Origin of the sequence: Eggerthella sp. 1_3_56FAA (genome assembly GCF_000185625.1) — a bacterium.
GTDB classification, from domain to species: domain Bacteria; phylum Actinomycetota; class Coriobacteriia; order Coriobacteriales; family Eggerthellaceae; genus Eggerthella; species Eggerthella lenta.
Window position 1 is genome coordinate 971,286 of record NZ_GL622580.1, and the last position, 57,671, is coordinate 1,028,956.

46 protein-coding genes and 1 pseudogene (1 of these 47 only partly in view) are annotated in these 57,671 nt (G+C 63.2%); 37 read left to right on the forward strand and 10 right to left on the reverse strand.

Going from position 1 to position 57,671, the window contains the following annotated elements; genetic code table 11:
- Together HMPREF1023_RS09410 and HMPREF1023_RS09415 are read left to right on the forward strand one after the other, a co-directional pair.
- Window positions 1-943, forward strand: the 3' portion of a protein-coding gene (locus HMPREF1023_RS09410) for a phenylacetate--CoA ligase family protein (RefSeq protein ID WP_009306018.1). The gene continues 401 nt to the left of window position 1, outside the view; 943 of the gene's 1,344 nt are visible here — the last part of the coding sequence; its start codon lies beyond the left edge, outside the window; the stop codon is at window positions 941-943.
- A 14-nt stretch (window positions 944-957) separates the two neighbouring features.
- Window positions 958-1,617 carry a LysR family transcriptional regulator substrate-binding protein gene (locus HMPREF1023_RS09415; protein ID WP_009306019.1) on the forward strand — a complete coding sequence of 220 codons (660 nt, stop codon included), beginning with the start codon at window positions 958-960 and terminating at the stop codon, window positions 1,615-1,617.
- A gap of 288 nt (window positions 1,618-1,905) precedes the next feature.
- Here HMPREF1023_RS09415 and HMPREF1023_RS09420 read toward each other — a convergent pair whose 3' ends face one another.
- A complete protein-coding gene (locus HMPREF1023_RS09420) occupies window positions 1,906-2,496 on the reverse strand; it encodes a TetR/AcrR family transcriptional regulator (protein WP_009306020.1) in 591 nt (196 codons plus the stop codon).
- 228 nt (window positions 2,497-2,724) lie between these two features.
- On the opposite strand from HMPREF1023_RS09420, the gene HMPREF1023_RS09425 reads away from it, so the two are divergent.
- From HMPREF1023_RS09425 to HMPREF1023_RS09435, 3 genes are all read left to right on the forward strand, one after another.
- Window positions 2,725-3,966, forward strand: coding sequence for an agmatine/peptidylarginine deiminase (locus HMPREF1023_RS09425; RefSeq protein ID WP_009306021.1), 1,242 nt, complete (start codon window positions 2,725-2,727; stop codon window positions 3,964-3,966).
- A 106-nt stretch (window positions 3,967-4,072) separates the two neighbouring features.
- Window positions 4,073-5,137, forward strand: a complete 1,065-nt coding sequence (locus tag HMPREF1023_RS09430) for an ornithine carbamoyltransferase (protein WP_009306022.1) — start codon at window positions 4,073-4,075, stop codon at window positions 5,135-5,137.
- 226 nt (window positions 5,138-5,363) lie between these two features.
- A complete protein-coding gene (locus HMPREF1023_RS09435; protein WP_226844269.1) occupies window positions 5,364-6,545 on the forward strand; it encodes an MFS transporter in 1,182 nt (393 codons plus the stop codon).
- A 118-nt stretch (window positions 6,546-6,663) separates the two neighbouring features.
- Here the strand turns inward: HMPREF1023_RS09435 and HMPREF1023_RS09440 are convergent, their stop codons facing one another.
- Window positions 6,664-8,337, reverse strand: coding sequence for a lipopolysaccharide biosynthesis protein (locus HMPREF1023_RS09440; RefSeq protein WP_009608163.1), 1,674 nt, complete (start codon window positions 8,335-8,337; stop codon window positions 6,664-6,666).
- A 297-nt stretch (window positions 8,338-8,634) separates the two neighbouring features.
- Between HMPREF1023_RS09440 and HMPREF1023_RS09445 the strand changes: the two genes are divergently transcribed.
- The 6 genes from HMPREF1023_RS09445 (at window position 8,635) to HMPREF1023_RS09470 (ending at window position 13,776) form a co-directional block, all read left to right on the forward strand.
- Window positions 8,635-9,822, forward strand: a complete 1,188-nt coding sequence (locus HMPREF1023_RS09445; RefSeq protein WP_009306025.1) for a 2-oxoacid:acceptor oxidoreductase family protein — start codon at window positions 8,635-8,637, stop codon at window positions 9,820-9,822.
- Window positions 9,819-11,027: a transketolase C-terminal domain-containing protein gene (locus HMPREF1023_RS09450; RefSeq protein ID WP_009306026.1), complete on the forward strand. Its 1,209-nt coding sequence runs from the start codon at window positions 9,819-9,821 to the stop codon at window positions 11,025-11,027. Before HMPREF1023_RS09445 ends, HMPREF1023_RS09450 begins: the two co-directional genes overlap by 4 nt.
- 2 nt (window positions 11,028-11,029) lie before the next feature.
- Window positions 11,030-11,923: a thiamine pyrophosphate-dependent enzyme gene (locus HMPREF1023_RS09455; protein WP_009306027.1), complete on the forward strand. Its 894-nt coding sequence runs from the start codon at window positions 11,030-11,032 to the stop codon at window positions 11,921-11,923.
- A gap of 132 nt (window positions 11,924-12,055) precedes the next feature.
- Window positions 12,056-12,625 carry a helix-turn-helix domain-containing protein gene (locus HMPREF1023_RS09460; protein ID WP_009306028.1) on the forward strand — a complete coding sequence of 190 codons (570 nt, stop codon included), beginning with the start codon at window positions 12,056-12,058 and terminating at the stop codon, window positions 12,623-12,625.
- Between the two features lies 1 nt (window position 12,626).
- Window positions 12,627-13,397: a zeta toxin family protein gene (locus HMPREF1023_RS09465; protein ID WP_009306029.1), complete on the forward strand. Its 771-nt coding sequence runs from the start codon at window positions 12,627-12,629 to the stop codon at window positions 13,395-13,397.
- A 70-nt stretch (window positions 13,398-13,467) separates the two neighbouring features.
- On the forward strand, window positions 13,468-13,776 hold the full coding sequence (locus HMPREF1023_RS09470) for an addiction module antidote protein (protein WP_009306030.1): 309 nt from the start codon (window positions 13,468-13,470) through the stop codon (window positions 13,774-13,776).
- A gap of 40 nt (window positions 13,777-13,816) precedes the next feature.
- Here HMPREF1023_RS09470 and HMPREF1023_RS15265 read toward each other — a convergent pair whose 3' ends face one another.
- Entirely contained in the window at window positions 13,817-14,044 is a 228-nt protein-coding gene (locus HMPREF1023_RS15265) for a helix-turn-helix transcriptional regulator (protein ID WP_309295319.1), read from the reverse strand.
- 46 nt (window positions 14,045-14,090) lie between these two features.
- On the opposite strand from HMPREF1023_RS15265, the pseudogene HMPREF1023_RS09475 reads away from it, so the two are divergent.
- The 7 genes and pseudogenes from HMPREF1023_RS09475 to leuS all read left to right on the forward strand — a co-directional run.
- A pseudogene (locus tag HMPREF1023_RS09475) lies at window positions 14,091-14,534 on the forward strand (DmsC/YnfH family molybdoenzyme membrane anchor subunit); the annotation flags it as partial.
- Window positions 14,535-14,680: 146 nt separating this feature from the next.
- Entirely contained in the window at window positions 14,681-15,547 is an 867-nt protein-coding gene (locus HMPREF1023_RS09480; RefSeq protein ID WP_009306035.1) for a hypothetical protein, read from the forward strand.
- A gap of 100 nt (window positions 15,548-15,647) precedes the next feature.
- A complete protein-coding gene (locus HMPREF1023_RS09485) occupies window positions 15,648-16,361 on the forward strand; it encodes a LytTR family DNA-binding domain-containing protein (protein WP_009306038.1) in 714 nt (237 codons plus the stop codon).
- Between the two features lie 17 nt (window positions 16,362-16,378).
- Complete coding sequence (locus HMPREF1023_RS09490) at window positions 16,379-17,266, forward strand: hypothetical protein (RefSeq protein WP_009306039.1); 888 nt, start codon at window positions 16,379-16,381, stop codon at window positions 17,264-17,266.
- Window positions 17,263-18,204, forward strand: a complete 942-nt coding sequence (locus HMPREF1023_RS09495; protein WP_009306042.1) for a sensor histidine kinase — start codon at window positions 17,263-17,265, stop codon at window positions 18,202-18,204. The genes HMPREF1023_RS09490 and HMPREF1023_RS09495 overlap by 4 nt, the downstream gene beginning before the upstream one ends.
- Before the next feature lie 8 nt (window positions 18,205-18,212).
- A complete protein-coding gene (gene yaaA, locus HMPREF1023_RS09500) occupies window positions 18,213-18,965 on the forward strand; it encodes a peroxide stress protein YaaA (protein WP_009306045.1) in 753 nt (250 codons plus the stop codon).
- Window positions 18,966-19,276: 311 nt separating this feature from the next.
- Window positions 19,277-21,850: a leucine--tRNA ligase gene (leuS, locus tag HMPREF1023_RS09505; protein WP_035578867.1), complete on the forward strand. Its 2,574-nt coding sequence runs from the start codon at window positions 19,277-19,279 to the stop codon at window positions 21,848-21,850.
- Between the two features lie 87 nt (window positions 21,851-21,937).
- Here the strand turns inward: leuS and HMPREF1023_RS09510 are convergent, their stop codons facing one another.
- A complete protein-coding gene (locus HMPREF1023_RS09510) occupies window positions 21,938-23,752 on the reverse strand; it encodes a flavocytochrome c (protein WP_009306048.1) in 1,815 nt (604 codons plus the stop codon).
- Between the two features lie 254 nt (window positions 23,753-24,006).
- Here HMPREF1023_RS09510 and HMPREF1023_RS09515 point away from each other — a divergent pair, with 254 nt between their 5' ends.
- The 3 genes from HMPREF1023_RS09515 (at window position 24,007) to HMPREF1023_RS09525 (ending at window position 27,362) form a co-directional block, all read left to right on the forward strand.
- The gene (locus HMPREF1023_RS09515) at window positions 24,007-25,410 is read left to right on the forward strand and encodes a helix-turn-helix transcriptional regulator (protein WP_009306050.1); all 1,404 of its coding nucleotides are present in this window, start codon (window positions 24,007-24,009) and stop codon (window positions 25,408-25,410) included.
- Between the two features lie 28 nt (window positions 25,411-25,438).
- Window positions 25,439-26,506: an NADH:flavin oxidoreductase gene (locus HMPREF1023_RS09520; protein ID WP_009306052.1), complete on the forward strand. Its 1,068-nt coding sequence runs from the start codon at window positions 25,439-25,441 to the stop codon at window positions 26,504-26,506.
- Between the two features lie 208 nt (window positions 26,507-26,714).
- Window positions 26,715-27,362 (forward strand): vancomycin high temperature exclusion protein, encoded by a 648-nt coding sequence (locus HMPREF1023_RS09525; RefSeq protein WP_050784832.1) that lies wholly within the window; start codon window positions 26,715-26,717, stop codon window positions 27,360-27,362.
- A 37-nt stretch (window positions 27,363-27,399) separates the two neighbouring features.
- On the opposite strand, the gene HMPREF1023_RS09530 is transcribed toward HMPREF1023_RS09525, so the two are convergent.
- The gene (locus HMPREF1023_RS09530) at window positions 27,400-28,059 is read right to left on the reverse strand and encodes an aspartate/glutamate racemase family protein (protein ID WP_015759985.1); all 660 of its coding nucleotides are present in this window, start codon (window positions 28,057-28,059) and stop codon (window positions 27,400-27,402) included.
- 5 nt (window positions 28,060-28,064) lie between these two features.
- Window positions 28,065-29,645, reverse strand: a complete 1,581-nt coding sequence (locus HMPREF1023_RS16150; RefSeq protein WP_009608078.1) for a response regulator transcription factor — start codon at window positions 29,643-29,645, stop codon at window positions 28,065-28,067.
- 172 nt (window positions 29,646-29,817) lie between these two features.
- Between HMPREF1023_RS16150 and HMPREF1023_RS09540 the strand changes: the two genes are divergently transcribed.
- From HMPREF1023_RS09540 to nrfD (HMPREF1023_RS09555), 4 genes are read left to right on the forward strand one after another with little or no spacing between them, the layout of a single operon-like run.
- Entirely contained in the window at window positions 29,818-30,549 is a 732-nt protein-coding gene (locus HMPREF1023_RS09540) for a molecular chaperone TorD family protein (RefSeq protein ID WP_009306060.1), read from the forward strand.
- Window positions 30,546-32,741, forward strand: a complete 2,196-nt coding sequence (locus HMPREF1023_RS09545) for a molybdopterin-dependent oxidoreductase (RefSeq protein ID WP_009306062.1) — start codon at window positions 30,546-30,548, stop codon at window positions 32,739-32,741. Before HMPREF1023_RS09540 ends, HMPREF1023_RS09545 begins: the two co-directional genes overlap by 4 nt.
- 1 nt (window position 32,742) lies before the next feature.
- Window positions 32,743-33,279: a 4Fe-4S dicluster domain-containing protein gene (locus HMPREF1023_RS09550; protein ID WP_009306064.1), complete on the forward strand. Its 537-nt coding sequence runs from the start codon at window positions 32,743-32,745 to the stop codon at window positions 33,277-33,279.
- Between the two features lie 6 nt (window positions 33,280-33,285).
- Complete coding sequence (gene nrfD / locus HMPREF1023_RS09555) at window positions 33,286-34,152, forward strand: NrfD/PsrC family molybdoenzyme membrane anchor subunit (protein ID WP_009306066.1); 867 nt, start codon at window positions 33,286-33,288, stop codon at window positions 34,150-34,152.
- A gap of 194 nt (window positions 34,153-34,346) precedes the next feature.
- Here nrfD (HMPREF1023_RS09555) and HMPREF1023_RS09560 read toward each other — a convergent pair whose 3' ends face one another.
- Window positions 34,347-35,951, reverse strand: a complete 1,605-nt coding sequence (locus tag HMPREF1023_RS09560; protein ID WP_009306067.1) for a helix-turn-helix transcriptional regulator — start codon at window positions 35,949-35,951, stop codon at window positions 34,347-34,349.
- A 177-nt stretch (window positions 35,952-36,128) separates the two neighbouring features.
- On the opposite strand from HMPREF1023_RS09560, the gene HMPREF1023_RS09565 reads away from it, so the two are divergent.
- The 10 genes from HMPREF1023_RS09565 to dapB all read left to right on the forward strand — a co-directional run bounded on the left by HMPREF1023_RS09565 (window position 36,129) and on the right by dapB (window position 49,283).
- Window positions 36,129-36,788: a molecular chaperone TorD family protein gene (locus HMPREF1023_RS09565; RefSeq protein ID WP_009306069.1), complete on the forward strand. Its 660-nt coding sequence runs from the start codon at window positions 36,129-36,131 to the stop codon at window positions 36,786-36,788.
- An 87-nt stretch (window positions 36,789-36,875) separates the two neighbouring features.
- Window positions 36,876-39,071, forward strand: a complete 2,196-nt coding sequence (locus HMPREF1023_RS09570; RefSeq protein WP_009306072.1) for a molybdopterin-dependent oxidoreductase — start codon at window positions 36,876-36,878, stop codon at window positions 39,069-39,071.
- A gap of 1 nt (window position 39,072) precedes the next feature.
- Entirely contained in the window at window positions 39,073-39,609 is a 537-nt protein-coding gene (locus HMPREF1023_RS09575; RefSeq protein ID WP_009306074.1) for a 4Fe-4S dicluster domain-containing protein, read from the forward strand.
- Between the two features lie 6 nt (window positions 39,610-39,615).
- Complete coding sequence (nrfD, locus tag HMPREF1023_RS09580) at window positions 39,616-40,482, forward strand: NrfD/PsrC family molybdoenzyme membrane anchor subunit (protein ID WP_009306076.1); 867 nt, start codon at window positions 39,616-39,618, stop codon at window positions 40,480-40,482.
- A gap of 153 nt (window positions 40,483-40,635) precedes the next feature.
- Window positions 40,636-41,283, forward strand: a complete 648-nt coding sequence (locus HMPREF1023_RS09585) for a 4Fe-4S dicluster domain-containing protein (protein ID WP_035578790.1) — start codon at window positions 40,636-40,638, stop codon at window positions 41,281-41,283.
- Between the two features lie 15 nt (window positions 41,284-41,298).
- Window positions 41,299-42,636 (forward strand): NrfD/PsrC family molybdoenzyme membrane anchor subunit, encoded by a 1,338-nt coding sequence (gene nrfD, locus HMPREF1023_RS09590; protein ID WP_009306081.1) that lies wholly within the window; start codon window positions 41,299-41,301, stop codon window positions 42,634-42,636.
- Window positions 42,620-45,883: a molybdopterin dinucleotide binding domain-containing protein gene (locus HMPREF1023_RS09595; protein WP_009607978.1), complete on the forward strand. Its 3,264-nt coding sequence runs from the start codon at window positions 42,620-42,622 to the stop codon at window positions 45,881-45,883. Before nrfD (HMPREF1023_RS09590) ends, HMPREF1023_RS09595 begins: the two co-directional genes overlap by 17 nt.
- Window positions 45,884-46,443: 560 nt before the next feature.
- Window positions 46,444-47,937, forward strand: coding sequence for an MDR family MFS transporter (locus HMPREF1023_RS09600; protein ID WP_229041097.1), 1,494 nt, complete (start codon window positions 46,444-46,446; stop codon window positions 47,935-47,937).
- Complete coding sequence (locus tag HMPREF1023_RS09605; protein WP_009306086.1) at window positions 47,934-48,422, forward strand: HPP family protein; 489 nt, start codon at window positions 47,934-47,936, stop codon at window positions 48,420-48,422. Before HMPREF1023_RS09600 ends, HMPREF1023_RS09605 begins: the two co-directional genes overlap by 4 nt.
- 60 nt (window positions 48,423-48,482) lie before the next feature.
- Window positions 48,483-49,283 (forward strand): 4-hydroxy-tetrahydrodipicolinate reductase, encoded by an 801-nt coding sequence (gene dapB, locus HMPREF1023_RS09610; RefSeq protein ID WP_009306087.1) that lies wholly within the window; start codon window positions 48,483-48,485, stop codon window positions 49,281-49,283.
- Between the two features lie 15 nt (window positions 49,284-49,298).
- Here dapB and HMPREF1023_RS15740 read toward each other — a convergent pair whose 3' ends face one another.
- The gene (locus tag HMPREF1023_RS15740) at window positions 49,299-49,472 is read right to left on the reverse strand and encodes a hypothetical protein (RefSeq protein WP_009306088.1); all 174 of its coding nucleotides are present in this window, start codon (window positions 49,470-49,472) and stop codon (window positions 49,299-49,301) included.
- A gap of 206 nt (window positions 49,473-49,678) precedes the next feature.
- Between HMPREF1023_RS15740 and HMPREF1023_RS09615 the strand changes: the two genes are divergently transcribed.
- Window positions 49,679-50,626, forward strand: a complete 948-nt coding sequence (locus HMPREF1023_RS09615; protein ID WP_009306089.1) for a DmsC/YnfH family molybdoenzyme membrane anchor subunit — start codon at window positions 49,679-49,681, stop codon at window positions 50,624-50,626.
- A 1,354-nt stretch (window positions 50,627-51,980) separates the two neighbouring features.
- Here the strand turns inward: HMPREF1023_RS09615 and HMPREF1023_RS09620 are convergent.
- On the reverse strand, window positions 51,981-55,193 hold the full coding sequence (locus tag HMPREF1023_RS09620) for a peptidase (protein ID WP_015759990.1): 3,213 nt from the start codon (window positions 55,191-55,193) through the stop codon (window positions 51,981-51,983).
- A gap of 377 nt (window positions 55,194-55,570) precedes the next feature.
- Between HMPREF1023_RS09620 and HMPREF1023_RS16095 the strand changes: the two genes are divergently transcribed.
- Window positions 55,571-55,696 carry a hypothetical protein gene (locus HMPREF1023_RS16095; RefSeq protein WP_015759991.1) on the forward strand — a complete coding sequence of 42 codons (126 nt, stop codon included), beginning with the start codon at window positions 55,571-55,573 and terminating at the stop codon, window positions 55,694-55,696.
- 174 nt (window positions 55,697-55,870) lie between these two features.
- Here HMPREF1023_RS16095 and HMPREF1023_RS09625 read toward each other — a convergent pair whose 3' ends face one another.
- Complete coding sequence (locus HMPREF1023_RS09625; RefSeq protein ID WP_009306091.1) at window positions 55,871-57,499, reverse strand: LuxR C-terminal-related transcriptional regulator; 1,629 nt, start codon at window positions 57,497-57,499, stop codon at window positions 55,871-55,873.
- Window positions 57,500-57,671 lie beyond the last annotated feature (172 nt).

The following is a 57,671-nucleotide window of genomic DNA, read 5'->3' on the forward strand; positions in this document are numbered from 1 at the left end:
GGCGGGCATGCGCCCGAACGACCGCTACGTGCACGGCCTGAACTTCGCCCTGTACGTGGGCGGCCCCGACGTCATCGGCGCGCAGCGCCTGGGCGCGCTGGCCATCTGGGTGGGCGCCGTGCCGTCCGACCGCCTGCTGTTCGTGCTCAAGCAGTACCAGCCCACCATCATCTGGACGTCGCCGTCCTACGCGTGGCACCTCGGCGAGATCGCCAAGGAGAAGGGCTTCGACCCCAAGGAAGACTTCAACATCCACACCATCATCGTGGCCGGCGAGGCGGGTGGCTCCATCAAGTCCACGCGCGAGGCCATCGAGAACCTCTGGGGCGCGAAGGTGGTCGACTTCTACGGTCTGTCCGACATCTACGGCGCCTGCGCCGCCGCGTGCGAGGCGCATGACGGCCTGCACATCGTGGAAGACCAGATCCTCGTGGAGACGGTGGATCCGACGACCGGCGAAGTGCTGGCCCCGGGCGAGACGGGCGAGCTTGTGTACACGACGCTGTGCAAGAAGGCTCGCCCGATGATCCGTTTCCGCACGGGCGACATCGGCTACGTGAGCACTGACACCTGCGAATGCGGTCGCACGCTGGCGCGCATCCACGTGACCGGCCGCAAGGACGAGATGTTCATCGTGGGCGCCGTCAACGTGTTCCCCAGCGACATCGAGTACGTGGTGCGCGGTCTGGACGGTCTCACGGGTGAGTACTCCATCCGTGTGTACGAGAAGAACTTCACCTGCAAGTACGAAGTGTCCGTCGAGCGCTCGCTGGGCAGCGACGAGCCGTACGACGAGGTGGCAAGCCGCACGGAAGCCGCGCTCAAGGCGCACACCGGCGTGCGTCCTGCCAAGGTTATCGTGTATGATGCAGGCAAGCTGGGCACGTCGTCCGAACACAAGGCCTCGCGTTTCATCGACGAGCGCGGCTGCGTCACGCGCTAGGGAAGGAACCACTTATGACTGTTGAAACCACCTTCGCCGTTTCCGGGCAGCACTACCTGTTCAATGTGCAGACGTTCGCCCACACCGTGCTGGCGCTGGGCGGCGACGCGTACGCCTACGCGCTGCGCGACCGCACCACCCAGGGCGTCATCGACGACGTCGCCGGCGGGAGGAGCGAGCTGGGCGTGCTGTTCCAGACGTCGGCCACGGCCGACGAGGTGAACGCCGCGCTCGATGCCGCGGGCCTCGAATTCGTCGAGCTCATCCAGTCGGCTCCGCGCGTGGCGCTGCCGAAGAGCCACCCGATGGTGAACGCCTCCAGCCTGTCGCTGGAGGACATGGAGGATTTCCCGTACCTGTATTTCGAGCAGGACGAGGATTCGCCGGTCGCGTTCGCCGAGGAAGCGCTGGCCAGCGTGCCGCGCGCCAAGAGCATCGCCTGCACCGACCGCGCGTCGCTGTCCGAGCTGATCGTGGCGCTGAACGGCTACACCGTGACCAGCGGCATCCTCGTGGGCATCTCCGACGGCGCGGGTCTGAACACCGTGCCGCTGGACACCGACGTGAAGCTGCACCTTGGCTACGTGGTGCGCAAGGGCGAAGCGCTCAGCGACATCGGCCAGCGCTTCGTCGACACCCTCAAGAAGAACCTCGAGAAGTACGCGCGGTTCTAGGGTTTCGGCGGCCTGCCGGCCGCCGAAACAAGCCGACGCTGCGGGCCGCTCTGGCACCCCATCTTCGCGCGATCCCGCAAGCTCGCGTACCGAAGCATCCCCTGCGGGGACTTCCTGCGGGGCGCGTGTCGTCTGCGATCCGCAGGTCGAGCAACAGCGAACGGATGTTTCACGTGAAACATCCGCGGGTTGCGCTCTCGTTCGCGGCGCGTGAACCCTCTTGCCTGCGCTTGTCCTAAAAGGGGACAGCCCCTTTTAGGACAAGCGCGCGTCGCATCTCGGCGTTTGCTATTGCCGCTTCGCGTCCAGAAGGAGCAGGTCGACTGCTTTGTTCCACACGGCGACAGCGTCGACGTCCGCATTCTGCGCCACGAGCGTGCTGAAACCCGAAGTGATGACGTACAGGTATTGCGCCGCGTTCTCGACATCGAAGCGCGGGGGGAGCGCTCCGATGTCCGCGCCGTGCTTCAAAACGGCGGCGAACGCTTCGATCGTGGTCTTCGTGAGCCGTTGCTGATGCTGGGCTACGGCGGGTATTCTCGTCGCCTGCATGTCGATTTCCGCGAGAACGCGTCGGCGCTCTTCGTCCCCGTGGTAGCTTGCGAGGATCGATCGGCCCATCGCATGCAGATACGAATAGTACTCTCCCCGGTCGTCGATCGAGGCGAATTCCGTATCGTCCGGATCGAGCACCGGATACAGGCTTTTCACCATGTCCAAGAACAGCTCTTCTTTCGATGCGAAATAGTAGTACAACGCCGGTTTGGAGACGCCGACGGCGGCACATACCTGGTTCATGGATGCCTTGTCGTAGCCTTTTTCGGCTACCAAGGCGTACATGGCGCTCACTATCTTGTCTCGAGTGCTAGGTTCGCTCACAGCTCAAGCCTTTCTTCAAAAGGGGCTGGTACAACAATAGCATATACGTGAGCAGGACGGATATAGTTGCTCGCCTGCTCGCCCGGCTGCCGCGCATCTCCTGTTTTTCATGTTGACGAAGGGATCTTCAGTTGCTATAGTACTACTTACTTACCGGTAGGTAAACACTATACGAAGTGTTGGAAGAGGACGAACTCGTTCGCTTCCCATGGCACGGAGGAGGAACCCGTGTTGGAAAACTATCGGCATCCAGGGGAATTCGAACCCCAATCAGACGTTTTCATGGAATGGATTCCCGACGCGTATCAGATGAAGGGCTACGACAACAGCCGGTCGTGCGCCGAGATCGTCAAAGCGCTGCAGGAGTTCGGGGGCGTGACGCTCCATATCAACTGCGGTGCGGAAGGCGTTCTCGAACGTGCCAAGTCGAGCTTGGCGGAGAAGGGGGTCGATACGGCCGACATCCGCTTCGTGCAATTCGCCGATCCGAACTTCTATGTGCGGGACAACGGCCCGACGGTTATGGTGGACGATCGAGGCGGCAGAATCCTGATCAACCCGAATTGGAGCTACTACGGCACGCTGCCGCCCGACGACCCGTACTGCGTGCAGTCGCGCATCGCCGCCGTGCAGATGGGGGTGTCCTTGGGCATCTTCGACGTGGTGAATTCCGATGTGGTGTCCGAAGGAGGGGATCGGGAGTTCAACGGTCAGGGCGTCATGATGTGCATCGAGGACACGGAAGTGCGCAAACGTAATCCGGGTCTTACGAAAGAGCAGGTAGAAGCCGAATTCAAGAGACTCTACAACGTGGAGAAGATCATCTGGATCCCACAGCCTTTGCTAGAAGACGACGATTTCAGGATGGGGCCGTTGGAATACCGCGACGGCGTGCCGTACCTCGGCTCCAGCTTCGCGGCCCATATCGACGAGCTGTGCCGCTTCGTGGATGCGAACACCGTCGTGCTTGCCGAGGTGACCGACGATGAGGCGGCGGAAAGCGCGATCGGCGCAGAGAACAAACGACGCATCGAAGCCGCCTACGATGTGCTCTCGAAGGCGACGGACGTCCATGGCAACCCGTTCGCCATCAAGCGCATGCCCGTGCCTATCTCCATCGATTACGTCTTGACCGAGGACGACGAGAACTACGGGCTGTACGAGGGGCCCGTGATGGAGATGGGCGGCGCCTTCGCCGACGGCACGCCGTGGCCCGGCGGCCCCATCCATCTCATAGCCTCGACGGGGTACTGCAATTTCCTCATCTGCAACGGCGTGGTCATCGGCCAGCGCTACTGGCATGAGGGGATGGATCCGGCAATCAAGGGGAAGGACGAAGCCGCCCAAGCGGTTCTCGAGGAGTGCTTCCCGGATCGCACGGTGGTGATGGTGGACAGCTTGGCGCTGAACATGACCGGCGGCGGCGTGCATTGCTGGACGAAGAACGTTGCGGCGTCCGAGCCGCGATGAGACGGGCGCGAACCCGTATGACAAGGCAAGCCGCGCGGGTGTTCTTGGCAGAAGCCGCGCGACCTGCACGTAAAGCAAACCTATAGTATCAGAAAGGCTCGAAACTATGAACAGCAACCTTGTTGGACGCGATATCCTGAACCTACGCGATCTTACGCCCGATCAGTTCCGCTATCTGATCAATTTGTCATGGGAGCTGAAGGCCCAGAAGAAGTCGGGCGTCGACCAGCGTCATTTCTGCGGCAAGAACGTCGTCGCGAACTTCATGTGGAGTTCCACCCGCACGCGATGCGCCTTCGAGACGTCGTGCAACGATCTGGGCATGGGCTTCACGTACCTCACCAACTCCCATATGGGCTACGATGAGAGCATGAAGGACGCGATCCGCGTGCTGTCCGGCATGTACGATCTGCTGGTCATCCGAGCTCAGCTGCGCGAGGAGTTCCTGTACGAAATCGCCGATTATTGCGATATTCCCGTCATCAACGCCCTGACGCTCGACGACCATCCGACGCAGATGCTGGCCGACGCCCTTACGATGGAAGAGCAGTGGGGCGGTTTGGGCTCGAGCCGCCATAAGACGATGGCCTACGTGGGCAATTGCTCCGGCATGCCGTATTTCTACGGCCGCCTGTGCGCCATCCTGGGCATGAACCTGCGCGTGATCGGACCTGAGAACCCGCGTTACCGCCTTCGCCAGCCTTGGGTCGACGAGATCGCCGAGCTTTACAAGCGTTGGAGCCCTGATTGCGAGTTCACGGTGACGACCGACGCGTCCGCTGTCGAGGGCGTCGACGTCATCACCACGGAAGTTTGGCGCTATCGCAGCCCTGATGTAAGCGATCAGGTTCTCGATCCGGAGGCGTACGATTCTTGGATGGGCGACGTGAACGATCTGCTTCCGTACCGCGTTTCAAGCGAATTGTGCGAGCGCACGGGGAACAGGGACGTGTTCTGCATGCACGAGCTTCCTTCCGTGCACAACGCGGAGCACGAGATAGGCCGAAAATTGCTCGCCCAGGCGCCGAACGATTTTGAGCGCACGGTCATCGAGGAGGGGCTCGAGATCACCGACGAGTGCTTCGAAAAGAACGCCTCGGTGATCTTCCGCGAGGCGGAAAACCGTCAGCATACCATCAAGGCGATCATGGCCGCTGTGCTGGGATTGTAAAAGCGCATGCCGAAGCCGTTTTGCGCGCCGTGTCCCTGTGCGGTCCCAAGCAAGGGCCGGCGCGCAGAACAGCGGTTTCGACGCTATCGTTTGAAGGGAAACGATACTTATGGAAAGCTCGCATGCTCTGAAGAACTCAGGAAAGTTCGCTTGGATCTTGGTGCTCGGCCTTGGACTCATGTCGGCGGGCACAACCGGTTCCTATAGCGTCGTCGCAGGCTGTTTCATGACGCCGGTCTGCGAGGATCTGGGAATCGACTACAACATGTTCTCCTACTATTTCACGGCAACGCTGGTGGGGGTCGCCGTCGGCATGATGTGCGTCGGCAAGATCTTGCCGAAAGTGGTCGGTCGGTGGACCCATGTCGCGGTGGCAGCGGTTCTACTGGCGGCTGGCGCGGCCATGGCGTTTTACTCGAATGTCTGGCTGTTCCTGCTTTCGGGGCTCATCATCGGATTCGGCATGTCCTTCACCACGGGGCTTTGCATGTCAGCCGTCATCGATCAATGGTTCAGGAAGAAGGCGGGCCTCGCCATCGGCTTGGCTTGGACGGTCAACTCGGTGTACATGGTCGTCATGAGCCCGGTCATCACCGCCGTCATCGAATCTGTGGGTTGGAGGAACGGGTACCTGGTGCTCGCTGCCGTCTCGGCCCTCGTAGTCATACCGTCTATCGTGTTCATCATCCGGTTCAAGCCCGCGGATAAAGGCATGCTTCCCTACGGTTACAGCGAAGCCGAATCGATCGGTCAAGATGCAGGGGTGGAAATCGCGGCCACGCGAGGCGTGCCGTTCAAGGTTGCGGTGAAGTCGCCCGCGTTCATCGCCTGCGTCTTGTTCCTCTGCCTCGTGCAGATCACCGTGTGCATGAACCAGCTTTTCCCAACATATGCAGTGGAGGTCGGCCTTGGCGCGATGACGGGCGGAATCATGGTTTCAGCTGCGTCCATGTTCGATATCTTCCTCAACCCTGCCGTAGGGTCCTCATGCGACAAGCTCGGCTCGTTCATAGCCCTGGTGCTGTGGGTAGTCGTGAGCATCCTGTCGTTCGTGATGCTCATATTCGCAGCTGGCCAACCGTGGCTCGCCATTCTGGGAGCAGGCGTGAACGACGTTATGTACGTGGTGGCCGGAGCTGGCCTTACGTGCCTGCTCATGAGCGTGTTCGGCTCTCGCGATTACGGTCGGATCTTCGGTATCGTCTGCGGCGTGGCTTATATCGCCGGGGCGTTCGGCATGCCCATCATGACCGCTGTCTACTCGGCAACTGGAACGTTCAATGCGGTGTTCGGGCTGTGCATCGTCATGAATGTCGCCATAATCGGATTGATCTTGGTCATCAAGGCTACCAGCAAGAAGCTGCAGTGGGTCGAGGGAGAGGACGAAACGCCTGTCGCTCTGCATTGAGCGCTAACCTGGGGCGGTGCGCCTTCGAATTAGAGGTGCACCGCTCTGCGCGCTACTCTTGTGCAAGTCCTCCGTCGTCCATAAAGACATCCGCACATTCCTGCTTGAAACCGACAGGCTACTGAAGTAACGGGTCGTCGTCCTCGTCGAGCGCGCGATGCCTGCCGGCCAAGTCGAGGGCGTCGTCGCTGATGGGCGGCGCGCCGTGAGCGCCCCACTTCGCGCGCACCTGCTCGCGGCGGGCGCGCTCGGCACGCGCCTCGCTGGGACGCATTGGCCGGGGCATCTCGGCCGTTGCCGTCTTTTCGTGCGACAGCGCCATGCGGATGCGCATGTATTCCCAGATCAGCAGCACGAGCAGGATGCACATCACGATGAGGTAGCCGATCACGGCACCGGGCAGCCCGGTGAAGTTCACTAGCAGGATGGGCACGAACAACGCGAATCCGAACGTGATCACGTACAGCTTCGTGACGGAGCGCTGCTGGCGCAGCACGGTGATCACTTGGTACAGGAAGTCGATCGCCGCCGTCACGCCGCCCGCTGCCAGCATGATGTAGCATAGCCCGCGGAATTGCTCGAAGTCCACGCCGTACAAGAAGCTCATCACGGGAATGCCGATCCATGCCATGGCAAGCGCCGTGACGCCGGTGACCGCGACGATGACCGCCATGATCACGACGATGATCAGGTCGAACCGCTTGCGCTTCGCAGGGTCGGCCCACACGTTCGCCATCTTCACGAGCAGCGGCTTGTAGATGAACCCGACGGTCAGCAGGATGCCCTGCGCGGGGAAGTACAGCGCGTTGAAGTACAGCTGGTTGTCGTAGCTCAGTACGCCTTCCATTACGAACTTCGGCATGTTGTCGATGAATGCGTACAAGAACAGCGCGATGAACAGGGGGAAGCACTGTTTGAACAACTCGACGATGCTGCCGACGTTCCAACGTTTCGACCTTGGCGTCTCGAACATGGCCAGCGGGAACGTGAGCACGATGAAGGTGGCGAACGCCGCGACGGCCATGACCACGCACGACACGGCCAGGTTGCGGGTGATCAGCAGGCACAGCGAGAACGCCACGAGCACCACGACGGAGCGGAACGCCTGCGACACGCCCGACAGATACAGCTTGTCCACCTGTTGCAGCCGCCCCTCGTACACGTCGGCCAGGCCGTCTACCATCTTGTAGAGGTACACGCCCAGGCTGATGGTGAACATCTGGCTCTCGTAGCCGCGCACCGTGCAGTACACCACGCCGACGAGCACCATGAACGCGCAGGTAATCCACCGGTTGATCTGATAATCCGAGAACGAATGCTCCTCGGTCACGTCGGACACCTGGTAGGTGCGCACGCCGTAGTTGGCCAGGATCATGAGCAGCGTGCCGGTGACGAACGCGAGCGAGAACATGCCCGCCTGCTCCACGCCCACGAGCTGCGTGACCACGACGGTGAGAATGGGGAACACCATGCCCCATGCGCCCACGCCCACCGTATTCCACACGTAGTCGCGCGTGGTGCGGTGCGCGGCGTACTCTTCCTCCTGGTCGGCAAGCGAGCGCTCGGATACCGCGCCCAGCAAGCGGTTGCACCAGCGGTTGACGCCTTTCGTGATGAAGTTGGGCTTACGCCGCTTGCTGGTTGCCTGGCGCTCACGCGAAGAAGCGCCGAGGAACGGCGTCGTGTCAGATGGCGCGGGCGTTTCATCGATCACGGTGTCGTCGTGCAAGGGCTCCGTCGGTTGTTTTGCGTGCGAACCGTGTTTGGTGTCGTTGCGCGTAATGCGATCCATGATGTCGCGTCAGGCTCCTTCGCTGCGTCGCATGCCCATTCTCTCTCAAGGAGCATTATAAGTTCGCATGTGGGCGCTACGCCAAGATTCATACCAGCAGCAAACGGAAGCGCTCCGCTTAGCGAATCCATGGCGCGCTCACGTGGACGAGGAAAGAGACGGAAAGCGCGAGGGGTGAGAGGTGCTTTGCCCAATTGGGGGAGTTTGACGGCATGTGGGCGAGCGCGAAGCCGTCCGCGCTCGTGCGCAGCGGTATACTTGCATGACCAACGTGCAAAGATGCGAAGGGGAGAGTCCATGATCGAAATACTATGGCACGGCCGCGGCGGCCAGGGCGCCTTCACGGCTGCGCGGCTGCTGGGCGCGGCGGCATCGCTCGACGACGGTCGGCATGCTTTGGCGTTTCCGTCGTTCGGGCCCGAGCGGCGCGGCGCGCCGATGCGGGCGTTCACGAAGCTGTCTGACGAGCCCATCGGCGACCGCAGCGCCGTGGCGAAGGCCGACTACGTGATCTACCTCGACGATACGCTGCTGGGCGAGGGCTGGGAAACCGAGCTGAAGCCCGGTGGCGTCGTGCTGGTGAACAGCGTGCGTATGTTCGACGACGAGCGCATCGCGGCGCTCGATGCCGACGGCATCTCGGCGGCCGTTCTGGGCCGACCGATTCCGAACACGGTGTTCCTCGGCGCGCTGTCGGCGCTGTGCGATCGGGTGAGCGTCGAGAACGTGCAGGAAGCCATCCGCCAGTACATGCCGGCGAAGCTGCATGCGAAGAACATCGCGATCGTGGATGCGGCACGGGAGGCGATGGGCGAAGCCCAGGAGCCGCGTGAAGAGGCCCCTGGTCATCCTGAGCGCGCGCAGCATGAAGACGAAGGCTCCCGCGCGACGCCAGCTGAAAGCGCTCCGAGTCTGACCGCCTGCGGCGGCTCCGCTCAGGACGACGTCGTCGTATCTCCGCGTCCTGCGTCTCGCATCCCCGCCCTTCGCTCCGCCAATCTCGACCCTGCTGACTTCGCGCATTCCACGTGCTTCGACGCAGGCTACCTTACGGTGAAGAACGCCGGCTGGCGCAACATGCGTCCCGTGATCGACGCGGCGTCGTGCACGGGATGCCTCCAGTGCTACCTCTACTGTCCCGACGGCACGGTGTACAAGGTTCCGTCGGCTTGCCAGCCGACGGAAGCAGCCGACGCTGCGGCTTCCCCCGGCACCCGATCTCGCGGCGATGCCGAAGGCTCGCGTACCGAAGTATCCCCTGAGGGGACTTCCTGCGGGGCGCGCTTCGCCTCCGCCATCCCCACGATCTCGGACACCGGGGAAACGCTCGCTGACTCACTGGGCGAACCTGCGTGCGCGTCCATGCAGCCCACGGCTCCCGTCGCCATCGACCTCGACTTCTGCAAGGGCTGCGGCATCTGCGCGAAGGCGTGCAAGTTCAACTCGATCACGATGATCCTTGAAAGCGAGGCGGATGCCCGATGAAACGGTTCCTTTCCGGCGACGAAGCGTTCGCCGAAGGCGTGCGCTTGGCGCGCCCGCAGGTGATTTCCGCGTATCCCATCACACCGCAGACGGTGGTGGTGGAGCGACTGAGCGAGATGGTCGAGGACGGCTCGCTGGCCGCCGAGTACGTGCACGTTGAAAGCGAGCATTCGGCGCTGTCGTGCGCCATCGGCGCGTCGGCTACGGGTGCGCGCACGTTCACGGCCACGTCGAGCCAGGGTTTGCTGTACATGGCCGAGTGCCTGACCTACGCGGCGGGCGGACGGTTCCCCATCGTGATGATGAACGCGAACCGCGCAACCGCGCTGCCGTGGAACATCTACGGCGACCAGCGCGACTCGCTGGCGCTGCTCGACCATGGATGGATCCAGGTGTACGCCGAAGACAACCAGGAGGCGCTCGACCTGGCGCTCATGGCGTACGCGGTGGCCGAGAACCCTGCGGTGGCAACGCCCGTTATGGTGAACCTCGACGGGTTCGCGCTCACGCACACCTACGAGACGGTTGACGTGCCCGAACCCGCCGAGGCCGACGCGTTCCTGCCACCCTACGAGCCTGCGGGCAACCGGTTCGACTTCGAGCATCCCGTGAACATCGGCTTCTCGGCCGGTCCCGAGTACAACCGCTACTTCAAGTACTGGGAGCATCGCGACATGCTGGACGCGCCCGCTGTGGTCACCCAGGTGGAGCAGCGGTTCGCCGAGGTGTTCGGTCGGCAGTATCCCGGCATGATCGAGACGCTGGACTGCGACGATGCCGATGTGATACTGGTCACGCTGGGATCGGCGGCCGGGCTGGTGCGCTCGGTGGTGCGGCAGCTGCGCGACCAGGGCGTGCGCGCGGGCATGCTGCGCATCCGCTACCTGCGTCCCATGCCGAGCGCGCTCATCGCCGAGGCGCTGCGCGGCGCGAAGGCTGTGGGAGTGCTGGAGAAGGACGTGTCGTTCGGCGCCGAGGGCACCGTGTTCACGAATGTGAACTCCGCGCTGCAGCAAGCGGCCGTGGGCGTGCCCACGTACAACTTCGTGGGCGGCTTGGGCGGCGACGATATATCGGAAGCGCAAGTGCATGGCATGTACCGCATGCTCGTACAGGCGGCCGAGGGGACGGGCGAGCTGCCGCGCGTATCGTTCCTCGGGATCGATTCTCCGGCGGATGCGCTCGGTGCGGAAAGGGGGCGGTAGCCATGGCCGTCAACGCCAAGAACATCACGGACGACGAGTTCTTCTTCGGTCATAAGGCGTGCGCCGGATGCGGCGGGTCGTTGGCCGTGCGCGTGGCACTCAAGGTTCTGGGGCCGAACGCGGTGTGCGCGCTGCCTGCGGGTTGCATGAGCGCCGTCGGCTTCAACTTCCCGCAGCTCAGTTTCGCCAACAACGCGATGATCACGCCGTTCGCAGCCACGGCCAGCGTGCTCACCGGCATCGAGGCCGGCCTGCGCGCGCAGGGCAAGAAACCCGACGATTGCACGGTGGTGGGCTTCGCCGGCGACGGCGGCACCGCCGACATCGGCATCCAGGCGCTGTCGGGCGCCATCGACCGCAACGACGACGTGCTGTACATCTGTTACGACAACGAGGCGTACATGAACACGGGCATCCAGAAAAGCTCGCTCACGCCGTTCGGCGCCAAGACCACCACCACGCCTGCCGGGTCGAACATGCGCGGCTGCCTGACGCAGAAGAAGAACATGTTCGAGATCGTGGCCGCGCACGGCATTCCCTATGCGGCCACGGCGTCCATCGGCTACCTCAACGACTTCATGCGCAAGGTGGAGCACGCCGCCTCCATTCGCGGGACGAAGTACATCCACGTGATGGCGCCGTGCCCGACGGGCTGGGGCTGCGGCGTGGACGAGACGGTGGACATCTCGAAGGACATCGTCGACTGCGGCCTGTGGTACCTCGCCGAGTACGAGGGCGGGGCGTTCAAGCTCAACCGCAACCCGCGCGAGTTCGCCAGCGTCGAAGCCTACCTGCGCCGTCAAGGCCGCTTCAAGGCTCTTACCGACGAGGATGTCGCCAGCGTGGTTGCCGCGCGCGACGCGAAATGGGAGGTCATGCGGAGAGACTGGGCGTAGCGAGACCCAATATCGGCACGAGCAAGATGAAGGGCGTCGTTTGCAGCGGCGCCCTTCATTTTTATATTCTATCGGATACAAAACAAATCATATGATATACTCCTACCAATCAAACGATTGATAGGAGGACTCATGTCGAAGGATTTGACGGCTCAAGACATCAAGCGCATTCGAAGGAAGTACGGCTTGACGCAGCAGGGTTTCGCTCGTTTGCTTGGATTGGGTGAGGCGAGCGTCGTACGCTACGAGAACGGGCAGACGCCCAGCAAGGCGAACGCGAACCTCATTCGCGCAGCCGACAACCCGGCCTTCATGCGGGATTGCTTCGAACGCGACGGAGATTTGCTGTCGCACGAGCAGCGCGGCAAGGCCGAGCAGATCATCTACGCTCTGGTAACCTTCGACGAGGACGGGGACATCATGGATATTAACGAAATGTACGAAATCACCTTGCAGCAAGAAGTGCTGAACGAACAGGCTGCTCAGTTACTGGGGGAGGTTTCTCGCTTGCGTGCCGCCGCACGGGAAAAAGGGGACGAGATTTCTGCTGCGGTGTACGAGGATGCGTTCATGCAGCTGGCGTTGGCCAAGCGACGCATTATCGACGAAGGTCATTTGAACAAGGTGAGGCTATCGGAGATCAAGGGCCAAATCGAATGCATAGAGCTTTTGGCGAAGAGCCGCGAAGCGAAGGCCGCATAGCATGGAGAGCATCGAATGTTACTCGGATGAAGAACTCTATGAAGGAATACAGGAGATCGTCAGCTCATCGGTCGTCGGTGCGTGTCTTGCGCCTTCGGATAAGCCTCAAGCTATTTTGCTTGGCGGCCAGAGCGGAGCAGGGAAGACGACTCTTCACAACGTCTTTCGCAATGCGATGAACGGTAACGTGATTGTCGTTAACGGTGACGAGTACCGTTCTTTTCATCCGCGATATAAACAGATCTGCGCCCAATACGGCATCGACTCGCCTGCACATACGGCGGCGTGGGCCGGTCGGATGGTCGAGGCGATTATCGATGCGCTCTCCATTATGGGATACAACCTCATTATCGAAGGGACGTTGCGCACGTCCGAAGTCCCCCTGAAGACTGCGCGGCTCCTACGTGATCGCGGGTATAGCGTATCGTTGGCGCTCATGGCGGTTAAGCCGGAGATATCGCTCATCAGCTGCCAGTTGCGATACGAGCAGATGCGCATCGCCGGAACGGAGCCGCGCGCGGTCGATCCGGCGCACCACCTTTCCATCGTCAAGAGCATCGTCGGCAATTTGAAGGTGTTGGAAGAGTCGGGCATGTTCGACGATATAGGCCTGTACTCGCGCAGCGAGCAGCGCCTCTTCTCCAGCGCGGACGACGAAGAACCGGCGAGCGAAGCGCTCGAACGCATCCTCTTCGGAGCATGGACCGCCGAAGAAAGCGCTCACTACGAATATCTCAAGCAACGCCTCGAACAAGCAAAGGCTCTTAAATGAGGCGACAAATCGACCCAGACTGCCGATATCAAGAAAGCCCGAGAACTTTTGAGCGAATGGAGGGAGCGACATGCTTGAGACGAGGACGTGGGATGCTGCAGATCATCTTGCTTCGCCTGACGATATTGCCGAGTACCTCAGCGAGGCTCTCAAAGACGGGGATCCTGGATATTTTGAGCATGCGCTCGGTGTCGTGGCAAGGGCTGAAGGGATGTCTTCGGTTGCGGCTTCCACGGGATTGAATAGAGAGAACTTGTATCGAACCCTATCCGACGACTCGAATCCTCGATTTCAAACCGTTGTGAAAATACTCGACAGCCTTGGTCTCGCGTTCGATGTGAAGCCCGTTGCCGATTCTGTGCAAACCGTCGCGCACTAAAAAGGACGTTCGGATTGCTGTTTTCGGTTCTCGGTTAGCTTCACGGTTCGGGGTCGAACGAGTCTACGAGGTCGATGAGGTCCTGCTTTTTGTGGATGTCGAGCTTGGCGTAGATGCGCTTCGAATGCATGCGCACGGTGTTCTCGGAGATCACCAGCTCCTCGGCGATGCGCACCACGGTCTTGCCGCGCACGATGTGCTCCATGACCTCGGCTTCTCGTGCGCTCAGGCGGAACTCCTGGCAGATGCGGGCGGTCTGCTTGGAGATGCGGTCCTGGTAAACAGGCTCGCCGTCGTTCGCCTACGCCAGCAGGACGGTGGTCACCTGGGACACGCCCTTCGTTCCCGTCGCGTTGTGCTTGAACGCGCTGGTGGGCGGCCCGGTTCTGACTCTTTTCTGCTTGCGGTTCTCGCGGTGGTCGCCGTTAGAAAGCCGGGTGGGCGGGATGCTGCTCGCCCTCTCGTCCGCAGCTCTCCTAGCGAATGCGGGCGTGTACGTCGCCCAAGGCATGAGCGTACTTACGATGAGAAACTACCTTGTGTCCGCAGAACAGCTTGTACCGACGTATGGCGCGATGGCGACGGTTTTCTTCCTGCTTGCTGTAGCCGGGGTTGCAGTGGACGCTCTTCCGCTCATGCGCGGGCGCGGCATCTCGGTTGCATCGGCCGCCATCGCGTCTGCGCTGGTGTTCGCCGGCATCTTCGTGATGCGTTTCGCGTTCTACATGATGCATATGACCTACGGCATCAGTTTATAGCGCTGTTGGCGTGGTACCCTGCTGGGGACAGACCCGGTTGAAGGAGTTTCGATGATCGCGGATGCATCCGCCAAAGCCGCCCACCTGCGAACAATGAGCACCCTCGTCGTGCCTTGTGTTGTCGCCTCTCTGGAGGCTTAGAGGGTATGCATCTGTCGAACACGATGCTCGACGTACTGGGCACTGCTCCGGTGGAAGCGGTCATCATCTACACCTGGAGCCGCGTGCTGCATATGCGCAACAGGGCCGCATTCTACCTTCTTATGTCAAGCTGCATGCTCGTGGTAGTGTTGACGCGCGGCGATGCGGGAACAGGGATGCGCTTCGCCTACCTCGTGTTCACGGGAGGCGTGCTGCCCTTCCTCATGGCAGACGAGCGTCCTGCGCGAAAAGTGTTCGTCATTGCGCTCATGAACGTGGCAATCATGATCGCCGAAGTGCTGGGAACGGCATTGTGGTACGGCATGACGGGAATCGACATCATCGATTACGACAACACGCGGGCGCACCTCGGCGAGTTCGCGATCATGCATGCGGCTCACCTCGTCTTGCTGATCGCGCTGTTCGCCGCGCTGCGCCTTGCTCTGCATCGCGGCGAGTCTGCGGGATCGATGAATTTGCGGCTGTTCCTCTGGTTTCCGGTCGTGCAGGCTCTTCTGCTGACGGTTCCCCTGATTGCAGGGGTGTATGCCCGCCTGGGTTCCAGCGTGCTTTTCTACGGCATGTCGGTGCTTGCGATCGGGTGCTTCGTCGTGGATGCGATGCTGTTCGCTTCGATGGACCGCTACGCTCGCAAGCGGCATGAGGATCAGCGAGCCGCGCTGTTGCAGGGTCAGCTGGATGCGTGTCTTGCGCAGTGCAATGCGTTCGTCTTGGAGGTCGAGCAGACGGCGAGGATGCGCCACGACGTGCGAAACCAGGCTCATGCGGCTATGGCGCTTGCCGAGAGAGGCGACTATGTGCGCGCCCGTGATCATATATCATCGTTTCGGTCATTATATTTGCCGAAGTGACCGAAAAACCCGGAAGGGGCAAAAGGCTTCATCGTATATAATCTCGTGGAGCGCAGCACGCTTATCCCCTCCATGCAAACCAGAGACGTTAGCCGATGCCATGTACCAGGTCGTAATAGTAGAAGACGATGCCGCCCAAGCCGAGATCATCCGGAGCATGATCGAATGCTCCCCGCGTGGCGGCGAGCTCGCCATCGAGCATGTTGTCGACGCCGAATCTTTGACGGCGCGTCTTGCGGAGGAACCGGCCATTGACGTTCTCGTGATGGATATCGAGCTGGGCTCGGAAGACGCGAACGGCATCGACCTCGTGAAGCGGTATTTCCCCGCAGGGTGCGGAACGCAGGTGATCTACGTCACCGGCTTCGTCGAATACTGCACGAGCGTGTACCGCACAGAGCACCTGTATTTTCTGGTAAAGCCGTTCGCGCAGGACGACTTGGACGACGCGCTGAGCCGCGCGTTCGAGCGGCTCGAGGCCGACGCGAGCAAGCCCCTGAGCGTTCGGCTTGGAAGCAGGGTAGTGCTTGTCGAGCCGAGCAGGATCAGCTATATCGAAAGCGATCGGCGCAAAGTACGCATCCATGCGGGAGCCGAGGAGATCGAAGCGTACGCGTCGTTGTCCGACCTCTCTGCCGAGCTGCCCGCTTCGTTCATCCAATGCCATAAGAGCTTCCTGGTAAACATGGATCACGTCAAGGAGCTCAAAGCGGACAGCGTGGTGCTCTCGTCGAACCAGGTTGTGCCCGTGAGTCAGAAGCGCCGCAAATTCGTGCGCGAAGCTGTCTTCTCGCGCGTGCAATCCAAGCTGTAGGACGGCGAGGCTCTCGTATGCCCGATGCTCTCCTCGACATCATCGGGGTCGTTCCCGTGCAATTGGTGTTCGCCTATGCGCTCACCAAGATGCTCAATATTCGCAGACTCTCCCTGTTCTGGGTGCTGGAACTGGTTTTCGTGCTGCTTATCTCCTCGTTTCGTTCAAGCATGAGCGTCGAGTTCAGACTGGCGGCCTCCGTGCCGCTCGCCCTCATTCCCATATTCCTATCGCAGGGAAGCCTCGCGCGCAGAATTCTCGTCGTGACGCTGGCGCACCTGGTGCTTTTCTTCGCAGAGCTGCCCGGCGGCGCCCTGTGGATGTCGATGACCGGCACGCCGGTCGCCGATTACGAGGCCGTTCGAACGCATCTTGGCGCTTTTTTCCTGACTCATGCGGCTCATATGGCTCTGCTCGTTCCGCTTCTCGCGATGCTCTGCATGCTGCTTAACCGTTTCGGCAGCGCTCAGGAACGGGGAATGGGCGAATGGCTGCCCGTGCTTTTTTCCTTGGTACAGCTTGTTCTGGTGAACGTGATGATCCTTTTACCGCTCGGCTACATCCAGGAATCGATGACGTATTACGGCGCAAGCGTGGTGCTGGCGCTTGTCGGTTTCGCGGTCGATCTGCTGCTGTTTGAGGCTATGGGTCGCTTCGCCCAAAAGCGGCGCGACGATGTCCGTGCGACGATGCTCGAAGAGCAGCTGGATCGGTATCTAGCGCGTTGCGGGGAGTTCGTTTCGGACATTGAGCATACCTTGAAGGTGCGGCACGATATGGGCAACCACGTACAGGTGGTGCTTGCCCTGTCGGAACGCGGCAACTTTCAAGAGGCCCACGAACATCTTGCCTGCATGGCCGAGGTGCTTAACGATACCCGCCGAAGCGAGGAGGCAGTCTTATGATCGTGCGGATGATCATCGCGGTAGGCGTGCTGCTGCTGATGTGCGCGATTATGGCGGTGCTGGCGCGCCGGCTGCGCGGCGTGCCCCCGACGCGTCTTTTGATTAACCTTTTATTCCCGTTCAGCCAGCTGTGCATCGTTGCGTTCCTCTTTTATTATGCGATTGCCTACGAGCTGCCTTTTTGGATGTTCGCGCTGGTCGCGGTCGTGGGCGCCTTGTGCGGACCGGTCGATCTCGTGCTGTTCAAAGCGTTGGAGGAGTCCGAGAAGCGCGAGCTGTCCCGCGAGCGTGTGCGTCTGCTGGAAGAGCAGTTGCAAGCGCAGGAACAGTATTTGCGGCGTTTATCGGCGGACATCGATGAAGCGCGCCGCGTTCGCGAAGACGTCGCACGCGAGCTAGCGGCGGTGGACGATCTGCTGCAACGGCAAGAGGCCGAACAGGCATCGCGGGGGCTGATGAAGGCGGTCGGCATCATGGATTCGTCCTGCAAGCGCTCGTGCGAGCACCAGGTGGTCGATGCCCTCGTCTCGATGAAGGCTGCCGTATGTGCGGAGCGAGGCATTCGACTCGAGCTCGATCTGGCGCTGGCCGACGATGTCTCTCTGCCGAGCGTGGAGCTGTGCGCGGTGTTCTCGAACCTGCTGGACAACGCTGTCAGCGCATGCGGCAAGGTGCCGGAGGGCGCGCGGTTCATCAAGCTGAAAGCACGTGTGGATGCCGGCTATCTGGCAGTGCGGATGGAGAACAGTTGCGCGCCGGCTGAACCTGGCGAGGCCCGTCGCGCTCCGCGCCGTTCGCGCGGCGACCGCCTTCCCGAGCACGGCTGGGGCCTGAACATCCTCAAAACCCTCGCCGACCGTCACGACGGCACGTTGGAAACCGTGCAGGAAGATGGCGTGTACCGCACAACGGTGTTGCTGAAACTGGATGCAAGGTGAGGTGGGATATGAGGTTCATCGTTTCTCCTGCTAAGAAGATGAGCGTGGTCGACGATGCGTTTGGATGGCGCGATCTGCCGATGTTCGCGGATCGGGCTGCGCGTCTGGCCGATACGGTGCGGGCGCTCTCGTACGACGAGGCGAAGGCGCTGTGGCAGTGCAGCGACGCGCTGGCCGAACTCAACTTCGAACGCTTCCGCACGCTCGAAGTGCGCTCCGGCGCGTTGACGCCGGCGGTGCTGGCCTACGAGGGCATCCAGTACCAGAACCTTGCGCCGCAGGTGATGACGATGGAGCAGTTGGATTACCTGCAGGAGCATCTGCGCATCCTCTCGGGGCTCTACGGCGTGGTGCGCCCGCTCGACGGCGTGGCGCCGTACCGCCTGGAAATGCAGGCGAAGCTCGCGGTGGACGGCGCGCGCAATCTCTACGAGTTCTGGGGCGACAGCCTGAGCCGCGTGCTCGCGGCCGAAACGGACGTCATCGTGAACCTGGCATCGGTGGAATACGCGAAGGCCGTCGTTCCCTCTGCGGATCGCTGCGGGGCAAGAGTGCTCACCTGCCTGTTCGGCACCGTCGACGCGCGCGATCGCCTCGTGCAGCGCTCCACCGCCGCGAAAGCCGCGCGCGGTACCATGGTGCGCTGGTGCGCCGAGAACGCCATTAAAGAACCTGCCGACCTGCAAGCCTTCGATGCGCTCGGCTACGCGTTCGATCCCGCTCGGTCGACCGACGATTGCTATGTATTCGTTCAGAAATAGCCATGCATAACCTCAAATAATCAAACAAACGGTTTTGACTCGAATTGATGACTCCTCTGAGCGCAAAGCTTTGCGAGAAGTTCTCGTGAATCGCCTGACGAATGCGGACCACCATGGACGACGAGGTCTTGTCGTGTTGCGCACGCCGGAGTGCATCGAGCTTTCGAATCCCGGCGGTTTTCGGGTGGATGTGAAAGCCGCCATTTCGCGCATCGGACAATATCACTATAATAGGAGCATTCGCGAACAATTGGCCCACCCGTGCGGACGCGCATGGGCGGGCGACGGCCTGACGAGGAAAACCAATGACCATGAAACCGTACAACCCGCACGAGATCGAACCCCGCTGGCAAAAGGAGTGGGACGATGCCGACCTGTACAAGGTGACCGAGGATCCCTCGAAGCCGAAGAAGTACGTGCTCGAGATGTTCCCGTACCCCTCGGGCGACATCCACATGGGACACGTGCGCAACTACACCATCGGCGACGTCGTCGCGCGCTACTACAAGATGCGCGGCTTCGACGTGCTGCATCCCATGGGTTGGGACGCGTTCGGCCTGCCGGCCGAGAACGCGGCCATCAAGCGCAACAGCCATCCGGCCAAATGGACCTACGCCAACATCGACACGCAGAAGGCCAGCTTCAAGCGCATGGGCTTCTCGTACGACTGGGACCGCACCGTGGTGGCGTGCGACCCCGAGTACTACCGCTGGGGCCAGTGGATCTTCCTGCAGTTCTGGAAGCGCGGTTTGGTCGAGCGCCGCAACAGCCCGGTGAACTGGTGCCCGAACTGCGCGACGGTGCTCGCGAACGAGCAGGTCACCGAGGGCGAGTGCTGGCGTTGCCACGGCGCGGTGGAGAAGCGCGACCTCACGCAGTGGTACTTCAAGATCACCGACTACGCCCAGGAGCTGCTGGACGACCTCGACCAGCTGGACGGTTGGCCCGAGCGCGTCAAGCAGATGCAGGCGAACTGGATCGGCCGCTCCGAAGGCGCCGAAATCGACTTCGTGCTGTGCGGGCCCGACGGCGAGGCTCCGGCCGAACCGACGGCCGACGATGTGATCACCGTGTTCACCACGCGTCCCGATACCTTGTTCGGCTGCTCGTTCTTCCTGCTGGCGCCCGAGTACAAGGGCCTCATGGAGCTGGTGGAGGGCACCGAGTACGAAGCCGCCGTGCGCGAGGTGGTGGAAGGCGCCGCCAAGGTGAGCGCCGTCGAGCGCGCCCAGGGCGACCGCGAGAAGCACGGCGCGTTCACCGGCCGCTATATGGTGAACCCGGTGAACGGCGAGAAGGTGCCCGTGTGGGTGGCCGACTACATCGTGAGCGATTACGGCACCGGTGCGGTCATGGCCGTGCCGTGCGGCGACCAGCGCGACTTCGAGTTCGCGCGCAAGTACGACCTGCCCATCATTCCCATCATCCTGGGCGAGGACGATCCGCTGTATCCCGAGCTCAACGGCGTGCAGGAGCGCCGCGTGACGTCGGTCGATTGGGAAGCGGCCTACGATGCCGAAGGCGTGCTGGTGCAGTCCGGCAAGTACACCGGCATGGTGGGCGGCAAGCATTCGCCCGCCGTCGATGCGATCATCGGCGACCTCGCGGCCGAGGGCAAGGGCAAGAAGACCGTGCAGTTCCGCCTGCGCGATTGGCTGATCAGCCGTCAGCGCTACTGGGGCAACCCCATCCCGGCCGTGCACTGCCCGGAATGCGGTCTCGTGCCCGTGCCGGAGGAGGACCTTCCGGTGCGCCTGCCCGAGGACATCGACCTGGCTGCAGGCGAGACGCTTGCCACGCACGAGGCGTTCGTGAACACGACGTGCCCGGTATGCGGCGGCCCGGCGAAGCGCGAGACGGACACGATGGACACGTTCACATGCTCCAGCTGGTACTACCTGCGCTACACCGATCCGCACAACGAGGAGCTGCCGTTCGCGCCCGAGAAGGCGAACCGTTGGATGCCCGTCGACCAGTACATCGGCGGCATCGAGCATGCCATCCTGCACCTGCTGTACAGCCGCTTCTACACGAAAGTGCTGCGCGACCTGGGGCTGCTTGAGTTCGATGAGCCGTTCTCGAACCTCTTGTGCCAGGGCATGGTGAAGGACGAGCACGGCGAGACCATGTCGAAGTCGAAGGGCAACGTCATTGCCCCCGAGGACATGATCGCCGAGTACGGCGCCGACGCGGTGCGCGCGTACATCCTGTTCATGGCCCCGCCCGACAAGGACCTGCTGTGGGACGAGGGCGGCCTGGCGGGCATCTACAAGTTCATGAACCGCGCTTGGCGCATTGTGAACGACCTGATGGGAGCCGCCGACGAGGAAACGCTGTTCCAGCCGGGCGCGTCCGAGGACGAGGGCATCAAAGCGCTCGAACAGCTGGTGCGCGAGCGCCATCGTGTGGTGGGCAAGGTGGTCGACGACTTCGACCGCAACAACTTCAACACGGCCCTCGCCGCCATCATGGAGCTGACGAACGCGGCGAGCGACTACCTGCGCAAGCGCTCGCCCGAGCAGCGCGCCGCCTGCGAAGAGTCGCGCGCGGTCGATGCCGATGTGGCCGAAGTGCTGGTGAAGCTGCTGGCTCCGTTCGCGCCGCACTGGGCCGAGGAGCTGTGGCATGCAGTGCTGGGCAAGGACGGCTCGGTGCACACGCAGCCGTGGCCCGAGTTCGACCCCGAGCAGGCCAAGGCCGACGAGGTCGAGCTGGCTGTGCAGGTGAACGGCAAGGTGAAAGCGAAGATCATGGTAGCGGCGGACGCTGCCGAGGACGACATCAAGGCCGTAGGCCTCGCAGCCGTCGAAGCGGCGCTCGAGGGCAAGGACGTTAAGAAGGTCGTCGTGGTGCCCGGCCGCCTGGTGAACATCGTCGCGAAGTAGGGCGCACGATAAGGCTGGGACATTGAGGAACGGCTCGGGTTTCCGAGCCGTTCCGTTTTGGAGGGGGCTATCGAGAGTGGCGAGGAACTATGCCACGTAATCGGCGGCGTTGTCGCCGGCTATGCGACCGAATGTGTATATGTCTGCCATGGAGGTCGACCCCAAACGATTCGTGCCCATCTTATGACCGGCTACTTCGCCAGCCGCATACAATCCTGGAATAGGGGATCCTTGGACGTCGAGCACCTCAGCGCTTGTGTTGATGCGTAGGCCACCCATGGTGTAATGAACGGCGGGCTTGTAGGCCATAATGTAATACGGCGGGGTGTCCACCTTGTGCATGGTTCCGCGATAGGCGAAGTCGGGATCAGATCCTGCGTCGACGTATCCGTTCCACTGCTCGATGGTTTTCGAAAGCTGGGCTGCATCGATGCCGAAAGGCTCGCATGCCTCCTCGAGCGTATCGGCCTTCACGCATAGCTTGCGCGATGCGAGGTTCTCGAACTCGTCTGAATGTATATCTACCACCTTGGTCTCGTCGGCAGCGGCTTGATCCCATATTTCGTAAGCGCGCTCGTCGGTTTGCTCGAGGATGGCTTTCGATAGCACGTCGCGACGTCCAAGCTCCTCGACGAAGCGTTTGCCTTCCTTGTTGAACATGACCGTGCGCTCATCGAGACGCATGTCGTCCAGGTAGAGCAGCGCGCCGGTATCGACGTCGCAGATGGGATAGGTTTGAATAAGCTCCATGTCGACCAGATCGGCTCCGATGGCCGAAGCCATGGTCAGGCCGTCCCCCTGTGCGCCCACTGAATCGGTCGAGTTGAACTGCTCGCCGAACTCGGGGTTGGCCTTCGCGCGCATTTCGACGTTCGCGCCGAACCCGCCGCATGACAAGACGACGGCCTTGCAGTCGAAAGCGTACTCATCGCCCGTGACGACGTTCACTGCCTTTATCCCGTTGATCTTTCCATCGGAATCTTGTGCGAGATCGGTGGCTTTCGTGTTGTCGATGAGCGTGATGTTGTCGATGGATCGCGCTCGCGTGGTCAGTCGCGTTGTCATGGCGTTGCCGATGTGCCCCGAGGGAATAATGGAGCGTTTGACGGTGTGGCCGCCGAAAAACAGCAGGTTGTGCTCCCAGGAAACGCCGCCCTCGTACGTGAGCCATTGCGCGGCATCGTACACGCCGCGGGCGATGACGTTGACCAGCTCGGGATCGCCGCGATGGTCTCCTCCTTCCAGCATGTCGGCCGCGAGCAGTTCGGGACTGTCTTCAAGCCCTGAGTTCTTCTGGATCCAGTTGCCCGGTACGGCCATTTCTCCGCCCGACAACGCGGTCGATCCGCCGAACACGCCGAGCTTCTCCATGAGCAGCACCTTCTTGCTTTTGTTCGCTGCACTGATGGCCGCAGTGAATCCTGCCCCGCCCGCGCCTACGACCACCACATCGTACGACGTGGGAATGTCGTTATCGGGCCGTTGAAGCGCCTTGTCGCGCTTCTTCCATTCCGATGATTTCTCTCCGGCTTTGTCGAGCGCTTCGGCAACGGCTGTGAGGTAGGCCATGCTGGAAAGCGATGCGCCGCTCACGACGTCGACGTTCAACGTCTGACCTTCGACGATGAGTTTGCCCAGCTTGTCCATGCAGACATCGCCCAATCCGGCAGACTCGCGAGAATCGAGCACGTCGATGCGCTCGATGGCGCCGTTTTTCGTGATCACTTCCACCTGTATGGAGCCGTGCTTGCCCATGCCGCTGCCGACGGTTGCCACGCTTGCTTCGTCGGAAGGTGCTTTCGCGGCGCTTCCCTTCGGCGCGCATCCGCCAAGGGTAAGGGCTCCTCCTGCGGTCGCAAGAGCGGCTCCGGTGAGAAACTGCCTGCGTGAAAGTTCAGCCATGATGTCCATCCTCCCTGTTATCTGTTCCGTCTCCCCGGTTGGTCGGCATCGCAACCGTGTTGAGCGTCGAGTACCGACCTGTGTGCTCGGGACAGCGGAAACATACCATCGGGAAAATGCCTTTGCAGCCCGCGGCGGGTTTCAATGTGTAACCCTACCCGAGTTTAAAAATGTAACCCCGTGCAAAACGCCTTCGATATCGCGGGGCGAAAGCGTAAGATGGAAGCTGGAATTGCAGGGAGGGGAGGAACTGCATGAGGGAGTTCGTCGCGCGTTGGAAAGACATGTTTATACGCATGGGGGCTATGCCGGTCTCTTTTCTCGGGGTGGGGTTGTACCGTGCATGGCTTGCCACGTTCTTTCGCTATGAGGCGTTTCCGACCATTGATTTCTTCGATTACGCGCTGTTCGAGGGAGCCATAGGCGTGGCGTCGTTTGCCGTCGTGCTCCTATCCCGACGTATCACGCCTCTGTGGTCGAACAACGCGCTGGTGACGTTGACCGCCATCGGCATGGTCGGAGGCTCTGCGCTCTGCGTGGTCTCGTGCTTCTGGCTGCAAGTTGCCGCGCTCAAATACGCCGGCCTCATGTTGGCGGGAGCGGGGCTGGGATTGCTCATCCTCATGTGGACCGAATTCTTCGGATCGCTGAATCCTATGCGCGTAGCGGTGTACTATGCTGGCGCCATCGTGTTGGGGGAAGCGTTGAAATGGCTGTTCGGCGGGTTGGATCCTGCGTATATTGCCGTGTTTTCCGTGATGCTTCCGCTTGCGTCCATCGATTGGGTTCGGCGATCGATGAAGCGTCTGCCGGATGTCGATCTGCCCAAACGCATGGGAAAGGCCGGGCTCTCGGAGGTGCCTTGGAAGCCCATTCTCCTTATGGGAGTGTGTACCTTCGCGACAGGGTTCGGCGTGTTGCCGGATCAGCCGCTGGTGGTCGGAAACGTCGTCGGGACTGTGTTGGTGGCGGCGTTTGTGATCTTCGGCGTATTGTCGTCGTCAAGATGGTTCAACTTCGACACGATATACCAGCTCGCCTTCCCCTTTATGACGGTGGGGTTGTTGCTGATCGCCCCGCAGTTCTCTCTCGATGCGCAAACGGTTGCGACCTGCTACGACGCGGGTTACACGATGCTTTCCATCTTCATCATGATCGTCTTGAGCAACATCACGTACCGTTTCGGCATTTCTGCCGCCTGGTTGAACGGAATCGAGCGTGGCATCCGCTATCTGGTGGAAGCTGGAGGATGGAGCTTGTTCGCATTTGGCTCGTCGTACTTGCCGGGGGAATTCATGAACATGCTTCATATCGGGATCGTTGCATCTGTGGTGGTGGCGTTCGTAATCCTGTTTTTCACCGAAAAAAGGCTTTCCGCGAAGTGGGGCATCAATCTCAAGGGGGATCCTGGAGAGGACGACGTGTTTTCGCCGGGGCTGTTGGCCATGCGCGTATCCGATCTTTCGCGCGAATGCAGTCTCAGCCCGCGTGAAGAAGAGGTTCTCCAACTGCTTGCGCGGAAGGGGACGACGGCGGAGATCGAGGAGAACCTGTTTGTGGCGCGCGGTACGGTAAAAGCCCATACGAGTCGAATCTATCGTAAACTGGGAGTGCACAGCCGCGAGGAGCTGTACGAATTGCTCGGCATCGCCGAGTAGCGCTGCGATGCGGTTTGAAGGAGGCGCGATGGCGAAGGAAACTTTGTTCGAGGAGATGGAAATAGGCTCGTTGCGGGCGAAAAACCGACTGGTGCGAGCAGCCACCTACGAGGCGTTAGCCGATGACGGTGGGCATATGACTCCTGAGCTGACGGCGATCTACGAGGAGCTTGCCGATGGCGGGATAGGTACGATCATCGTGGGGTATGCACGCGTTATGCGAAACGAACAGCCGAATCCTCGGATGCTGGGCATCTACGACGACTCGTTCGTTCCCGAATTCCGGGCATTGACGGACATGGCTCACGCGCATGGGACGGCTATCGTATCGCAGATCGTATACGGCGGCTCGGCGACGAAGCTCCAGCCGCCCAGCAGGCGCATCCTCGGGCCGTCGGCCGTCGCCAACCCGAAGACCGGCATCGTGCCGGTGGAGGCCACGGTTGCCGATCTGCATGAGCTCGCCCAAGCATTCGCCGACGCGGCGGCCCGTGCTCAAACTGCCGGATTCGATGGCGTCGAGCTGCATGCGGCGCACGGCTACCTGCTCAGCCAGTTCTTGAGCCCCTTGCTCAACAGGCGCCGCGACGAGTACGGCGGTGCCCTGCGGAACCGTGCCCGCTTCCTTGTCGAGGTCGTCGACGCTGTGCGCTTGCGAGTGGGTGCGACGTTCCCGCTGATCGTGAAGCTGAACAGCTCCGACGGCGTGGAGGGCGGCCTGACTGAGGACGACAGCATTGAAGCGGCGAAGCTGCTGGCGGCTCACGGCGCGTCGGCTATAGAAGTGAGCGGGAACTGGCGGAACTGCCGTGTGCGCGACTTCGATGGAGAGCCGTTCTTCGCTCCCTATGCGAAGCGGCTTGCGTGCGAGGTCGACATTCCCCTGATCCTTACCGGAGGCAATCGGCGGCTCGATGCGATGGAGCGCCTTGTTGTTGAAAGCGCCGGCGGCATAGCGGGTTTCGGTCTTTGTCGGCCGCTTATCTGCGAACCGCGACTGGCGCGACGCTGGCGGGTCGATCCGCAGGCGAAGCCCCGCTGCGTTTCGTGCGATAAGTGCAGCACGATGCCGGGCCATCGCTGCATCTTGGAATGAGACAAGGGAACGGGGTTTACGACTCATAGCCCGCGACGAGTCGTAAACCTCGTTCCCTTGTCTCCCTTGTCTCCTCGAACCCGCGCAATTCTCATGTAATCGGCTTCAAGTTTCGATGACGGGCGCGGAATGCGTAGCGGGTTCGGTGCGGGATTTGCTATCATCGACGCTTATGACGCGACGCAAGAAACATGGATGGTTGAAGACGATGCTGGGTTTGATGCTCGGATGCATGCTCGTGGTCGTCGCCGTGTTCGCGGCGACGAACGTGGCGACCATCGCCACGACCAAAGATCGTATCGTCGAGCCGCAATCGGCGGTCGGCTTCGATGCCGACGCGATCGTTGTGCTGGGCGCATCCGTGTTCGCCGACGGCACGCCGTCGGGCATCTTGCGGGATCGGCTGGACGACGGCATCGCGCTCTACAAGGAAGGTGTGGCGCCGAAGCTCATCATGAGCGGTGACAACAGCACGGTGTCGTACAACGAGGTGCAGGTGATGAAGGACTACGCCATTTCCCAAGGCGTGCCGAGCCACGACATCTTCTGCGACCATGCAGGCTTCTCCACGTACGAGAGCATGTATCGTGCGAAGCACGTGTTCGGCGCCGAGCGCATCGTGGTGGCCACCCAGACCTATCATCTGTATCGTGCGCTGTACGCCGCGCAGGGTCTTGGCCTCGAGTCCCTCGGCGTGGCCAGCGACTACCATGACTACTCCAAGCAGCTCCAGTACGATCTGCGCGAGATCCCCGCGCGCACGAAGGACTTCTTCAAGACGCTGTTCAAGGTACCTTCGACGTTCGTGGGCGACCCCATCAGCCTCGATCAGTCCGGCGACGTCACCGAGGGCTGACGGGGAGTGTCAGAGGTGCGTCAGGCGCGCGCGATTCTTACGCTAGCAGCGCCAACAGCGCCTGCGCTTCGCAGGTCACCGGGTCGAGGACGGGGATGCCGGCGGCTCGTTCGAGCTGCGGCGCCAAGCCGATAGTCGAAAACCCCGTGCAGGCGAGCGCGATGACCGCTGCGCCTTCTTCGCGCAGGCGTCGAGCCGTCGTGATAGCGGCGTGTTGACCTGCGGGCGTGTTCAGATCGCGCGTGTCGCGAACGCCGTCGGGCACGAGGTTCGCCAACAGACGCTCGCCCAAGATGCGCGGGAACGCGGGCGGCGCGTCCGGCGTGATGCCGATGACGCCTACCGGCCCCTCGTGAAGCGCCGCGGCGGTGGCCATGCTTTCGCCCGCGCCCACCACCGGCACGCCCACGATGGCGCGCGCTTCGGCTACGCCGGGGTCGTCGGCGCAGCTCACTATGATGCCGTCCGCGTCCTGTTCGACCAGCTGACAGGCAAGCGCAATCACTTTAGGTTCGGCAGTGCGCTTCGTAGCGGCATCGTGCACGCCCTCGGGTTGATCGGGAATGCAGCGCGACACGACGCGCACCTGAGGAAACGCACGCTCGATGAGCAGCCCATGCGCGTCAGCCTGTTCTTGATCCTGCGTGATGACGCGGATGACTCCTACAGTCCAGGTGGGGTGAAAAACGGTATCCATGGCGATCACTCGTACTTTTCGATAAGGTCGATGAGATCCTGCTTCGAATGCAGGGCGGTCTTTTCCAGGATGCGCCGCGTGTGCGTGCGCACGGTGCTCTCGGACACGAACAGCGCCTCGGCGATCACCTTGGCCGAGCGCCCGCGCGCCAGGTAGGGGAGCACCTCGGCTTCGCGGCGGGTCAGCCCGTAGTACGAGGCTATCTGCTCGAGCACGTCGCCGTCGGGCTCGGAGGCGGATTCGTCGCCTCGCGCTTCGTCGGCGGAGGCGATCTGCTGGCGGGGGCAGGCGGCTCCGCATCCCGCTGCGCACGAAACGGCCGCGGCTTTCCCTTCGGCGTCTTTCGCCTTGCTGGCGCCGAAGCTCAAAAACGAGAACCGATTGCCGCCCTGCTGGAACAGCGCCAGCATGGCCAGCACGTAGACCGCGCCCACCGACACGCCGATGACCAGCATGGATGGGCTTTCGGGGATGAGCATCACCACGTAGCCGATGCCGATGCCCACCAGTCGTGCGATGATGGACACCCCTCGCACGATGCCGCCTACCACGAAGCCCGACACGCTGAAGTCGTATGCGGTCGACGCCACCATATACCAGATGATCACGTCGAATACGCCGTAGCACGCGCTCATTACCGTGTTGAGCTCCACCGGGTACGTACTCCAGAACATCGGCATGAGCGCGAACAGCACCACGAGAATGGGCACGATCACCTTGAACGTAAGCGCCAGATCGGTGCGGCGTCGCGCGAACAGCACGAGCCCGATGAGCGCCACGGCGGCCACGATGTTGGCGATAAGCGGCAGCCGGTGAGCCTCGTAAGCCGAGTCGACTGAAGCCACGGTCATCTGCCACACGTAGCCGAACAGGCACGACAGCACGAGGCTGGCCACGATGAGACTGACCAGCGAGCCGAGCGCCGTGCGGTAACGCCCCGAGTCGGCCGTGATTGCGGGCCGATCGTCGGTTTCTTCGCGGTTGCAGCGCGTCAAGCACAGCTGCGAGAGCACGGGCAGCGGCAACATGAGCAGCAGCGCCGGAACCCCCAGCTCCTCCGAGCAGAACGAGAACGCGACGAACAACAGCGCGGTCAACAACAGCACAACGGGCAGATAGAACGAAGTGCGCGACGGATGCATGCGCCCGAGGCACTCGGCCCAGCTTCCCCAGAAGTAGCCGTATCCCACGCCGGCTAGAACGGAGCCCAGCACGAGCGGGACGACGGCCATCGTCTCCGTCAGCAATCCGGCGCTTCCGGCCATGCCCGAGCCTGTCATCAGCACGAGCCCTGTCACGATGCTCACCGTGAACGCCGAAGCGGGCAGTTTGTCGTAGAAGGAGTGGTCGCGTTCCGTGCGCGAGGCCACCAGGAACAGCGTGGTCATGTTCGCGACGAACGAGATGATCACGACGAGCGTCTGATATCCCGTGGTGTTCATCGGCCCCGACAGCAGGATGGAGCTGCGGAACGTGAGCATGCTGCATGCCCAGAAGAAAGCGAGGCCGAGGTGGCGTATACGAAGCGTTTTCCACACCATGCGCATGCTGCGTCGATCGCGCGGGCGCGACAGGCGTTCAGGCATGAACAATCCCTCCTCGTCCTTGGCGCCGCCTGTTTCTCTGAGAACGGCGCATGGCTCCCTTTCATCTTGGAAAAGCTTATCATCAGCGCAAACAATCAAATCATCAATAATTGATGATACTGTCCCGAGACCCTCATCATAGCATTGCCCACGCCGAAGGAAGGGGGCTGCGATGATCGACGGGCAAAATGATACCATAGTAATAGGATTACAGGCGTGCGCTCCGGTTTTCGCGACCGGCTCGATTGACGACGCAGCGGAGGCCGGCGAAGAGGGCTCGTGCTGCAACGGGTTCCAAGTCGATTGGCTGTCCGAAGACGTTCGCCGCTTGCTCGCTGCTCACGGCTTTACCGCCCCCGATCCAGTGGATAGCGTCGCGCGCCGCATGGTGGAGCGCGAGGTGCTCACGCCGGGCATGCCGCTTGCGGCCATGCCGGTGGAATCGCTCTACAAGCCGTGGACGTCTTTGCCGGGCTCGCAGTTCGGCGGAGCGCGAGGGCTGTACTTGGGCGATGCGGCGCGCCATGTGCAGGCGCTCTACGAAGCGCTTAAGGTGGAGATTCCGAAGCGTTTCGCGGCGATGCCCGACCACCTGTCTCTTCTGTGCGAGCTGCTTGCGCTCTACATGGAAGCCGGCAACAAGGAGGCTGCCCGCCTGCTTGCACAGGATCACTTCGACTGGCTCGACGCCTACGACGCGGCGCTCGACGAGCGCGCGGAGCGGGCGGCCTCGGCTTCGGCCTTCGACGAGGAGGAGCGCGCCGCTCTGGCGCGCGGCATCGGCCAGGTGCGCGCGTACGTTGCGCTTCTGGGCGAGCTCGCGCGACATGCGGGGCAGGGCGCACCGACGCCGAACGAGGCGAAAACGGCACCAACAAGGGAGGAAAGAAAGGAAGCGAAATGAACTCATCCGTAACACGGCGGACGTTCCTCAAGGGGTCGGCGGCCACGGCGGCGCTGGCTGCGACGGGCGCGGGCGTGTGCTCTCTCGGCGCATGGCAGGCCGAGGTGGCTCACGCCGAAGGCTCGTACGAGCGCAAAGAAGGCGCATCGCTCTGCAACGGCTGCTCCAGCAAGTGCGGCCTCGTGGCCACCACGCTGGGCGGCCAGCTGTTCACGCTGCGCGGCAGCGACGTGCATCCCTACGCCAAGGGCACCATCTGCGGTCGAGGTCACGGCGTGGCGCAGATCGCCTATTCCGACGAGCGCCTGACCCAGCCCATGCGCCGCGCGGCCGACGGTTCGTTCGAAGCTATCGACTGGGACACCGCGTTTTCCGAAATCGGCGCCAAGGTGAAGGACATTCTGGCCAAGAACGGCCCCGAAGCCCTGGCAATCGTCCAGGATCCGCGCCCTTCGGGCAAGGAGTACTCCAAGCGCTTCATCAACGCGCTCGGTTCGGCCAACATCTACACGCACGGCGCGGCCTGCAACTCCTCGAAGGAGGCGGGCTTCGCGCAGACCATCGGCACGGGCAACTTCTCGGTCGATTTCGGCAACTCCAAGATGGTCGTGTTCATCGGTCGCAGCTACGGCGACGGCATTCGCCCCTCGTCGGTGCAGAGCCTGGCCGCCGCGGCCGACAAGGGCACGCGCATCGTCATCGTGGATCCGCGCCTCAACAACTCGGGCATCTTCGCCACCGACTGGGTGTCCATCAAGCCCGGAACCGACCTGGCGTTTCTGCTGGGTATCTGCAACGTGCTCATCGAAGAGGACCTGTACGACCATGAGTTCGTCGAGCAGAACGCCGTGGGCTTCGACGAGTTCGCCGCGCAGGCCAAGGAGTACACCCCCGCGTGGGCCGAGCAGCAGTGCGGCGTGCCGGCGGCCACCATCGAGGAGATCGCCCGGGCGCTTGCCAAGGCCGCTCCGGCCGCGGCCGTCGAGGCTTCGTGGCGCGCGGCGTTCGGATGCGCGCATCAGAACTCGTTCGACACCGCCCGCGCGGTGACGGCGGTGAACGCGCTTCTGGGCAGCTGGGGCGCGAAGGGAGGCGCGCTGCTCACGTCCTCGCCGAAGGCGGGCGACATCGACAAGCAGAAGTTCCCCTCCGCTCCGAAGCCCGAGGCCAAGCGCGTGGGCGACAAGGAGTACCCGCTCGCTCCCAGCGGCATGGGATCGAACCTGGCCGTGCTGCAGGCGGCGCTCGACGGCGCTATGAAGGGCGTGTTCTTCTACAACTCCAACGCCGTGCAGGGCTACGCCCAGCCGAAGGTGTGGCGCGAGGGGTTGGAGAAGACCGATCTCGTGGTCACCATCGACGTGCAGATGTCCGAGACGGCGCTCGCGTCCGACTACGTGCTGCCCGAGTGCACCTACCTCGAGCGCATGGAGCTGCCCGAGTTCATCGGCGGCAAGAAACACTACGTGGCCATGCGCACGCAGGTGCTCGAGCCCATCCACCCCGAGACGAAACCGTGCGATGAGATCTTCGCCGGCCTGGCCGAGGCGTGCGGCGTGGGCGAGTACTTCCCGTTCACGGTGGAGGAGCTTGCAGCCGCCCAGCTCGAGACGGTGGGCGTGAGCCTGGACGAGCTCAAGGAGAAGGGCATCGTGGAGCTTCCCGATCCCGGCTTCGAGTACAAGACCCCCAAGTTCAAAACCCCGACGGAGAAGTTCCAGTTCTCGTCCGAGGCGGTGGGCGAGGCGGGCCTCAACCCGGTCATCGGCTGGACGCCGCGCCTCGTGGAGCCCAAACAGGGCGAGTTCTACCTGGTGGGCGGCAAGCAGGGCATCCACTCGCACACGATGACCCAGAACGTGGCCACGATGAACGCCATCTCGCGCGAGTACGGCTTGGAGCGCGCGTGGATCTCGGCGCAGGATGCGGCCGACCTGGGCATCGCCGACGGCGATATGATCGAGATCGCCTCGAGCGAGCATACCGGCCAGGTGGCGGCGCGCGTGACGCAGCGCATGCGCCCGGGCGTGGTGTTCCTGCCCACGCACTACGGCGGATCGTCGCCGTACCAGAGCCGCGCGTACCAGTTCGGCTTGAACATGACCGATTTCGTGCCGTTCCACATGGAGCCCGGCACGGGTGCCACCATGAGCCAGGAAGTGGCCGTCACGGTGAGGAAGGTGGAGGCGTAACATGACCCGCTACGGAATGCTCATCAACACCAAGAAATGCGTGGGCTGCTACGCCTGCCGCATGGCGTGCCAGATGATCAACAAGCTGGAACCCGAAGAGGCGTTCATCAGCTACAAGGAGATCGAGCAGGGAACGTATCCCAGCGTGTACGCCGAGACCGTGCCCGTGCAGTGCATGCACTGCGAGAACGCCCCCTGCCAGCAGGTGTGCCCGACGCACGCCACCTACACCACCGAATCCGGCGTGGTGCTGGTAGACGAGGAGAAGTGCATCGGCTGCAAGTACTGCATGGCGGCGTGCCCCTACGGCGTGCGCATCCAGATCGAGAAGACCGGCGTCATCGAGAAGTGCCGCTTCTGCTGGTACGAGGGCGAGCCGGGCAACCCGCCGGCGTGCGTGGGCACCTGCATCTCGGGCGTGCGCGTGTTCGGCGACCTCGACGATCCCGACAGCGACATCTCGCGCGAGATCGCCCGCACGAACGCCCAGCCTATCGCGGGCGACCTGACCGAATCCAAGATCTATTACGTGAGGTGATGAACCATGGTTTGGGGACCTATGATCGCATGGTACCTGTTTCTGGCCGGCGCGTCGGCAGGTGCCTTCCTGACCTCGGCTTTCGTTGAGGTGAAATATCCCGAGAGCGTGAAGATGCGCGTGGCCGGCCGTATCATCGCCCCAATTTTCCTGGGGATCGGCCTGGTCATGTTGATGCTGGACGCCGAAGCCGGCCTGCACAACCCGCTGCGCTTCTTCTGGCTCATCGCTAACCCCGGTTCCGTGATGACGCTGGGCGTGTACTTCATCTGCGTGTTCATGCCGGTGGCGCTGGTTTCCGCGCTGCTGGAGGTGCTGAAGAAGCGCGTGCCGAAGTGGCTCACGTGGATCGGCATCGTGTTCGCGTTCGCCGTGGCGGCCTACACCGGCTTCCTGCTGGGCGTGGTGAAGGCGTTCCCGCTGTGGAACAACGCGGTGCTGCCCATCCTGTTCGTGGTATCGGCGCTGTCGGCCGGCCTTGCGGCCACGTCGCTGGTTGGCCTGCTGGTGGATCGCGAGCGCTTCGAGCAGATGTGGCTGATCAAGAAGTCGCATGTCATCCTGTCGGCCATCGAGATGGTGGTGCTGGCCACGATGCTGGTCATCGTGAGCGCCGGCAGCGTCGAAGGTGCGGCGTCGGTGTACTCGCTCGTGGCCGGTCAGTACGCTCCGGCGTTCTGGGGAGGCATCGTGCTTCTGGGCCTGGTGGCTCCGTTCATCATCGAAGGCTACCCGGTGTTCATCACGAAGCGCGTCGAGACCTCGATGACTTCGATGGTGGTCAGCGTCATCGGCGAGGCGGGCGTGCTGGTGGGCGGCTTCATGCTGCGCCTGCTGGTGGTTCTGTCGGCGCTGCCGGTGCTGTACCTGTAGAAGCCGCCGTATCGAGCGGGCATCATGACATAGCATTGCCTGACAGGCGCCGCACCCCTCCGCGGCGCCTGTCTCTTTTTGCGCGCGGCATCCAGCGGGTCGATTGTCGCTCGAAACGGTCGGAATCGTCGCGGAAACCGACCGTTTCGAGCGACGGCGCGCGGATGTCGAGGGGCGTCGGGGAGGGGGAGATGTCAGCGGTATTTCTCGATGAGGTCGATGACCTGCTGTTTGGAGTGCAGGTCGGTTTTCTCCAGGATGCGGCGGGTGTGGGTGCGGATGGTGTTCTCGGACACGAACAGGGCATCGGCGATGACGCGCGCCGAACGGCCGCGCGCGATGAAAGGCAGCAGCTCGGCCTCGCGCCGCGTCAGGCTGAAGTCCTCGGCGATCTGCTCGAACACGGCTTCCTCGCTGAGGGGCGCGTCGTCCGGCCGGGTTTCGGGAGCTGCGGGAGCGATGGAGGCTGCGGGAGCTTCGGCCGCCTGCACGACGGGGGCGATGACGGCGGCCGGCGCGTTCGCCGGCTCTGCGGGCGGTGCGTTCGTCGCAGGTGCGGCCGCCTTCTTTTCGATCGGCTCGTCCTCCACCACGATCGGCATGCCCTTGCGACGCGTGCGGTAGAACAGTCCCAGCATGGCAAGCACGTACACTGCGCCCACCGATATACCAACGATCAGCAACGACGGGCTTCCCGGCACGAGCATGAGCAGATAGCCGATGCCGATTCCCAGCAGGCGCGCCAGGATTGACAATCCGCGCACCAGGGCGCCGATGACGAAGCCCGAAACGGCGAAGTCGTAGGAGGCCGACACCACCATGTACCAGATGATCACGTCGAACGTCCCGTAACATGCGCTCATCACGGCGTTGAGCACCACGGGGCTCGTCTCCCAGAAGAACGGAAGCACGGCGAACAGGATGACGATGACGGGCACGATGACGCGGTATGCCAAGGCCAGGTCAAGACGCTTGTGGGCGTATAGCACAAGCCCGATCAGGCATACGGCCACCACGAGGTTCGCAACGAGCGGCGCCTGGTGCGCCTCGTTCACCGATCCCACCGACAACACCGTCATCTCCCACACGAGCCCGAACAGCAGCGATAGCACGAGGCTGGCCACGATGAGCGTGACCAGCGAGGCGAGCGCCGTAAGGTAGCGTTTCGAGTCCACGGTGCGCGCGTAGCGCCCGTCGGGAACCTCTGCATGGCACCGGCGCAGGCAGACGAGCGACAGCACGGGAAGCGGCAGCATCAACAGCAGCGGCGGGGCGCTTTCGTATTCGGCCGAGAGCGAGATGATCAGGAACAGCGCAGCTGTCAGCAAAAACGCCATCGGCACGTAGAACGACGTGCGCGAGGGGTGCATGCGTCCCAGGTACTCCGCCCAGCTTCCCCAGTAGTAGCCGTAACCCACGCCCGTCAGCACCGATCCTCCCACCAGCAGCGCCATCATCGTCGCGTCGCTTCCCAGGCGTCCTGCGACATCGATGACCACGAGGCCGGCCATGATGAAGGCGCAGAACAGCCATCCGGGAAGGCGGTCGAACGTATGCGGATCGCGTTCCATGAACGCGGCGATGGCGAACAAGGTGGTCATGTTCGCGATGAACGAGACCAGCACGACGAGCGTCTCGAGCTCGGGCGTGTTCGCGGGCCCCTGCAGCAGGATGGAACTGCGGAACGTGAGCATGCTGCACGCCCAGAAGAAGGCGAGGCCGACGTGACGGAATCGCAACGTCTTCCAAACCATCCGCATGCTGCGGCGGTCGCGCGCGACCGCGATCCGAGTGCTCACATTCCTCCCTTTCCCGGTCGACGAGCGGGTAGCCGTTCTGTGTCGAAGCCGCTTAACAACCGTGCTGATGACCCTATTCATCAGGTAAAACGTTCAAATCACCAGAAACTGATTACCCGACCCGTTCCCGTCGCGCCTAGGATTGGCGATGACGAGAAAGGACGGATCGTGTCCGTTATGACGAACGTAGCCTACATATTATCGCTCATTGCACCGCTTTTTTCCTACCTGAAAGAAGAGGATTACGTCTCCATGCAGCAAAACCCTGCATGGCAGGACGTGCGCGCGGCGGCAGGCGCTCCGCTGCAAGAGGCGCTGTCGCTTCCGACATGGTCCGCTCGCTCGTCGTTTCAGAATGAACTGCTGGTGCCAGGCATGCCGCTGGCCGCTATGCCGGTGGAGTCGCTGTACAAGGCGTGGTCCACGCAGCAGGGCAACGCGTTCGGCGCTACGCGCGGGCTGTACTTAGGCGATCCTGCGCGGCATTTGTCCCAGGTGTATCGAGAGCTGGCCATCGAAGTCCCCGCGGAGTTCGCCTCGATGCCGGACCATCTGACGCTGGAGCTGGAGCTGCTGGCGCTGCTGCTGGACGCGGGCAACGGAGAAGCCGCCCGCCAGCTGGCTGCCGACCATCTCGATTGGCTTTGCGAGTACGACGCTGCGTTGGCCGACCGCGCCGACATGGTGGCGCATAACGAAGCGCTCCCGTCGGTGCGCCGCCGGAACCTGCTGGACGGCATCGCGTTTTTGCGGGCTCTCGCGGCGCTCGCGCAGCGGACGGTGGGCGAAGCGCTCGCCTTCGCGAACGCCGCCGAAGGAGAGGCCGTCGCCGTATGACCTACCCGGCGTCTGCTGCTGCAAACAGGCGCCGTGCCCATAGGTGAACAAGCAAGACGAGTGAACGATAAGAAAGGGAGGAAAGGAATGAGGGAGACAACGGTATCGCGTAGAACGTTTCTCAAGGGTTCGGCCGCTACGGCTGCGCTCGCCTGCGCCGCGGGTTCCATCTCGCTTGGCTCATGGCAGGCCGAGCGCGCGGCAGCGGCCGAACCGGCGGTCACGGTCACGGCCCCGTCGCTGTGCAACGGTTGTTCCAGCAAGTGCGGGCTTATCGCCACGACGGTGGACGGCCAGCTCTGGACGCTCAAGGGCAACGAGGTCCATCCGTACTCGAAGGGACGCATCTGCGGGCGCGGCCATGGTCTTGCCCAGATGGCGTACTCCGACGAGCGCGTCACGCAGCCTTTGCGTCGCAAGGACGACGGCACCTTCGAGCCCATCGACTGGGACACCGCGTTCAAGGAGATCGGCGCGAAGGTGCAGGACATCATCGCCAAGAACGGGCCTGAATCGCTGGCTATCATCCAGGATCCGCGTCCGTCGGGCAAGCAGTACTCCGCCCGCTTCATGAACGCGCTGGGTTCGGCGAACGTGTACGCGCACTCTTCTTCGTGCAACCTGTCGAAGGAGAGCGCCTACCAGCTGACCATCGGCGCCACCGGCTATTCGAACGACTTCGCCAATGCGAAGATGGTCATGTTCATCGGCCGCAGCTACGGCGACGGCATCCGTCCCTCGTCGGTGCAGAGCCTGGCCGACGCCGCCGAGCACGGCACCCGCGTGGTCATCGTCGACCCGCGCCTCAACAACTCCGGCATCTTCGCCAGCGACTGGGTGCCCATCAACCCCGGCACCGACCTGGCGCTGCTCATGGCAATGGCGAACGTGCTCATCGAGGAAGACCTCTACGACCACGATTTCGTGGAGCAGAACACGTACGGCTTCGAGGAGTTCGCCGAGCAAGCCAAGGAGTACACGCCCGAGTGGGCCGAGAAGATCACCGACGTCCCGGCCGAGACCATCCAGGAGCTTGCCCGCTCCATGGCGAAAGCGGCTCCGGCGGCTTCCATCGAGTCGGGTTGGCGCTCGGTCATCGGCTGTTCGTACAAGAACTCGTTCGAGACGGCGCGTGCCATCACGGCCATCAACTCGCTTCTGGGCTGCTGGGGCGCGAAGGGCGGCGCGCTGATCACGTCCTCGCCGAAGGCCGGCGCTATCGAGGACGCCCGCTTCAAGGCGCCCGCGAAGCCCGCTGCCAAGCGCATCGGCGATGCGGAGTACCCGCTGGTCCTGGCCAGCGCCGGCACCAACGTGGCTGCGTTGCAGGCGACGCTCGAGGGTGAGATCAAGGGCCTGTTCTTCTACAACTCGAACGCGGCGAAGGGCTACGCGCAGCCGAAGAAGTGGACCGAGGCTCTGGAAAAGACCGACCTCGTGGTCACCATCGACGTGCAGATGTCCGAGACGGCTCAGCAGTCCGACTACGTGCTGCCCGAGGTCACGTACCTGGAGCGCCTGGAGCTTCCGGAGTTCGTGGGAGGTAAGAAGCACTACGTCGGCATGCGAACAGTGGCCTTGGAGAAGATCCATCCCGAAACGAGGACGTGCGACGAGATCTTCAACGGCCTGGCGGAAGCGTGCGGCGTGGGCGAGTATTTCCAGTTCACCGCCGAGGATTGGGCTGAGGCGCAGCTGGCAACCGTGGGCGTGTCGCTTGACCAGATGAAGAAGGAAGGCGTGGTGGAGCTGCCTGACCCGCACTTCGAGTACGGCGTGCCCACGTTCAAAACGGCGTCGGGCAAGTTCGAGTTCAAAACCGACAAGGTGGGCGAGGCCGGCCTCAATCCGGTGATCGGCTGGATTCCGCGCAAGGTGACGCCCCAGAGCGGCGAGTTCGCCATCGTGGGCGGCAAGCAGGGCATCCACTCCCATACCATGACCCAGAACATCGAAGCCCTGCACGCCATCTCGCGCGAATACCACATGGAGCGCCTCTGGATGGCCGCCAAAGACGCTGCCGACCTGGGCGTGCAGACAGGCGACACCGTGGAGGTGTCGTCGAGCGAGCACACCGGCCAGGTGGAAGTGCGTGTGACGCAGCGCCTCAAGCCCGGCGTCGTGTTCCTTCCCACGCACTACGGCGGCGACGCGCCTGCACAAACCCGCGCATACCATTACGGCATCAGCCTGACCGACTTCATCCCGCTGGACGCGGAGCCGGGCGTCGGCTCCATGATGAGCCAGGAAGTTGCAGTCACGGTGAAGAAGGTGGAGGCGTAACATGACCCGCTACGGAATGCTGATCAACACGAAGAAGTGCGTCGGCTGCTCGGCCTGCCGCATTGCTTGTCAGATGAAGAACCATCTGGATCCCGAAGAATCGTTCATCAAGTACCACGAGATCGAGACGGGGGAGTACCCCAACGTGTACAACGAGATCGTCCCCACACAGTGCATGCACTGCGAGGACGCGCCTTGCGCTGCCGTGTGTCCGACGCATGCCACCTACATCACCGATTCCGGCGTGGTGCTGGTGGACGAGGAAAAGTGCATCGGCTGCAAGTACTGCATGGCTGCGTGTCCTTACGGCGCCCGCATCGTGCAGGAGAAGACCGGTGTGGTGGAGAAGTGCCGCTTCTGCTGGGACGGCGAAAAACCGGGCAATCCGCCGGCGTGCGTGGGAACCTGCATTTCGGGTGCGCGCATCTTCGGCGATCTGGACGACCCGGATAGCGAGATCAACCAGGCTATCGCGAAATACCACGCACAGCCGCTCGCTGACAACCTGACCGTTTCGAAAATCTACTACGTGAGGTGATGAACCATGGTTTGGGGACCTATGATCGCATGGTACCTGTTTTTGGCCGGCGCGTCGGCGGGAGCGTTCCTGACGTCCACGTTCGTCGAAGCCAAGTACCCCGAGAGCGTGAAGATGCGCGTCGCTGGCCGCATCATCGCTCCCATCTTCGTCGGCATCGGCCTGCTCATGCTCATGTTGGACGCCGAAGCCGGTCTGCACAACCCGCTGCGCTTCTTCTGGCTCATCTCGAACCCCGGTTCCGTGATGACGCTGGGCGTGTACTTCATCTGCGTGTACATGCCGGTGGCGCTTGCCGTGGCCGTTCTCGAGATACTCAAGAAGCGCGTGCCGAAGTGGCTCACGTGGATAGGCATCGTCGCGGCGTTCGCCGTGGCGGCCTACACCGGCTTCCTGCTGGGCGTGGTCAAGGCGTACCCGCTGTGGAACAACGCCATATTGCCCATCCTGTTCGTGGTGTCGGCGCTGTCGGCGGGCCTCGCTGCCACGTCGCTCGTGGGGCTGATCGTGGATCGCGAGCGCTTCGAGCAGATGTGGCTGATCAAGAAGAGCCACGTCATCCTGTCCGCCGTTGAAATGGTCGTGCTGGCCACGATGCTGATCATCGTGAGCGCCGGCAGCTTCGAAGGCGCCGCGTCGGTCTACTCGCTCGTGGCCGGGCAGTACGCTCCGGCGTTCTGGGGCGGCATCGTCCTTCTGGGTCTTGTCGCGCCGTTCCTTATCGAGGGCTACCCGGTGTTCATCGCCAAGCGCGTGGAAACGTCGACGACCTCGATGGTGGTCAGCGTCATCGGCGAGGCCGGCGTGCTGGTGGGCGGCTTCATGCTGCGCCTGCTGGTGATTTTGGCCGCCCTGCCCGTGCTGTTCCTCTAGCTCACCCGTGCGCCCCGCCCACCCCCTGGCGGGGCGCTGGCGGCCGGATTCCCCCTCCCTTTCTCTTCCGGCCGCTTTTCCTCTTTCATGGGCGCTGCGCACTCCCCCTCCGCGCAGCGCCCGTCTGTATTCCGACGAATCGAGGTGGCATCTATGGAAGAATCCCACGTTCCGCATTGGGGCATGGTCATCGATCTTGCGAAGTGCGTCGGGTGCGATTCGTGCACCGTGGCGTGCAAGGCCGAGAACCGCACGCCTCCGGGCGTCACGTACAACGTGGTGCTGGAACAGGAGACGGGCGCGTATCCCAACGTGCGTATCGAGGCGATCCCCCGTCCCTGCATGCAGTGCGAGAACCCCGCCTGCGTGTCGGTATGCCCGGTGAGCGCGACGTACCGCGGCGAGGACGGCATCGTGGTCATCGACGCCGACCGTTGCATAGGCTGCAAATACTGCATCGCCGCGTGCCCGTACGGCGCGCGCTCGGCCGACGAGGGTTCGTCGTACGCAGTCGAGATGCAGGCGGCCGATCAGGTGACGGCGCCCGAGTACGGCGTGGATCACGGCGCGCGCGGGAAGTACCGGGGCACGTACGGCACCGTGCGCAAGTGCACGTTCTGCGTGCACCGCATCGCCGAGGGCGAGGCGCCCGCGTGCTGCGAGACGTGCATCGGCGACGCGCGCTACTTCGGCGATCTGAACGATCCGTCGTCGAAGGTGGCGCAGCTGGCCGCTTCGCCGCGGGCGTTCCGCCTGCGCGAGGAGCTGGGCACGAACCCGTCCGTCTACTATCTGAAATGAGCGAGGTGAGCATCTATGGCATCTGAAACGAAGCGCAGGCGCTGGCTGCCGGCACCGTTCTCGCGCCGTGCTACCATCGTGTGGGCGGTGATCGTAGCCGTGCTGCTGGTTGCGGGCGCGTACTTCATGTACGACCGCTTGGCGAACGGACTGGGCATGGCGGGAGCCACGAATTCCGTGCCCTGGGGCTTGTGGGTGGTCGTCTACATCTGGTTCTCCGGTTTGGCGGGCGGCTTGTACCTCCTTTCGGCGCTGGTCTACCTGCTGAGGATTCCCCGCTTCGCGCCCGTCGCGCGCATGGCGCTGGGTTTGAGCGTGGTGTCGCTTGTCGTGTCGATGATATTCATCGGCATCGACCTGGGCGCCATCCGGCATTCGCTGGGAACGCTGCTGTTCTTCCATTGGTCGTCGCCGTTGGCCTGGGAGATCAAGGCGTATATGTTCTTCATGGTCGTGGCCGTCGCACAGTTCGTGCTCGTGCTGCTGAACGACAAGCGAGCTGCCGAGGCTGCTGGCGAGCCCAGCATGGAATCGCTTCGGCGGCGCGGCAACGTGAACCTGGCCATCCGCGTGCTGGCCGGGGTGGGCGTGGCCACGTCGTTCGTGGGCCCTCCGGGCGGTACGGGCATGTTCTTCGCTGCGGTGAAGACGCGCGGGCTGTGGGAGGGCGGCATCACGTCGGTGCTGTTCTACGTCATGGCCGTGGTGACGGCTGCCGCGTTCCTGATCGTCGCATATCGGCTGCTCGCGCGGCTGCGCGGGGCGCGGCCGGACGGTAGCGCGCTCGTGGGTCTGAACCGCGTGCTGGCGGCGTCGCTGTTCGCGCTGGCGTTCTGCGTGTTCTTCCAGATCGCCCCGCCGTTGCTGTCGGGCGATCCGGCGTCGGCGACGGCCGTGGGCGTGATGGTGTCGGGTTCTTTGGCGCCGCTGTTCTGGATCGGCGAGATCGGCCTGGGACTGGCGGTGCCCGCGGCGCTGTTGGCCGTGGGGGCGTTTCGTTCGCGCTGCGCGGCCGGCGGCGTTTGGACGGTCGCTGCTGCCGTCTCCGCCATGGCGGGCATCCTGGCGCTGCGCTACGTGCTGGTGGTGGCAGGGTTCTCGGTTCCGCTTCTGGGCGGCATGCCCCTGCCTGCGTACGTGCCCACTTTGGGCGAGGCGATGGTGACGCTGTTCGTTCTGGGATTGGCCGTCGGCTGCTACGGACTGGCTGTGCGCCTGCTGCCGCTCGAGCGCAGGAGCGCGAGCGAGGGCGAGGCGCGGTTGGAAAGCTCCTACGAGGGCGCAGGTTCGGCCGCCGTGTCGTGCGGCGGGGTTTCGACGGGCAAGGAGGTGCGCGATGGAGGCGCAGCATAAAGACGGACGGCGATGCGATGCCGCAAGCGAGCCTCAGCGTTCGAGCTTGTTCGGAACGCCTTCGCGGCGCGCCGTGGTCGGCGCCGGTTGCGCGGTCGCCGCAGGCGCCTTGGTCGCCGGAGGCGGGCTGGGCGCGTACATGGCCGCTGATGACCCGCTGACCGACGAGCCTCACGGGCGCGGCAACGCCACCGGCGCGTGCGCGGCCGACGACGTCATCCTGTCCATGTGCAACAACTGCAACAGCTACTGCACCATCAAGGTGCGCGTGACCGATGCGGCCGACGGCAAGCAGGCGAACGACGGCGCCACCGCGCTGGTGCGCAAGATCGCGGGCAATCCGTACTCGCCGCTCAACTCGCAGCCCTACGCGCCGATCCCCTACGCTACGCGGCCCGAGGAAGCGCTCGCCCCCGGCGACGACATGGCCGTGGCCGGTCGCGCTTCGAACGGGGGCATGATATGCCTCAAGGGCCAGGCGGGCATTCAGCTCGTGCACGACCGGTTCCGCATCACGCAGCCTTTGCGCCGCGTGGGGGAGCGCGGGTCGGACGAGTGGGAGACGGTCAGCTGGGACACGGCCCTCGACGAGATCGTGAACGGGTCGCCCGCGCTGGGCACGCCGGGCATCGCCGAATGGTACGCCTACGCGCCGAAGAAGCAGGTGGAGGCCGATGTCGCGCTTGTGGAGTCGGGCGAGATGACCAAGGACGCCTTCGCGGCGAAATGGGCCGACAAGCTGATCGACGTGGAGCATCCCGACCTGGGCCCCAAGTCCAACCTGTTCTGCTCGGCCGGCGGCGACCGCATGTTCCTCATCGGGGACCGCTTGACGCAGCTGGGGTTCGGCTCGGTCAACAACTTCAACCACGGCGGCGTGTGCGGCATGACGGGCGTCATGGCCAACGTGCGCACGCACCCCACGACGAACCATAAGCGCATGTACGCCGACATCGACCATTGCGAATGCCTTATCATCTGGGGCACCGAGCCCATGACGGCGAACAAGGGTCCGTCGTGGCTGGCTCCGCGCCTGTCGGTGGCGCGCGAGCGCGGCATGAAGCTGTACGTGGTCGACCCGCGCCAGGGGCGTAGCGCCTCGAAGGCCGACGTGTGGCTGCCCGTGATTCCCGGCAAGGACGCCGAGCTGGCGTTCGCCATGATGTCGTGGATCATCGCGAACGAGCGCTACGATGCGGCCTACCTGTCGGCGCCTTCGAAGAAGGCAGCCGCGGCGCTGGGCGAGCCCACCTGGTCCGATGCGACGCACCTCGTGGCCGTCGACCTGCCGAACCGGCCCATCGTCACGGCCAAGGCGCTGGGGCGCGCGGGCGAGGTCGGCGCGAACGGCGAGGCGCTGGCCGACGACGCGCGCTTCGTGCTGGTGGACGGCGAGCTGACTCTCGCCGATGCCGCCGAGGGCGCCGCCGATCTGCTAGTGGACGCAGAGATCGACATCAAGGGAAAGCCTGCGCGCGTGAAGAGCGTGTTCCAGCTTTTGAAAGAGCGCGTCGAGGAGCGAACGCTGGAGGAGTACGCCGCCGATGCGGGCATCGAGCCCTCCGTGGTGGAAGAGGTGGCGCGCGAGTTCACGTCGCACGGCAAACGTGCCTGCGTCATGAGCTACCGCGGCCCGGCTATGCACGCCAACGGCTTCGATGCGGTGCGCGCCGTGGGGTATCTCAACTTCCTCATCGGCAACCACGATTGGAAGGGCGGTCACATCGCCGCCGCGGCGAAGTTCGCGCCGTTCGAGGGCCGCTACGACTTGAAGACCGTGCCGGACGCGCATGCCGGATGGGGCATTCCCATCACGCGCCAGAAGACCGAGTACGAGAAGACCAGCTACTTCAAGCAGGACGGCTATCCGGCGCCGCGTCCGTGGTACCCGCTGCCGGGCAACCTGTCGCACGAGATCGTGCCCACCTTGCGCGCGGGCTACGTGTACGATCATTTGGGCGCGCTGTTCATCCATCGCCATTCGCTGGTGGACTCCACGCCCGGCGGGCGGCGACTGGCCGACGTGCTGGGCGACCAGGACAAGATCAACCTGCTGGTGTCGTTCGACGTGGAGATAGGCGACACGTCGCGCTTTGCCGACTTCGTGTTACCGGACAAGGTGTACCTCGAGCGCTTCAGCCAGGAATCCATCTATCCGAACCAGCAGTACCAGCTCATCCAGCTGGGGCAGCCGGCGGTGCGCGCCTTCGACGGCCCGCGCTCGGTGGAGGACGTGTACTTCGACATCATGCAACGCCTCGGGCTGCCGGGCGTCGGCGAGCATGCCGTGCCGGTGGGCAAGGACGGCGACGGCGGCACGGCGGCCCTTTCGACCGAGTACGACTACTGGTTGAAGATGGCCGCGAACATCGCCTACGCCGGCGAGAAGCCGGTGCCGGACGCCGACGACGACGAGCTCGCCCTGTTCGAGCGCGCCCGCAAGCGCGCGCTGGGCGAGGCGTTCGATCTGGAGGCGTGGAAAGCCGCCGTCACCGAAGAGGAATGGCCGAAGGTGGTGTACGTGCTGAACCGCGGCGGGCGGTTCGCGTCGGCCGACCCTGCGAAGGGCGACGGTTACGACGGAGATCTGATCAAGACGAAGTACGCCGGCTTGTGCGCGTTCTACGACCCGAAGACGGCTTCGCTGAAAGACGCGTTGACCGGTGAGAACTTCGACGGATTGGCCCATACGGCGCCGATCGCCTTCGCCGACGGCACGCCGATGGCGCGGCCGGCCGACCGACCGTTCGCGTTCATCAACTGGAAAGCGCGCACGAACGGCACGCACCGCACCATCGCCGCGTCGTGGCTGCGCGAGACGACCACCGAGAACTTCGTATGGATGTCGCCGTCCGACGCTGCCGAGCGCGGCTTGAAGAACGGCGATGCCGTGGAGGTCGTGGGGCCTGAAGGCACGCTTTCCGGTCACGTGCGCGTGACCGAGGGCATTCGTCCCGGCGTGGTGGGGGCCAACTACTCGTTCGGCCAGCAGGGCTACGCCGCGCGCGCGGTCACCATCGACGGCATGTTGACGGGCCCGGCTCCCGATTACCTCGAAGAAGAGGGCATCCTCGACGGCGACGAGCCCGGCAAGCAGAAGACCGGCTTCGCCGGCGGGCGGGGGCGCGGCTTCTGCATGAACGAGCTGCTGCCCGAGGAAACGCTTGCCGGAGGCGGTGGCGTGACCGATCCTATTGGAGGCGGCGCCGCCCAGTTCGACCTCTGGGTGGACGTGCGGAAGGTGTAGGAATTCGGCGCACTCTAGGGCGCGGGGAAGGCCATGCGGTCCAGCGATCTTCCCCGCGCCGATTCGTGATGGGCGCGGCGTGCGGTCGGCGCGGCGTGCGACGTTCGGTTCCCCGGAACCTCTGCCGCTGCCGTGGAGGGGGATGCGCTATGAGGGAGGGCGCGGCAGCCGCGCGCTGGGCGCGAGCTGGTTTGTGAATTTCGCTTGGAGCGGGCCACTTTCTCGAAGATACGGGGGTTTCGGCTTCCGCTATACTTGCCCGCTGTGAAATCGCTTCTGTACATATTCGAGCGCTACACCAGCCTTCGCCAGCTTTCGCGGCGACGCTCGCGCACGGCTGCGTTCCGCGCGCCGGGCGAAGTGGGTCCTGGCGTGTGGCAAGGCCATCGATGAGCGGACTCTCGTAAGCGGACGACCTCGTTCGACGGCCTCCGCGTTTTCGCTTTCCTCATTCATATTCCCCGATCGATCGCCGGCCGTTCTCTTTGTGCGCTTACCTGCGCGCGAGCGAGGGGATGGGCTCGGTTGTCGACGCGTCCGCAAAGGAAGTCGATGCGCTCTTGAACGAACAACAATTGGTTGCTGAACAGCACAAAGTAACCCGCAAGGAAATCACCGTCATCGGCATCGTGCTGGCAGGTGCGTTCCTTGCCATCCTGAACCAGACCGTCCTGTCGCCCGCGCTGCCGAAGCTGATGGACGCGTTCTCCATCTCGGCCGGCACCGCGCAGTGGGTGACGTCCATCTACATGCTGGTCAACGGCATCATGGTGCCCATCACCGGGTTCCTCATCGACCGCTTCTCCACGCGCAAGCTCTTCTTCGTCTCGCTGATGTCGTTCATCGTGGGCACGGCGCTGTGCGCGGGGGCCCCGACGTTCGAGCTGCTCATCGTAGGCCGCGTGCTGCAGGCGGCCGGCGCGGGCGTGCAGCTGCCGCTCGTGGGCGTGGTTCCCATGCTCATCTTCCCGCCCGAGAAGCGCGGCACGGCCATGGGCATGGCCGGCATCGTGATGAGCTGCGCGCCTGCGGCCGGCCCGGTGCTGGCCGGGGGCATCATCGACGCGTGGGGCTGGCGCATGATGTTCTGGGCGATGATCCCGCTGGCCATCCTCGTGCTGGCGGTGAGCTTCTTCCTACTTACGAACGTGGGGGAGCTCAAGCGCCCGCACCTCGACGTGCCGTCCATCGTCCTGTCCACGTTCGCGTTCGGCGGCCTGCTGTACGGTTTCTCCAGTGCAAGCACGCTGGGCTGGGGCAACGCCGTGGTCGTCGGCAGCATCGTCGTGGGCGTGGTCGCGCTCGCGTGGTTCATCCATCGCCAGCTGCATATCGAGGAGCCGCTGCTGCAGCTGCGGGCCCTCAAAACCCCCACGTTCGCGTACTCGGCCGTCATCGTGACGGTGGTCAACTCGGCGCTGGCCGTGGGCAGCGTCATCCTGCCCATCTACCTGCAGAACGTGCTGGGGCTGACGGCGTTCGAAACCGGCATCCTCATGACGCCCGGCGCGGTGGCCACCATCTTCCTGAGCCCGGTCAGCGGCATGCTGTTCGACCGGTTCGGGCCGCGCGTCATAGCCATCATGGGCTTGACGGGGCTCACCGCTTCGCTGGCGGCGCTGTCCCTCGTCGACGACAAGACGATGGTCGCGTACCTCGTAGCGTTCTACGTCATCCAGTCCTCCGGTCTGACGCTGGCGAACATGCCGGTCACCACCTGGGGCATCAACGCGCTGCCGAACGACATGATCGCGCACGGCAACGCCATCAGCAACACGGGCCGCCAGGTGGGCGGCGCAGTGAGCACGGCGCTCATCGTGACGGTGATGACCATGGTGACCGCGGCGAACGCCGAGGCAGGCCCCGTGCTGTCCACGGCGGCGGGCATCGACGTGGCGTACGGGATCTCCGCGGCCGTGGCGTCTGTCGCGCTGGTCATAGCCGTCTTGAAGGTGCGCAACGTCAAGAAGCAGGCGGTCGCCTCGCCTGCATCCCGGGCCGAAGCGCCGCTTGAGATCGAAATGGAAGAAGCTCGGGAAGGAGCTGCACGATGAATCGGACGATCGGCGACATCATGGAGCGGGACGCGTACACGTGCCGCTACGACCAGAACCTCGGCGAGGTGGTAACCCTGTTCAACGAGCTGGGCACGAGCGGGCTCGTGGTGATCGACGAGGATCGCCATGTGGTGGGATTCATCAGCGACGGCGACATCATGAAAGCGGTCGCCGCGCAGAAGACGCGCTCCATCTTCAGCGGTGGGTACTCCAACATGGTGCTGTACGACAGCGAGTCCTTCGAGGAGAAGGCCCGCGCGCTCAAGCGCCGCAACGTCATGGAGCTGGCCGTGCAGCGGGTGCTGTGCGCCACGGCCGACCAGACCATCGGCGAGATCGCCGACGTGCTGGCGAAGAAGAAGTTCAAGAAGGTGCCGGTCATCGATGAGGACGGCAGGCTCATCGGCATGGTGCGCCGCGCCACCATCACCCGCTACCTGTTCGATGTGCTGTTCGGCGAGGAAGAGCCGAGCGCCGAGTAGCGCCGGGGCTTATACTGGCGGCATCAACCGCATCGGTGCGCGTCGAGAAGGGAGAACGTCATGAAGGTGATCGTCGTCGGATGCCACGGGCAGATGGGGCAGCCCATCAGCCGATTCGTCGCCGAGCGCGAGGGTATGGAGCTGGTGGGAGGCGTGGGCCCTGCGGGACGCGACTACATCGGCCGCGACCTCGGCCAGGTGGTGGGCCTCGGACGCGATCTGGGCATCCCCGTGGCGGACGACCTCTCGTCCGTCATCGACGCGTGCGACGCGCTCATTGACGTTTCCAGCGTGGAGCAGTGCCTCGAAACGCTCGACTTGGCCGTGGCGCATGGGAAAGCTCTCGTCACGGCCAGCACGGGGTTCTCGCCCGAACAGTTCGAACGATTCGAAGCGGCCGGCCGGCACATCCCGATCATCTTCAAATGCAACACCTCGAAGATGGTGAACGTGATGCTGAAGTTGGTGGAGATCGCGGCGCGGGCGCTCGTGGACGAGACGGATATCGAGATCATCGACCAGCACGACCGCGATAAGCTGGACGCGCCCAGCGGCACCGCCGTCATCATCGGCAACATGATCGCGGAGCTCAAGGGCACCACGCTCGACGAGCTGGCCGAGTACGGCCGCGAGGGCCACGGCGCGCGCAAGCCGGGCGGCGTGGGCTTCCATTCGCTGCGCGCCGGCGATATCACGAGCGACCACAAGGTGTACTTCGGAGGCATGGGCGAGCGTTTGGAGATCACCCACTACTCCTACAGCGACGACTGCTTCGCCCGCGGCGCCGTGGACTGCGCCGCGTATCTCCAAGGAAAGCCCGCGGGCGTTTACAGCATTAAAGACGTGTTCGACCTGCGTTAGCGTACCGCCCGCCTTCTAGGGGCGGCGGGCTTGGCGGGCGGCCGTCACGAAGAGGGCGCAGGCGATGAGCGCGAGCGCCGCCGCGGGCGCAAGCGGCATCGTGCCACCGAGGAACAGGGCGATCGTGCAGGCGAACAGGGCGCCGGCCAGCACGGCGGCCACCGCCCAGCCTCTTTGGATGCGGGTCATGGCGGCCCTCCTTTCGTCGAAGCATCTACGGTACCAGCTTGCCTTGCAGGGGTGGGGGCGACGCGCTGACATCGAAGTCACGATCGGGCAACACCTTCTCAAACGGGGCGGCGGGTCAGCTGCCCTGCCTGTGCGCGCTCCTAGGATGAGGGCTGTTTATATGACAGCTAGGGGATTCGTCGTGAATCCTGAGGAGGTGAAATCGTATGGATCTCGCATTGCTTCAAATGCCGATGGTTCTGTTCACCACGCTCGTGCCGATGGCTTCGGGCGCGTTCATCGGCCTGGCGCTGGCGTTTCTGACCACGCGTTTCAGCAAGGAGCGCCTCGCCCGCATCGACCGCTGGACGCTGCTTCCGATGGCGATCCTCGCCGTGGGCTACATCGCGTCGTTCGTGGCGCTCTCGTCGCCGCAGTATTCGATGAGCTTGTTCCAAGGCGTCGACATCGCGCCGTTGTCCTTCGTGGGCATCGCTGGCATGCTGTTAATCGCGCTGGCCGTGGTGTACTGGATCATCGCGATGACGGGCAATCTGGACGGGCGTCCGCGCAAGGTGTTCGCCACTGTGGTGGGCGCGGCTTCGCTGCTGCTGTCGCTTAGCATCGGGGTGATGTACATGGGCTCCGCGGTGCTCACCTGGAACTCTCCGCTCGTGCCGCTCGGCATCATCGGGTTCTGCATCGCAGGCGGCGTGCCGCTCGGCGTGCTGGTCGTCGCTCTCGCGGGTGGGATGCCCGAAGCGCGCTTGACGCGGTTGCCAACGGTAGCGCTGGTCACGGCCTTTATCGGCGTGGTGGCGGCCATCGTCGCCGTCAGCGCGCAGCTGCTGTTCGCCCAGTCCACGTTCAACGCGTTCTTTCCGGGCTCCGACGTGCTTCCCGGTTCGTGGGTGTACCTCGTGATATCCATCGTGGGGTTCGTTGTTATGCTGGCGACTCTGCGCGCCACGCTCATGCCCGGCGGCCGCAATGTGGCGGCGATGGGAAGGACGGCGGGTGCTGCGGCGGCCATCCCGCTGCGCGATCGCGAGGACGTCGATGCTGATGCTCCCGTGGGCGTCCGTTCGGCCATCCCGCTGCTCGTGGCCGGCAACGCGGCCGTGCTCATCGGCATCTTCGTGGCGCGCCTCATGTTCTACGCGCTGCAGGTGTAGAGGCTTCGGCCCTCGAAGACTTTCAAGCCGCCGACGCCCGAAAGGCCGTCGGCGGCTTTTTTTGTTTTTGTCGCGCGCCTGAGCTTGTCGCGTGGCGGCGCGTGTCGCGCGGCGGCACGCGCGGTGGCGGTGGGGGCGCGCGAAGGGGGCAGGCGCGCTGGTGATGCAAATTGTCCCGCGGAGCGGTAAAAACAAGTCAGTTTGGCAATTATGATCTATATAATCATTAAATAGCACATCGCGCTGATCAGGCATTTTGAAAGCACGCCTGACATTTCAGCCCAAGATAGGTGCCAACCGGGCTGAAATCGCGCTCTCGAAATTGCCAAACCGGCTCAGTTTTACCCTCGGAAACGAAATTTCGCCTCATCGGGCGTCGGCGGCGACCCTTCGCTCGCGCTAGCCCTTCGACCGCATGTTGTCCGCTGCTTCGGCGTTTGATCGGCGCTGGATTGGGATGTGACACGCGTGGAAACGACGTTGGAAACGGCGGCAAGGCGCGTGGAATCCGCGTTGGAACGACGTGGGAAACGCGCTTGATTTGGCGGCAACGCGCGTTGGATCTGCGCAAACGAAACGTGAGACCGCGTCGCTATACTGAGAAGCACGGATTCGATCCGGCGGCTTGGTGCCTCTCCCTCTCAATATTCTAGATGATTGGAGGTGATGACCATGACCGTTTTGGGGATTGCTTCGTTGGTGATTTTGCTCTTGGAGTTCGCTACCCGCGTCATCGAGCTGTTTCTGGTGATAAGGAGCGCGCTCCTAACCCGCAGGGGAAAGGAGCGCCACAAGTAAACCCAAACCGCCGAAGCGATCCGAGAGCCGTGGGGAGCACCACCTCCCTGCGGCTCGCCCTTATTATACAAAAACGACCGTGCTCCGCCAAGAGGATCGTTGCGCAACGATCGGGACGCAACAGACAGGTGAAAAACGCGCATTCCGGAGCCGGGCGAGGATGGCGGGAGGGAGATCTCCCCGTTCCTTCGTCTCTTTCCCACGCTTTCGCCTTGCGCGCGGCCTTGGCTCGGCGCGTCCGAAACGGTGTAATCATGTGGTAACATGGAACCATCTTCTACATCGGCTTCCCCGCGCCGTGCAGGTGGGGTGGCTCCTCTGATGCAAAGGCGGTACGAGCATGGAGCGTTTGGCGGCGGCCTCGAACACGGTGCCGGGCAAGTCCGTGACCGTCTCCATGAAGAACGGCCGAACGACTACCGACTGCATCGTCGTGCCCGAAGACGGCGACCTGTGACGCTCGTCGCGCCGCTTGCGCCCGGAAGCCCTGCCGCGCCCGCAGAGGCGATGCTCCCTCTGCGGGCGCGGTGTCTCGCGCGAGCGGCAGGAGCTCCGATCAGGACAGCGACCTGCGATGACGGGCGCGCGACGCAAGAACCAGCGCGCCGCTTGCGAGGGCTGCGCCCAGGGCGATGGCGAAAGCCGGGCTGTCGCCGGTAGAGGCGAGCGCCTTCGCAGGGGGCGCAGCCTCGCGTTCCTCATGCCCGGCGGAAGGCTTCTCGCCGATGAGCCCCGGCTGGCTTTGGCCGTCTTTCACCAGGTACGCGTACTCGGTCGCGCTGGCCTCGCCGGTCGTGGGCGTCGCTCCCGCAGGAAGTATCGCCACCTGGAACGCCTTGACGGGGTAGCCGTATCCCGACGTGCCGTTGGCGGTGCCGTCATGCGCCCAAGCCATCCAGCCGACGCCTTTCACGTACAGGCGGTAGTAGACGGTGTAGCGCGCAGCCTCGTCGCCCGACAGGCTGACGCGCAGCGCCTGCACGGGCTGCTCCATCTCGCCCGCGATGTCGCCGTTCTCAACCGCCGGGCTCCACCCGCTTCCGTTGTCGACCGCGTAGGAAACGTTCAAGCCGCCGATGGACGTCTCGATGCGCAGCGCGGTCACGTCGTGGCCGGCGGCGTTTCCGCTCGTCTGCCCGTCGATGCTCCAATCGACGCCGGCGTCCTCGTAGGCCCAGCCGTCCTCGAAGCTGTGCCACTGGTAGTACACGGCGGCCTCGGTGGGGGCGAGTGCGATGGCGAAGGTTCCGTCCAGGTTCCTCTCGCTCAGCCCGCTGTAATTGCGGCCGTTCCACGAGGCGACGACCAGCTTGTCCGTCGCCTCGAGCGGCGTGAGGTGCAGGTAGAGCGCGCCTTGGTCGTCGGTCTGGACGTCGCGCATGCCGTAGGTGCTGCCGCCGGTCGGCTCTTCCACGAATTCCGTGTCGAGCAGGCGCATCTGCAAGGAGGAGATGGGCGTGTTCGCCGGAAGCCCGTGTATCGTTACAAGCGAGAGGTCGTCGTTGTTTTCGTTGACGAAGCGCTGCTCGTCCTCGGAGGCAAGAGACGTTGCTTCCTCGTCCAGGTCGGACGCGAGCGCGACGGGGGAGGCGAGCAGGAAGTTCAACGCTGCCGGAGCCGGCGAAGCTGATGCCGACGCCAAAGACGCCGCCCTCGTTGAAACCGCCTCGTTGCATTTTACCGTCCCGCCGGTGATGACGGGCGCCTTGACGGAGCTTGTGATAGCCGCGACCCGGCCGGCTCCATGAGTGCCCAGCCCGCCGACGGCGTTGACGGTGCCCCCGCTGATCTTGATTTCCCCGCACGAGCCGCCGACGCTGCAACCTATGGCTGCAGACAGGTCGCCGCCGTGCGCGTTCACTATGCCGCCGCTGATGGTGATGGAGCCGCACGAGCCGTAATGATCCGACCCGATGCCAGCGACGAACTTGGAGCCTTTGGCGGTAACCGACCCGCCGCTGACGGCGATGGACTTGCTCGCCGTGATCGCTGCGCTTCCACTCGACTGACTGAGCGCTTCGACAGTGCCTCCGGAAACAACGAGCTTGCCTGCAGTAATGCCATTACCGCCCGTTACTCCCGAATGAGCGAGAACCGTGCCGCCCGCTATCGAGATGGTCGTGTTCGGCTCTCCCAGGATGCAAGGCTGACGACCTGTGCCTGCTCCCACGGTATTCAAGGTTCCCTTGCCGTTGATGGTAAGAGACGAGGTGCCTCGAACCGCCACCCCCGGCGACGCCTCCAGTCTGTGGCCGCATATGTAATTACTTCCCACCAGCGTGAGCGTCGCGTTCGAGGATCCCTCGATTGAAACCGCAACGCCGCTCAGATCCTGAAAGCGCAGTGCGTGAGTGCCTTTCCTTACGATCACCTGATTGCTTACGGGGAAGGAGGTAAAATCTGCGGCTCCCGTGACAGCCAGGTACCCGCTGTAGCGCGTCCAACTCACTCCCCCGTCGAGGGTGTACTGCGGAATGCCCTCCGAACTCACATCGACGATGAGCTTGCAGCCCTTTTTTTCGTGCATGCTGACGACGGGGTTTTCAACAGGCGGGTCGGGAATGGCCAGATGAAGCGTGTATCCGGCTTCGGCAGAACCCTTGATCGTGCCTTCGTACACGTTGCCGGATTCGCTAAAGCTCATCTTGACGGAGCTGCCGTCCTTAAGCAGGTTTCTGTCGAGAAAAAGTCCCAGATCGCCGTCGTCCATCCAAGTGGCGAAGCCGTCTACGATGTAATGCTTGGCATCCACCCACCGATCGCCTCTGACAAAGACAGGGCCTTTCTCACCAAAACTGGCTCCGAGCAGATTCTCACCTGCCGCCAAGCCCGACACCAGAACATACGCGGAACTGGGGAAGGAGCCGCCCTGATCGACGGCGAGCGTCGTGTTGGCGGGCGGGCGCTGCGAGAGGTGAATGTTGCCGCCGCCGGTGACGATGCTTTTCGCGGTAATGTCGCAAGTGCCTGAGGACTGCAAGGTCACCGTTCCCGAAAAGAAGGACACCGACCCCGTTGCATCCACAGCGCTCGAGGTCGGGTCGCCGAGGGCAGGGGCGCCGTTGCCGCTTCGCGCGGTTACGTTGCCGGGTTGCCAAAACTCGATGGTGCCGCAACTTGAAACCGCGCTGTCCGCACCGATGGCGGGAGCCTCGTATCCTCCCTGCGCTTCCAGACTGCCGTAGAGATCGCCTTTGAAAATCAGATGAGCCTTACCAGGTGCGAAAATTGCGGGATACCCGCTCGAACCGGAAAGCTTGTTCGAGCCATACAGCCAGAGCGTAAGCTGCGCAGCCTGCGTGTCGCTGCCGATTTCAATCGCCGCGTGATTGGCGCGCGGCTCGTTGATGGTAACGCCGTTGAGAAGTATCGCATGGGTTCCGTTGAGCACTTGCACGTTCGTGCCGCTGCCTGCCGTTCCACCGATCGTCACGTTGCCGGAATAGGACGTCCACGTTGCCTCGTTGTCCTGGCTGTATTGGAGGTTCGAGCCGGAGTCCTTCAAGAGGATGGAACCGTCCTTCAGGTCGAGGTGCGGCGCATTCTCTATGGGCGCCAAGGCTGCCACCTCGGGCGGGGCTTCCTCGAGTGGGGCCGCGTCAGGGAGGGTCGCATCCGCCTGAGCCGTTGCCGCCGGCTCGTCTTCAGCCCAGGCGTAATGCGCGGGAACGAACTGTGCTCCCGCCATGAGCGCAAGCGCCGCGGCGAGTGCGAATGCGCACAGCTTCCGTCCGGATATTGGCGATTCGACATGCGATGCAGCGTTCATGGCAGCTCCGATCAGGGAAACGTGCGGCGAACCAAGATGGCAAGAAGTATAGCATGCGATCAGGTGAGACTTTGCTGAGGGACGGTCTTGATTACGTCGCGAGAGCTCGCCCGGTGCGTTTTCGCGCGTTCGTCCCGCTGCGAGGAAACGGCGTTGGAACCGCGTGCAAGGCGTGTGGAATCCGCGTTGGAAACGATGGCAAGGCGCATGGAATTCGCGTGGGAGCGGCGTTGGAAACGGGCAAGGTCGGGAAGGTTTTCCACGGTGATGCGTGCCATGGAAACGTGAGACGGCGTCGCTATACTTATAGGTACGGATTCGATCCGGCGGCTTGGTGCCTCTCCCTCTCATATTCTAGATGAACGGAGGTGATGACCATGACCGTTTTGGATTTGCTGGTGTTGGCTGAAGTGCTTATGAGGCTGATGTCCCGAATCATCGAGATCTTCCTGATGATAAGAGACGCGCTCCAAACCCGCAAGGGAAAGGAGCGCTCACAGTAAACCCAAACCGCCGAAGCGAGTTCGAGAGCCGTGGGGAGTTAGCGCTCCCTGCGGCTCGCCCTTATTATACAAAAACGGCCGTGCTCCGCAAGGAGAATCGATGTACAACAATCGGGGTCGCGCGCGACCTTAGGCAAAGGGTCTCGAAGCGGGCTTCCGCGCACTGCAGCGTTTCTATTCCTGCAAGTCGTTGGGGTCGAAGGACTCGATGAGGTCGAGCAGCTCCTGCTTCTTGTGGATGTCCAGCTTCGCGTAGATGCGCTTCGAGTGCGTGCGGATGGTGTTCTCGGTGACCACGAGATCCTCGGCGATGCGCGCCACGGTGTTGCCGCGCGCGATGAGCTCCATGACCTCCGTCTCGCGCTCGCTCAGACGGTAATGCTGCTGCAACAGCGCCGCCTGCTTCGAGATGCGGTCGAGGTACACGCGCTCCTCGCGCTTGCGTTCGCGCTGCGGCTTGCGGCTCGCGCGAGGCGGCCGATCGCCGCGCTTGCCCGCCTTCTTCGGCACCGCGTCGTCGGGCTTTTCGCCCTCCGCGTTCGCCCCTGCAGGCTTCTTCTCGGGCGCATGCGCGCGTAGGGCGACCAGCTCGATGCTGGCCGCGGCATCGCTGTCGTGTTTGAAGATGCGGCGGAACCCGCCCTGTCCGATGAAGTACATGAGCCCCAGCAGGTACACGGCCACGAGCGCCACCACGGCGAGCGGCGCGATGCCGATGATCATGGTCTGCTCGGCGAACGTGCCGCCGATGAAGCCCACGTCGTGCAGCGCGTACACGATGCCGCCGAAGAACCCGTAGATGAACACGGGGTTGATGCCGCGGTCGCGCGAAGCTTGCGCGCATTGAATCATCATGAGCATGATAGCCACGCTGTACACGGCGTACAGGCCGCCGGCCAGCCAGCGCGCGTACTCCTCGGGCAGAAACGGCAGCAGCAGAAACGAGGTGATGACGAACGGGAAGAAGACGCGGTAGGCGCCCACCACGTTCACGCTGAGGTTCTTGAACTGCCACAACACCAGCAGCGATATAGCCGCGGTCAACGATCCGCCCATCGACAGCACGTTCACGAGCGATCCCACCGCCGGCTCGCCGATGGCCAGGGAGCGCATGATGCCCGTGCAGAACCCCAGCGCGCCCACGCATAGCGCGCTTCGCCAGTAGTCGTTCACCAGGCGCTGGTACACGAGCGGATGGTCGCGCGGCACGTCCTGGAACATGGCTTGATCGAGGTCGATCTCGCGGCTTTTCAGCACGATGGTCAACCCGAATAGCGGCAGGAACACGAGCGGGATGAGAAACGCCGTCACCGCTTGCGGAATAAGGTACAGCGAGAAGTACAGCACCGCCGCGTATAGGGTACCCTTGATGAGGTCGCGGTTGCCGGTGTCGGAATCCTGGCTGGCGAACAGGCGTTGCCACAGCATGTAGAAACCGGCCGACCCCAGGCCCAGGAGCGCGCCGCCGCCGACGACGAGCGGCAGCGCCCATGCGTCCAGATAGATGGCCGCGATGAGGCAGCACCATCCCAGAAGGTAGGGCATGGTGGCCAGCCGCACGATGAATGTGCGCGTGGGGCCGGGGAAGAAGTACGATCCCAGGGCGCTGGCGAAGTAGCTGAACGAGAACACGAGCGATTGCGCGAGGAAGAACCAGAACACGATCTCGGTGGTTTGGAACTCCATCGGAAGAAACGGGAACACGCCGCCCCATACGCCCGCGGCGTTGATGGCCAAGAACAAGCCGTAGCCGAGCGAGGTGATGTTCGGCTTCATGATGCTGACGATGGTGGCTGCGTTCAAAGATCCTCCCCCGAGACCGCGCGCATATGCGGTTTTTCCGTTCCCGCACACTGTTCCCGTTGCATCAGTATAACGGTATTGTCAGAAGTATCGTGCGACGCATTACCCAAAGTGCTGTCTTGTGACCTGGGGAAACGATAAGTTCGCATATTTTATGTGACACGGCGGTCGC

What these genes read in the sequence shown, in the direction of transcription:
- HMPREF1023_RS09435 (WP_226844269.1), top strand. Translation starts at nt 5,364, where the DNA reads ATGACGCCGGTCTGCGAGGATCTGGGAATCGACTACAACATGTTCTCC.
- HMPREF1023_RS09620 (WP_015759990.1), bottom strand. Translation starts at nt 55,193, where the DNA reads ATGAACGCTGCATCGCATGTCGAATCGCCAATATCCGGACGGAAGCTG.
- HMPREF1023_RS09565 (WP_009306069.1), top strand. Translation starts at nt 36,129, where the DNA reads ATGACGAACGTAGCCTACATATTATCGCTCATTGCACCGCTTTTTTCC.
- nrfD (WP_009306081.1), top strand. Translation starts at nt 41,299, where the DNA reads ATGGCATCTGAAACGAAGCGCAGGCGCTGGCTGCCGGCACCGTTCTCG.
- HMPREF1023_RS09520 (WP_009306052.1), top strand. Translation starts at nt 25,439, where the DNA reads ATGGCGAAGGAAACTTTGTTCGAGGAGATGGAAATAGGCTCGTTGCGG.
- HMPREF1023_RS16150 (WP_009608078.1), bottom strand. Translation starts at nt 29,645, where the DNA reads ATGCCTGAACGCCTGTCGCGCCCGCGCGATCGACGCAGCATGCGCATG.
- HMPREF1023_RS09540 (WP_009306060.1), top strand. Translation starts at nt 29,818, where the DNA reads ATGATCGACGGGCAAAATGATACCATAGTAATAGGATTACAGGCGTGC.
- HMPREF1023_RS09510 (WP_009306048.1), bottom strand. Translation starts at nt 23,752, where the DNA reads ATGGCTGAACTTTCACGCAGGCAGTTTCTCACCGGAGCCGCTCTTGCG.
- leuS (WP_035578867.1), top strand. Translation starts at nt 19,277, where the DNA reads ATGAAACCGTACAACCCGCACGAGATCGAACCCCGCTGGCAAAAGGAG.
- yaaA (WP_009306045.1), top strand. Translation starts at nt 18,213, where the DNA reads ATGAGGTTCATCGTTTCTCCTGCTAAGAAGATGAGCGTGGTCGACGAT.
- HMPREF1023_RS09570 (WP_009306072.1), top strand. Translation starts at nt 36,876, where the DNA reads ATGAGGGAGACAACGGTATCGCGTAGAACGTTTCTCAAGGGTTCGGCC.
- HMPREF1023_RS09615 (WP_009306089.1), top strand. Translation starts at nt 49,679, where the DNA reads ATGGATCTCGCATTGCTTCAAATGCCGATGGTTCTGTTCACCACGCTC.
- HMPREF1023_RS09530 (WP_015759985.1), bottom strand. Translation starts at nt 28,059, where the DNA reads ATGGATACCGTTTTTCACCCCACCTGGACTGTAGGAGTCATCCGCGTC.
- HMPREF1023_RS09470 (WP_009306030.1), top strand. Translation starts at nt 13,468, where the DNA reads ATGCTTGAGACGAGGACGTGGGATGCTGCAGATCATCTTGCTTCGCCT.
- HMPREF1023_RS09485 (WP_009306038.1), top strand. Translation starts at nt 15,648, where the DNA reads ATGTACCAGGTCGTAATAGTAGAAGACGATGCCGCCCAAGCCGAGATC.
- HMPREF1023_RS09585 (WP_035578790.1), top strand. Translation starts at nt 40,636, where the DNA reads ATGGAAGAATCCCACGTTCCGCATTGGGGCATGGTCATCGATCTTGCG.
- nrfD (WP_009306066.1), top strand. Translation starts at nt 33,286, where the DNA reads ATGGTTTGGGGACCTATGATCGCATGGTACCTGTTTCTGGCCGGCGCG.
- HMPREF1023_RS15740 (WP_009306088.1), bottom strand. Translation starts at nt 49,472, where the DNA reads ATGACCCGCATCCAAAGAGGCTGGGCGGTGGCCGCCGTGCTGGCCGGC.
- HMPREF1023_RS09545 (WP_009306062.1), top strand. Translation starts at nt 30,546, where the DNA reads ATGAACTCATCCGTAACACGGCGGACGTTCCTCAAGGGGTCGGCGGCC.
- dapB (WP_009306087.1), top strand. Translation starts at nt 48,483, where the DNA reads ATGAAGGTGATCGTCGTCGGATGCCACGGGCAGATGGGGCAGCCCATC.
- HMPREF1023_RS09480 (WP_009306035.1), top strand. Translation starts at nt 14,681, where the DNA reads ATGCATCTGTCGAACACGATGCTCGACGTACTGGGCACTGCTCCGGTG.
- HMPREF1023_RS09415 (WP_009306019.1), top strand. Translation starts at nt 958, where the DNA reads ATGACTGTTGAAACCACCTTCGCCGTTTCCGGGCAGCACTACCTGTTC.
- HMPREF1023_RS09525 (WP_050784832.1), top strand. Translation starts at nt 26,715, where the DNA reads ATGCTGGGTTTGATGCTCGGATGCATGCTCGTGGTCGTCGCCGTGTTC.
- HMPREF1023_RS09450 (WP_009306026.1), top strand. Translation starts at nt 9,819, where the DNA reads ATGAAACGGTTCCTTTCCGGCGACGAAGCGTTCGCCGAAGGCGTGCGC.
- HMPREF1023_RS16095 (WP_015759991.1), top strand. Translation starts at nt 55,571, where the DNA reads ATGACCGTTTTGGATTTGCTGGTGTTGGCTGAAGTGCTTATGAGGCTG.
- HMPREF1023_RS09515 (WP_009306050.1), top strand. Translation starts at nt 24,007, where the DNA reads ATGAGGGAGTTCGTCGCGCGTTGGAAAGACATGTTTATACGCATGGGG.
- HMPREF1023_RS09445 (WP_009306025.1), top strand. Translation starts at nt 8,635, where the DNA reads ATGATCGAAATACTATGGCACGGCCGCGGCGGCCAGGGCGCCTTCACG.
- HMPREF1023_RS09490 (WP_009306039.1), top strand. Translation starts at nt 16,379, where the DNA reads ATGCCCGATGCTCTCCTCGACATCATCGGGGTCGTTCCCGTGCAATTG.
- HMPREF1023_RS09465 (WP_009306029.1), top strand. Translation starts at nt 12,627, where the DNA reads ATGGAGAGCATCGAATGTTACTCGGATGAAGAACTCTATGAAGGAATA.
- HMPREF1023_RS09440 (WP_009608163.1), bottom strand. Translation starts at nt 8,337, where the DNA reads ATGGATCGCATTACGCGCAACGACACCAAACACGGTTCGCACGCAAAA.
- HMPREF1023_RS09550 (WP_009306064.1), top strand. Translation starts at nt 32,743, where the DNA reads ATGACCCGCTACGGAATGCTCATCAACACCAAGAAATGCGTGGGCTGC.
- HMPREF1023_RS09605 (WP_009306086.1), top strand. Translation starts at nt 47,934, where the DNA reads ATGAATCGGACGATCGGCGACATCATGGAGCGGGACGCGTACACGTGC.
- HMPREF1023_RS09495 (WP_009306042.1), top strand. Translation starts at nt 17,263, where the DNA reads ATGATCGTGCGGATGATCATCGCGGTAGGCGTGCTGCTGCTGATGTGC.
- HMPREF1023_RS09460 (WP_009306028.1), top strand. Translation starts at nt 12,056, where the DNA reads ATGTCGAAGGATTTGACGGCTCAAGACATCAAGCGCATTCGAAGGAAG.
- HMPREF1023_RS09595 (WP_009607978.1), top strand. Translation starts at nt 42,620, where the DNA reads ATGGAGGCGCAGCATAAAGACGGACGGCGATGCGATGCCGCAAGCGAG.
- nrfD (WP_009306076.1), top strand. Translation starts at nt 39,616, where the DNA reads ATGGTTTGGGGACCTATGATCGCATGGTACCTGTTTTTGGCCGGCGCG.
- HMPREF1023_RS09430 (WP_009306022.1), top strand. Translation starts at nt 4,073, where the DNA reads ATGAACAGCAACCTTGTTGGACGCGATATCCTGAACCTACGCGATCTT.
- HMPREF1023_RS09575 (WP_009306074.1), top strand. Translation starts at nt 39,073, where the DNA reads ATGACCCGCTACGGAATGCTGATCAACACGAAGAAGTGCGTCGGCTGC.
- HMPREF1023_RS09455 (WP_009306027.1), top strand. Translation starts at nt 11,030, where the DNA reads ATGGCCGTCAACGCCAAGAACATCACGGACGACGAGTTCTTCTTCGGT.